This is a genomic window from Pseudoalteromonas sp. SCSIO 43101, assembly GCF_023650775.1.
Lineage (GTDB): Bacteria > Pseudomonadota > Gammaproteobacteria > Enterobacterales > Alteromonadaceae > Pseudoalteromonas > Pseudoalteromonas apostichopi.
Map to the genome: position 1 here is coordinate 312,672 of NZ_CP072673.1, position 57,671 is coordinate 370,342.

Sequence of the window (57,671 nt, forward strand, 5' to 3'; positions counted from 1 at the left end):
AAATCCGTAGCTTCGTTAAGAAAGTTTACGAATTAGGTGATTGTCGTCAGAAAGTCGATATCGACTCGTTCTCTGATGATGAAGTTCGTCGCTTAGCTGAAAACTTGAAAGGTGGTTTACCGATCGCAACTCCAGCCTTTGATGGTGCTCGTGAAAGCGAAATCAAAGACTTACTTGAGCTTGGTGGTTATCCAAGAAGCGGTCAAGTTACACTTTATGATGGCCGTACTGGCGATCAGTTCGAACGTCAAGTAACTGTTGGTTACATGTACATGTTGAAACTTAACCACTTGGTTGATGACAAGATGCACGCACGTTCAACTGGTTCTTACAGCCTTGTTACTCAGCAGCCGCTGGGTGGTAAAGCTCAGTTCGGTGGCCAGCGTTTCGGTGAGATGGAGGTGTGGGCACTAGAAGCTTACGGTGCTGCATATACTCTACAAGAAATGCTAACAGTGAAATCGGATGACGTGAACGGTCGTACTAAGATGTATAAGAACATCGTAGATGGTAACCATAAGATGGAACCAGGTATGCCAGAATCGTTCAACGTATTGTTGAAAGAAATCCGCTCACTGGGTATCAACATCGAGTTGGAAGAAAATTAAGCCATTTAGGTGCGGCGTAAGCCGCACCTGTTAGGCCGAATAGAATGTAGGGGCGATTGTTTCGCCCTCAAGATTAACCTCCGACAGGAGAGCTAAGGTGAAAGACTTACTTAAGTTTCTGAAGCAACAAAATAAGACCGAAGAATTCGATGCAATTCGCATTGGTCTTGCTTCGCCAGATATGGTTCGTTCATGGTCATACGGTGAAGTAAAGAAACCTGAGACAATCAACTACCGTACTTTCAAGCCTGAGCGCGACGGCTTATTCTGTGCCCGTATTTTCGGCCCAGTGAAAGATTATGAGTGTTTATGTGGTAAATATAAGCGCCTTAAGCACCGTGGTGTTATTTGTGAAAAGTGTGGCGTTGAAGTAACGCTAACTAAAGTGCGTCGTGACCGTATGGGTCATATTGAGCTTGCGAGCCCAGTTGCGCACATTTGGTTCTTAAAATCATTACCGTCACGTATCGGCTTAATGCTAGACATGACACTTCGTGACATCGAGCGCGTACTTTACTTCGAATCATTCGTAGTAACTGAGCCTGGTATGACAACGCTTGAGCGTGGTCAGCTTTTAGGTGAAGAAGAGTACTTAGATGCACTTGAAGAGCACGGTGATGAGTTTGAAGCGAAGATGGGTGCTGAAGCAGTATTAGACTTGCTTCGTGAACTTGATCTTGGCCAATTAATTGCTGAAATGCGTGAAGAGTTACCAACAATTAACTCTGAAACTAAGCGTAAGAAGATCACTAAACGTCTTAAATTAATGGAATCTTTCCACCAATCAGGTAACAACCCTGAGTGGATGATCATGACAGTACTTCCAGTACTTCCGCCTGATCTACGTCCATTAGTACCTCTAGACGGTGGTCGTTTTGCGACTTCTGATCTGAATGACCTTTACCGTCGTGTTATTAACCGTAATAACCGTCTTAAACGTCTATTAGATCTAGCAGCACCAGACATTATCGTACGCAACGAAAAACGTATGTTACAAGAAGCGGTAGATGCGCTACTTGATAACGGTCGTCGCGGTCGTGCGATTACAGGTTCTAACAAACGTCCTCTGAAATCGCTTGCTGATATGATCAAAGGTAAGCAAGGTCGTTTCCGTCAGAACTTACTTGGTAAACGTGTAGATTACTCTGGCCGTTCTGTAATCACAGTAGGTCCTACGCTTAAACTACACCAGTGTGGTCTTCCTAAGAAGATGGCACTTGAGCTATTCAAACCATTTATCTACGGTAAGCTAGAGCGTCGCGGCATGGCTACGACTATCAAAGCTGCTAAGAAGATGGTTGAGCGTGAAGTAGCAGAAGTATGGGATGTACTAGACGAAGTAATTCGTGAGCATCCAGTATTACTGAACCGTGCACCAACACTTCACCGTTTGGGTATCCAAGCGTTCGAACCTGTGCTTATCGAAGGTAAAGCGATTCATTTACACCCATTAGTTTGTGCGGCATACAACGCTGACTTCGATGGTGACCAAATGGCGGTACACGTACCGTTAACGCTTGAAGCACAATTAGAAGCACGTGCTCTAATGATGTCTACTAACAACATCCTATCTCCAGCGAATGGTGAGCCAATCATCGTTCCTTCACAGGACGTTGTATTAGGTCTTTACTACATGACTCGTGATCGCATCAATGCGAAAGGCGAAGGTATTGTATTTAAAGATCCTAAAGAAGCTGAAAAAGCATACCGCAGCGGTAACGCTGAGTTACATGCACGCGTAAAAGTACGTATCAGCGAGACAATCAGTAATGAAGATGGTGAAACAGTTGAGCAAGTATCTATTGTTGAAACAACAGTAGGTCGTGCGATCCTTTCACTAATCCTACCTAAAGGCATGCCGTTTGAGTTAATCAACCAAGCCCTAGGTAAGAAACAAATTTCTGGCTTATTAAACGAGTGTTACCGTCGTCTAGGTCTTAAAGATACAGTTATCTTTGCTGACCAAGTAATGTACACCGGTTTCCACTACGCAATGAAGTCAGGTGTTTCAATCGGTATCGATGACTTAGTTATCCCACCGGTTAAAGCAGAAATCATTGAATCAGCGGAAGCTGAAGTAACTGAAATCAACCAACAATTCCAATCAGGTCTTGTAACGGCTGGTGAAAAGTACAATAAAGTTATCGATATCTGGTCACGTGTAAATGAAAACTTATCACGTGAGATGATGGCAAACTTATCAAAAGACACTGTAATCAACGCTAAAGGCGAAGAAGAAGAGCAATCTTCATTCAACTCAGTGTTTATGATGGCAGACTCAGGTGCACGTGGTAGCGCCGCTCAGATCCGTCAGTTAGCGGGTATGCGTGGTCTAATGGCACGTCCAGATGGTTCAATCATCGAGACACCAATCACGGCGAACTTCCGTGAAGGTCTAAACGTACTACAGTACTTCATCTCAACGCACGGTGCGCGTAAAGGTCTTGCCGATACAGCACTTAAAACAGCAAACTCGGGTTACTTAACGCGTCGTCTAGTAGACGTTGCACAAGATTTAGTAATCAATGAAGACGATTGTGGCACAGAAGATGGCTTAACAATGAAACCGCTTATCGAGGGTGGTGACGTTGTAGAAGCGCTTCGCGAACGTGTTCTTGGTCGTGTTGTTGCTGAAGATGTATTAATTCCAAATACTAACGAAGTACTTGTTGAGCGTAATATCATGCTTGACGAAAAACTGTGTGACCTTCTAGAAGAGCATTCAGTAGATGAAGTACGCGTTCGTTCAGTAATCACTTGTGATAATGACTTTGGTGTATGTGCTAAGTGTTACGGTCGTGACCTTGCACGTGGCCACATCATTAATCCAGGTGAGTCAGTAGGTGTTATCGCGGCGCAATCAATCGGTGAGCCGGGTACACAGCTTACGATGCGTACCTTCCACATCGGTGGTGCAGCATCTCGAGCGTCTGCTGAAAATAGTGTACAAGTTAAAACTAACGGTACATTGAAGTTACACAACGCGAAGTACGTATTAAACACAGACGGTAAGATTGTTATCACGTCTCGTTCAACAGAGATCACTATCATCGATAGCTTTGGTCGTGAGAAAGAGCGTTATAAAGTACCTTACGGTGCGGTGTTATCTGTACAAGATAATGCAGAAGTTCAAGGTAACGATATCGTTGCAACTTGGGATCCGCATAGTCACCCAATCGTTCTTGAGCATAAGTCAAAAATCTCGTTCAGCGACATTGATGACTCAAATACCGAAGCACAAACAGATGAGTTAACTGGTTTAACTCGTGTGGTTGTTAAAGACTTAGGTAAAGCAAATGCGAAAGAACCTAAACTAATCATCGAAAGCGATGAGCGTGGTCTGCAAGAAACACGTCTACCTTCATTCACAACGATTGAAGTAACCGACGGTGCAACTGCAAACCCAGGTGACGTACTTGCACGTATTCCGCAAGAAGGTTCGAAGACTCGTGATATCACGGGTGGTCTACCTCGCGTAGCTGACTTATTCGAAGCACGTAAACCGAAAGATCCTGCAATTCTTGCAGAAATCACAGGTACTATCAGCTTCGGTAAAGAAACAAAAGGTAAGAAGCGTCTTGTAATCACTCCAGCTGAGGGTGACGCATACGAAGAGATGATTCCTAAATGGCGTCAACTTAACGTGTTCGAAGGTGAGCAAGTGTCTAAAGGTGAGGTTATCGCCGATGGTCCAGAGTCACCACATGACATCTTACGCTTACGTGGTGTAACTCATGTAGCTAACTACATCGTTAACGAAGTGCAAGAGGTTTACCGCTTGCAGGGCGTTAAGATCAATGACAAGCACATTGAGACAATTATTCGTCAGATGCTACGTAAATGTATCATCCTTGACGGCGGTGACACTGAGTTCTTAGCCGGTGAACAAGTTGAAGTGGCACGCGTTAACATCGCGAACCGTGAACTTGAGAAACAAGGTAAGATCCCAGCGAAGTTTGAAATCCAGTTAATGGGTATCACTAAAGCGTCACTTGCAACAGAATCTTTCATTTCTGCAGCATCATTCCAGGAGACAACTCGTGTCCTAACTGAAGCAGCTGTAAATGGTAAGAGCGATGAACTTCGTGGTCTGAAAGAGAACGTAATCGTGGGTCGTCTGATCCCAGCTGGTACAGGCTTTGCGTATCACCAAGACCGTTTGAATCGTCGCAAGCAAGGTGAAATCGTTGAAGAGCAAACAGTAAGTGCTGAAGAGGCGACTCAAGCACTAACTGACGCACTTAACGCAGATATCTCTGGAAACCAATAATCTCAGCTTAATCAATAGATTAAGAAATCGTAAGGCAGTTATCTTCTGCCTTACGATGAGTTAAGGTTGACAGGTTAAACTTTGCTCATTAAAATTCCGCCACCCATTTGCCTGCACGTTTTGTAACGAGCATGTAAACAGGGCGGATTTTTTTATTTTTTCAGTAGTAATTTTAATTTCAGGAGCTATTTAAATGGCAACTATTAACCAGCTAGTGCGTAAGCCACGTCGTAGCAAAGTTACTAAAAGTAACTCAGCTGCACTTAAAGCTTGTCCGCAAAAGCGTGGTGTATGTACTCGTGTATATACAACTACACCTAAGAAACCAAACTCTGCATTACGTAAAGTAGCGCGTGTTCGTTTAACTAACGGTTTCGAAGTAACATCTTACATCGGTGGTGAAGGCCACAACTTACAAGAGCACAGTGTAATCCTTATCCGTGGTGGTCGTGTTAAAGACTTACCAGGTGTGCGTTTCCACACTGTACGTGGTGCACTTGACTGTGCAGGCGTTAGCGACCGTCGTCAAGCTCGTTCTAAATACGGTGCTAAACGCCCTAAGGGCTAATGGTTCTCCGTTAGTAAGGCCAAGCACTAAATTTTTAAATTAATTGTTTTGGGTATTGACTCTAAAAGAGCAAACCTGAAGATACCGGAGATACAAAATGCCTAGAAGACGCGTAATAGGTCAACGTAAAATTCTTCCAGATCCTAAGTTCGGATCGGAACTTCTTGCTAAATTCGTTAACGTAGTAATGTTAGACGGCAAGAAATCTACTGCTGAAAAAATCGTTTATGGTGCGTTAGACGTGGCTGCTGAGAAATCAGGCAAGTCGCACCTTGAAATCTTTGAAGCTGCACTTGAAAACGTTCGCCCACAGGTAGAGGTTAAATCTCGCCGTGTTGGTGGTTCAACGTACCAAGTACCAGTTGAAGTACGTCCAGTACGTCGCAACGCATTAGGTATGCGTTGGTTAGTAGACGCTGCACGTAAGCGTGGCGAAAAATCTATGGGCTTACGTTTAGCTCAAGAAATCGTTGACGCTGCTGACAACAAAGGCACTGCGGTTAAGAAACGTGAAGACGTTCACCGTATGGCTGAAGCGAATAAAGCATTCGCTCATTACCGTTGGTAATCTGCCCTTAACCTTTAAGAGGATCATATGGCACGTACAACTCCACTTGAGCGCTATCGCAATATCGGTATTTGCGCTCACGTAGATGCAGGTAAAACCACCACAACAGAACGTGTTCTGTTCTACACAGGTCTTTCTCATAAGATCGGTGAAGTACATGATGGTGCTGCAACTATGGATTGGATGGAGCAGGAACAAGAGCGTGGTATCACAATCACTTCTGCTGCAACAACGTGTTTTTGGAAAGGGATGGACGCTCAATTTGACGACCATCGCATCAATATCATTGATACTCCAGGACACGTAGATTTCACTATCGAAGTAGAGCGTTCTTTACGCGTACTAGATGGTGCGGTAGTTGTTCTTTGTGCTTCATCTGGTGTACAGCCGCAAACTGAGACAGTTTGGCGCCAAGCGAACAAATACGAAGTTCCTCGCATGATCTTCGTAAATAAAATGGATCGCACTGGCGCTGACTTCTTAACTGTTGTGGACCAGGTGAAATCTCGTCTTGGAGCAACGCCTGTTCCAATTCAGCTACCAATTGGTGCTGAAGACGACTTTAAAGGTGTTATTGACCTTATTAAGATGAAAGCCATTAACTGGAATGCCGAAGATCAAGGCATGACTTTCTCTTATGAGGCCATTCCGGCAGAGCTTCTGGAGCTTGCAGAAGAATGGCGTTCTCACATGGTTGAGAGCGCTGCTGAAGCATCAGAAGAACTAATGGACAAATATCTAGAAGGTGAAGACCTGACTGAAGCTGAAATTAAAGCCGCTTTACGTCAGCGCACATTAGCTAACGAAATTGTTCCAATGACGTGTGGTAGTGCATTTAAGAATAAGGGCGTTCAAGCTGTGCTTGATGCTGTTATCGAATATATGCCTGCTCCAACACAAGTGAAACAAATCCAAGGTATCGTTGAAGATGGTACTGAGGAAGAACGTCCTGCTGATGACAACGCACCGTTTGCCGCACTTGCTTTTAAGATTGCGACAGACCCGTTCGTTGGCACCTTGACCTTCTTCCGTGTTTACTCTGGTACTGTTAAACAGGGTGACGCGGTATACAACCCAGTTAAAAGTAAGCGTGAGCGACTTGGTCGTATCGTTCAGATGCATTCAAACTCACGTGAAGAGATCAAAGTAGTCTACGCAGGCGACATCGCAGCGGCTATTGGTCTTAAAGACGTAACAACAGGTGAGACACTGTGTGATCCGAACTCAGTCATTACGCTTGAGCGTATGGAGTTCCCTGAGCCAGTTATCTCTGTTGCGGTAGAGCCTCGCACAGTAGCTGACCAAGATAAGATGGGAATCGCGCTAGGTAAACTAGCGGCAGAAGATCCATCTTTCCGAGTACAAACTGACGAAGAATCAGGCCAGACTATTATTTCTGGCATGGGTGAACTTCACCTTGATATCATTGTCGACCGTATGAAGCGTGAATTCAGTGTTGAATGTAACGTTGGTAAGCCACAGGTAGCATACCGTGAAGCTATCCGTTCAGCTGTTGAAGTTGAAGGGAAGTTCGTACGTCAATCAGGTGGTCGTGGTCAATATGGTCACGTCTGGCTTAAACTTGAACCGATGGATATTTCGGAAGATGATGCGCCAATTTATGAGTTCGTTAACGAAATCGTTGGTGGTTCTGTTCCTAAAGAATACATCCCTGCGGTAGACAAAGGTATCCAAGAGCAAATGACTCAAGGTGTACTGGCAGGCTACCCATTACTTGGCGTTAAAGCGACTCTGTTTGATGGTTCATTCCATGATGTAGATTCGAATGAAATGGCATTTAAGATTGCAGGTTCAATGGCGATGAAGAAAGGTGCGCTTGAAGCAAACCCAGCTCTTCTAGAACCAGTAATGAAGGTTGAAGTTATCACTCCTGAAGAAAACATGGGTGATGTAGTTGGTGACTTAAACCGTCGCCGCGGCATGATCGAAGGCATGGAAGAAGCATTCGGTGGTCTTAAGCAAATTAATGCGCAAGTACCACTTTCTGAAATGTTTGGTTATGCAACTGATCTGCGATCTGCAACACAAGGCCGTGCATCATACTCTATGGAGTTTTTGAAGTATGCAGAAGCCTCTAAGAATGTTGCAGATGCAATAATTGCAGCTCGCGCTGTTATATGATTTAGCTTGTCTGGCCCAATAGTGGGTCAGGCGTTAATTTCTTTATAGGAATTTTTTAAGATGGCAAAAGAAAAGTTTGAACGCGTAAAACCGCACGTAAACGTTGGTACAATCGGCCACGTTGACCACGGTAAAACAACTCTAACAGCAGCAATCACTAACGTACTTGCAAAAGTATACGGTGGTGTAGCTAAAGACTTCGCATCAATCGATAACGCTCCAGAAGAGCGTGAGCGTGGTATCACAATCTCAACTTCACACGTTGAGTACGATACTCCTACTCGTCACTACGCACACGTAGACTGTCCAGGACACGCCGATTATGTTAAAAACATGATCACTGGTGCTGCTCAAATGGACGGCGCAATCCTAGTAGTTGCTGCGACTGACGGTCCTATGCCACAAACTCGTGAGCACATCCTACTTTCTCGTCAGGTTGGTGTACCTTACATCATCGTATTCATGAACAAATGTGACATGGTTGACGACGAAGAGCTACTTGAGCTAGTTGAGATGGAAGTTCGTGAACTTCTTTCAGAGTACGACTTCCCAGGTGATGACTTACCACTAATCCAAGGTTCAGCGCTTAAAGCGTTAGAAGGCGAGAAAGAGTGGGAAGACAAAATCGTTGAGCTTGCAGAAGCACTAGATTCTTACATCCCAGAGCCAGAGCGTGACATCGATAAGCCATTCATCATGCCTATCGAAGACGTATTCTCAATCCAAGGTCGTGGTACTGTTGTAACTGGCCGTGTTGAAGCTGGTATCATCAACGTGAATGACGAAGTTGAAATCGTAGGTATCAAAGAAACTACGAAGACAACTTGTACAGGTGTTGAGATGTTCCGTAAGCTTCTAGACGAAGGTCGTGCGGGTGAGAACATCGGTGCACTTCTACGTGGTACTAAGCGTGAAGACGTTGAACGTGGTCAAGTACTAGCTAAGCCTGGTTCAATCACTCCACACACGAAGTTCACTTCAGAAGTATACGTACTTTCTAAAGATGAAGGTGGTCGTCACACTCCATTCTTCAAAGGTTACCGTCCACAGTTCTACTTCCGTACAACTGACGTAACAGGTGACGTACAGTTACCAGACGGCGTTGAAATGGTAATGCCTGGTGATAACATCAAAATGACTGTAGAACTAATCTGCCCAATCGCGATGGACGAAGGTTTACGCTTCGCTATCCGTGAAGGTGGCCGTACAGTTGGTGCTGGTGTTGTTGCAACTATCGTTGAGTAATATCAACAGATAGAGCTTCACAGCTTATAAAAAGGTCGCCTAGGCGGCCTTTTTTAATATCTGTAGAAAAGCTATCAGCTGTCAGCTTTCAGACGTCAGTTCACACAGATTGGTGGGGTTTTTTAGTGTGGTGTCTCACTCATCATTCGGCCTGTTCATTCTTTGGGTAGGTTGGTTTGAGCGAAGCGAAACCCAACACAATCCATGCAAACCTGTTCTTTTATAAACCCAAACCATCATAAAGCACTCCCAAGGTTATACTTGACCTAGAACCTAGAACCTAGAACCTAGAACCTAGAATCTTTTCCCTCGCTAACTCACACCTAGCAACTAGCCCTATTATTTCCCCTAAAACTAAATACTTACCTTCTTGCATTGCTTGTGCTGTTTCACCATTTCGTCATGAAAAGTCACTTTTTTAGTAACAATGCGTTCTTAGTATTACTGGGCTAATTATCCAAGTGCAGCTTAGTTAGCACTCAAATTCTTAAAATAATGTACTAACGGAACGTAACGATGAAAATTAATAAAATTGCTACTGCAATTGGTTTAACGTTGGCATTGTCAGCCACGGCCAATGCAGGTGTGTTACCAGACAGTCAAAAACAAAATGATTGGTATAGTGCTGCTGAAATAAAATTAACAGAAAAAGAAGCGGCGGCCCAGGTTGAGCAAACGTTTAAAGCTAAAAATGTCATTCTATTTGTTGGTGATGGTATGGGTATTTCAACGCTTACTGCATCGCGTATCATGGCGGGTCAAATGGAAGGTAAGTCGGGCGAAGAAGGCTTATTAAGCTTTGAGGAGTTTCCTTACTCTGCGCAAATCAAAACGTATAACGTTGATGCGCAAACACCTGACTCAGCAGGCACAATGACAGCAATTATTTCAGGCGTTAAAACTGATGTGGGTGTAATTGGTGTGAACGAAAACATCGAGCGTGGCAAGTGTGCAACAGTTGCGGGTAACGAATTAATTACTGCTACAGAGCTTGCGGAAATCAAAGGTCTAGCAACAGGCGTTATCTCAACGGCGCGCATTACACACGCAACACCTGCAGCAACGTATGCAAAATCAGCCGATCGTAACTGGGAAGATGTATCAGACATGCCAGCTGATGCCGTAGAAGCTGGCTGTGAAGACATTGCATCGCAACTCGTTAATTTCGAGAAGAACCTTGAAGCACGCTTCGTAGGAACCGACGTTGATGGTCTTGAGGTGGTGATGGGCGGTGGTCGTCGTCACTTTTTACCGAAAGACGCAGCATTCAACTCAGCTGATGCAGTCAGTGAAGTGGAAGGTGACCGTACGGATGAGCGTGACCTAACGGCGGAATGGCAAGAAATGTACCCTGATGGCAAGTACGTGATGGACCAAGCAGGCTTTGATACGCTTAATGCTGATACAAAACGTGTATTCGCATTGTTCAATGAGTCACACATGCAATATGAAGCTGACCGCGCTAACGATGTAGCGGGTGAGCCGTCATTATCTGAAATGACGGGTAAAGCGATTGATATCTTAAAGAGCAATGAAAAAGGCTTTTTCTTAACCGTTGAATCTGGTCGTATTGATCATGCTCACCATGCGGGTAATGCTTACAACGCGCTAAACGATACTGTTGAATTTGCCAAAGCTGTGCAAACAGCTGTAGAAAACACCAATCCAGAAGAAACTCTTATCCTTGTTACCGCTGACCACAGTCATGTATTTACTATCGCAGGTTATCCAAAGCGCGGTAACCCTATCTTAGGCCAAGTAGTTGCAATAGGTAGCGAAGAGCCAAGCCTTGCTGCTGATGGTATGCCTTACACTACAGTGGGTTATGCAAATGGTTTAGGTTTCCGTGATTTAGGCGATGAGACAGATGCAGATGTATCTTATAACGAAGCAGCATTGGCTGGTCGTGTTGATTTAACGGGGGTTGATACAACGACACCTGGTTATCACCAAGAAGCCACTGTGCCATTAGGTTCTGAAACTCATGCGGGTGAAGATATTTCACTTCATGCAAAAGGTCCAGGTGCGCAACTAGTACAAGGCGTTGTGGAGCAAAACGTAATTTTCCACATCATTAACCAAGCTCTAGAACTAATTGAAGAATAATGGCGACGACGATGAAAAAACTAAATTTAATTTCTCTTGCTGTAGTAGTGGCATTAGCGGGTTGTTCTGATGACAATGACAACTCACCAAAAACATTAACCGTTGAAAATACATTAGCTGTTGGTTCTGAGCAGTGCGTGAACGGTGGTACAGCAACCCTAACAGGTGCAGATAGCAATGATAATGGTGAGCTAGACTCAGCAGAAGTAACGGATACAAGCGTTGTATGTAATGCACCGGCAACGTCGTTAACAGCATCGCAATTAGCGCCGTTGACTGATAATGAGTGGTTTAAGTCAGCACAAGTTAAAGTCGCTAACAGCGAAGAAAACATTGCTGCAGTTGTAAAAGAGTCAGGTAAAGCGAAAAACGTGATCCTATTCGTGGGTGACGGCATGGGTATTTCAACGGTCACTGCTGCACGTATCATGGCGGGTCAGCTAGAAGGTAAGCTAGGTGAAGAGCATCAGCTTAGCTTTGAAACACTACCATTCTCAGGTTTTGCTAAAACTTATAACGTAGATGCGCAAACACCTGATTCAGCGGGTACGATGACAGCAATGGCATCGGGCGTAAAAACGGATGCTGGCGTTATCGGTGTTGATGAAGACATCGAGCGCGGTAACTGTGCAACGGTTGCAGGTAATGAGCTAGTAACAGCCACTGAGCTTGCTGAGATTGCAGGTAAGTCGACAGGTATTGTTTCTACAGCGCGGATCACTCACGCAACGCCTGCAGCAACATATGCTAAATCGGCTGACCGTAACTGGGAAGACGTATCAGATATGCCTGAAGCTGCAGTCACCGCTGGCTGTGAAGATATTGCATCGCAATTAATTAGCTTTGAAGCGAACCTAGAAGCACGCTACGAAGGGCTAGATGTTGATGGTTTAGAAGTTGTCATGGGCGGCGGTCGTCGTCATTTCTTACCGAAAGACGCAGCTTTTAATTCTGCTGATGCTGTGAGCTCAGTAGAAGGTGACCGTACAGATGGCCGTGACTTAACTGCGGAGTGGAAAGCCAAATACCCTGCAGGTCAATATGTGATGGACCAAGCTGGTTTTGATGCAATCGATGCAGATACAACTGAGCGTGTATTTGGTTTATTCAATGAATCACACATGCAATACGAAGCAGACCGCTCGAATGACGTAGCGGGTGAGCCGTCACTTTCTGAAATGACCGCAAAGGCAATTGATATTTTAGATAACAATGCAAATGGCTTTATGTTAACAGTTGAAGCGGGACGTATTGATCATGCCCACCACGCAGGTAATGCCTATAACGCATTGAGCGACACTGTTGAGTTGTCAAAAGCTGTGCAAGTTGCCCTTGATAAGACTAGCATTGAAGACACACTAATCATCGTAACTGCTGACCACAGCCACGTATTTACCATTGCAGGCTATCCAAAACGTGGTAACCCAATTTTAGGTAAAGTAGTACCAGTGGGTAGTGATGAGCCATCACTTGCTGCAGACAATATGCCATACACAACGGTTGGTTATACCAATGGTGGCGGCTTCCGAGATTTAGGCGATGAGACTGATGCTGATGCAGGTTATAACTTTGCGCCAGTAACAGGGCGTGTTGATTTAACTGATGTTGACACAACAACACCAGGCTTCCATCAAGAAGCTGTTGTACCACTAGGCTCAGAAACACACGCAGCAGAAGATGTTGGTGTGTATGCAGTAGGCCCAGGTGCACATTTAGTAACAGGTACTAATGAGCAAAGCCTTATTTTCCATGTTATGGATTATGCCGCTAACCTTGTTAAACAAGCCGATGCTAAATTAGCACAATAATGAGTGCTTGGGAGGCTCTAAGCCTCCCTTACTCAATTAGTTATAAAGTAAACCAAGATAAAAAGAGAATCCCGTGAAAGCAGCCATCTTACTTGCCTCATTACTTAGCCCACTTGCTGTTGCAGGGCAATGCGATATGAACACCAGTTTTACGCAAGCAGACTATAAAGTCACAACAGATATAGTTGCTAATAAGCAGCATACTGAAAACACCTTTACCCTTTGGCGTACGCCTCATCAGGTGGCTAAGCAGAATCCACAGTTTATTGAGCTATGGCAGCAGTTGCGCAATCAACAAATTCGCCCAATTCGTTATTTTCAGCATGCGCAGCGTGGTATTGAATATCAACCATCGGAAGTGCAAGGTGAACAAGATTGGAGTAGCAAATATCAGCTAGTAAGCGATAAATTCCTAGCCTCTATGACGCACCAAAAAAGCGCAGGAGAAGGCTGTGAGCTAACGGATTATTACACACAACAGCAGGGTGATAGCAAAATAGAGTTAAGCTGGCTTGCCAATCAAAAGTTACTCAAAGCAATTCGTATTTCAACACCCAGCTATAGCCGTGAAATTGTTTTAACAGCCAGCCATCACAATCAGCAAAAAGTGCAGGTAGAATTTGCGAAATGGGATAACTATCAAACGACCGATTACGCAGATATCGGTGATAATGAAAGCGACCCGTTTTTAGCTAAAATGATCAACTTAGGGTTTGTTGAGCATGGTGCAAGCGGATTTTATGATGCGCAAGGTAATCAGCTCAAAGGTGAGCATGGCCATCATCACTAATTAAATATCGTAATGCCGCTTTTTTAACGGCATTTTTGTCTCTGTAACTCAGCGTTGCTAGCGCTACTCATTGCCCTTTTCAGCTAAGATAAAATTATGTGCTTCAACGAAGTGTTGCAACTATTGTCTGGTTTGATTGGTAAATTTTGCGATTGTTGCTTAAGTTTAACCAAGGAGGAACAGCCATGACAAAAATAAATACAAAACACCCCGCAGGTACTTTCTGCTGGGCAGAGTTATGCGCGAAAGACTGGCTAGCTGCGAAGCAATTTTATACGCAATTATTTGATTGGGATTTTGACGACCAACCAATAGGCGAAGATATGTTTTACACCATGCTGCAAAAGCAAGGTGATGATATTGCCGCTATGTATCAACTGCCAGCAAGTATGAGCGAGATGCCAACCCATTGGTTATTGTACATTGTTGTTGATGATGTTGATCAAAGCACAGAGCAGGCAAAATCATTAGGTGCAACTGTTTTGGCAGGGCCGCATGATGTAATGAAAGCAGGTCGCATGGTGATGCTACAAGAGCCAGGCGGTGCAACATTTGCCTTGTGGCAAGCTGGTGAGCATATCGGGGCTAAACGAGTGCAAGAGCTTAACCTGCCTTACTGGTTTGAACTTGTGTCTAAAGACATGCAAAAAAGTCGCGACTTTTATTGTCAGTTATTTGGATGGCAGTTTGAGGTGAAACCCATGGAGGGCATGAACTACATCTTATTCACCATTGATGAGCAACCGATAGCAGGCATGCTTGAAATGACCAATGAATGGCCAGATGACATTCCACCCCATTGGATGCCCTATTTTGCCGTAGCAGATTGCGATCAGGCGGTTGCCAAAGCAACGCAGCTTAATGGGGTTATTTGTGTGCCAGCGACAGACATCCCAGATGTTGGGCGCTTTAGTGTTATTACCGATCCACAAGGGGCTGTATTTTCAATTCTTAAATCAACCATTGATGAATTAACTTAACATCTTGGTTTTTGTTAATCTGTCCCAAGGTATATATACCCAAGCCACCTCAAGATGTTGAAACTCGCACCTTGAGGTGGTTTGGATATAGAAAACCCAACTAAGGAGCAGATTGATGACTAAGCATGTGGTGGTTACAGGGGCCAATAAAGGTATTGGCCTTAATTTTTGTAAACAGTATTCAGCCCAAGGTTACCGTGTTACTGCAGTGGTTCGCACGCCAAGCGAAGAGCTCCAAGCACTCGATGTGAAAGTTATTAGCGACATTGATGTATCTAACGCCGATGATGTTGCAACACTTGCCAATTATTTACACGGCGACAAAATTGATATTTTGATTAATAACGCCGGTATTTTTCATAACGAAACTTTAGCTGACATGGACTTTGCTGCCATCGAAAAGCAAATAAGTGTGAACAGTATCGCGCCTATTCGTATTACTCATGCGTTACAGCAAAACTTAGGTATTGATGCAAAAGTGGCGATGATCACATCGCGCATGGGTTCAATTGCTGATAATGGCTCGGGCGGTTACATCGGCTATCGTATGTCAAAAGCCGCGCTTAATGCAGCTAGTGTTAGTTTAGCCCATGAGTTAAAAGATAAAAAAATTGCCGTAGGGTTATTCCATCCGGGCTTTGTACAAACGCAAATGGTTAATTTTGCAGGAGATATCAGCCCTGAAACTGCTGCAGAGCGGCTCATCAAACGGATTGATGAATTAAATCTTAGCAACACAGGTGGGTTTTGGCATTCAAACGGCGAAACGCTACCTTGGTAATTCTTTTTTCTAGGTTTTTATAACTCGGCTAGTTAGCAGCTAAAAAGCTGCTAACGGCTGATAAGTTTCGCTAATTATTGAACTTATAGTTTGCTATACTCGTACAATTAAAAGTCATTTTGATGTAGAGAGCAGCACATGGAATTAGAGCAAAATAGCGATTTAACCCTTCCTCTTTTTTATTTCGATGAAAATCTTCATAGCCGTGACATCGAGTCTCCAGATTTACTATTGCATGTAACGCTAAGCGAAGAGTTACTCGCACAGCTTTGCCAAAACCCAGCTGTTGATAGCAGTGTCGCAATTGCTATTAATGAATACCGTCTTGAAGTGTTAAATGATGACTATCAAGCATTGAATGATGGCGAGCACGATGCGCAACTGACTTTAGTTCGTGGGCCACTATTAAGCGCTATGCTTAGCTGCGACAATGACCAAACCTTTGTGTCGCCTCAAGTTGATATGATGCCGACCTTTGATTTAGGTGATGACGTTGAAGATATCGAGGAGGAAGGATGAGAAAACTCCTCACGACCGTATTTGGCCTCATTTTATTAAGTGGCTGTGCTTATCTAGGTGCAGCTCATTACGATGAACTGTTTGGTGAAGAGCAGCCAAGAGAGCGTGTTGTTGCCGCATCAACTTTAGAGGGGGCAGAGTTTTTAAACGATGTAAAACCTGTTCTCGATACTCGTTGTGTTGTTTGTCACGGCTGTTATGACGCACCTTGTCAGCTTAAATTATCTTCAGTTGAAGGAATTGACCGAGGTTTAAGTAAAGAGCTTGTCTATGATGGTACTCGGTTATTAGCGCAAGAGCCAAGCCGCTTACTATTTGATGCGACAAGTACCGCTCAGTGGCGTGAAAAAGGTTTTACCCCAGTACTAAATGAGCGTGCACAAACAGAAGAAGCTAATCTTGCTGGAAGTGTGCTTTACAATGCTTTAGTGCTTAAGCAAAGCAGCCCACTGCCTAAGCAAGCTATTTTAGGCGATGAGTTTGATTTTTCACTCGATCGTGAGCAAACATGTACCACGATGAACGAGTTTGACTCATTTGCTAAGGATAATCCTCACAGTGGTATGCCTTATGGTTTGCCTGGTATCTCAAGCGAAGAATTTCAGCACCTTGCTAAATGGCTTAAAAAGGGTGGTTACCTTGCTCATATTGAGCCTCCTGAAGAAGGAGTGCTAAAACAAGTCGAACGCTGGGAAGCTTTCTTAAACCAAGATGGTTTAAAGCATCAACTAGCGGCTCGCTATATCTATGAGCACTGGTATTTAGCACATATTTACTTCCCTGAGCATGGCGATAAACACAGTTATTTTAAGCTAGTACGTTCTTCGACTCCGCCGGGTGAAGAGATTAAATATATTAGTACACGTCGCCCTTATGAAGATCCTAAGGTTGAGCGAGTTTACTACCGATTGATGCATGACCGTTCGACTATCTTAGCGAAAACACATTTACCTTTAGCATTAAATGACGAAAAGCTAGCGCGCATAAACTCGCAATTTATTGAGGCTGATTACCAAGTAAATAAACTACCAAGCTATAAACCAGAAGTCGCATCAAACCCATTTAAAGCGTTTGCTGCAATCCCAGTAAACTCACGCTATCAATTTATGCTTGATGAAGCTGAGCTGATTATTATGGGCTTTATTAAAGGGCCTGTTTGTCGTGGTCAAATTGCTTTAAACGTGATTAACGATCAGTTCTGGGTTGGCTTTGCGAAACCTGAAATGGCGGCGACACCAAAAGTGGGTGAATTGTTGTTACAACATGAAGATGCCTTAGCATTACCAGCTGAAGAAGAAAGTAATGCCTTGCCGATTTCTAGTTGGGTGAAGTATTCAAAACGCCAAAACAAATATTTGTCTGCTAAAGTTGCACTGGCAAATAAAATGTTTGAGAACGGTCAGCACCTAACAACAGATTTACTTTGGCAAGGTGATGGTCATAACCAAAATGCAGCACTTACGGTGTTTCGTCATTTTGATAGCGCAACGGTTGTTAAGGGCTGGATTGGCCAGCAACCAAAGACCGCTTGGATACTTGATTACGCATTATTTGAACGTATTCACTACCTGCTGGTGGCGGGCTTTGATGTGTATGGCAACATTGGTCATCAGTTGTTAACTCGCTTGTATATGGACTTTTTACGTTTAGAGGGTGAAGCAAACTACCTTGCCTTGTTACCAGAAGCTAAGCGTAAAGAAATTAAAGCCCAGTGGTATCGTAAATCACCACCTAGCTTAACGAGCTTCTTTGAAGATGAATTGTCATTTAGTCAACCTACAGGCATTGAATACAAAACCAAGGACCCTCAATCTGAGTTGTTCAATATGCTTAAAGATAAACTGAAGCCCATTTTGAGCCCTCGCTATGACTATACCAAAGTGCCTGAACCATTAGCTAAAATTAACGATCTTCCGGTTAAAGCCGTTAACTTGCTGCCGCAAATTTCATTTGTGTTAGTCAAAGGTAGCGATGATAAACATAAGGCATACACCCTGATCCACCATAATGCTCATTACAATATTTCAAGCTTACTGAACGAAGAGGGTCAGCGTGCTTATGATGAAGATACAGTGACGATTGTGCCTGGATTTATAGGTGATTACCCAGAAGCAATTTGGTATCTACACAACGAACAGCAGATTGCTGCATTTGCAGCTGGGCTTGCAAAAGCAACAGATGAAGCAGCCTACAGAGATCTGAAAAGCGAGTTTGCAATTCGCCGTACGCATCCGCAGTTTTGGCAATATAGTGATATTTTACACCGTGTAGCAAAAGAATATCGTGGCGTCGAGTTTGGTTTGTTTGATTATAATCGATTGGAAAATAGATAAATTTCTGTTGAGTGTCATCTTTAAAGCCCACTTCAAGTGGGCTTTCTTGTATTCTATGAACTACAATTATTTTAAAAAAAATAATGAGTAAAGCACGTTGCAGCTAATCATAGATATTAGAAAACGATATCGCTGGGGATTATTGGCGATTGCTATATTGATCTCTGTATCAGCTATCTTGATACAGAGCCTTTTGTATATCCAAAAGGGTGATGCCAAAGTCATTAATATTGCCGGTAAGCAACGCATGCTGTCACAAAAAATAGCCTTGTATGGCAATGCACTTACCAATCTTGAATCCGAACATTTTCAACAGCAACACCGAAGGCTATTGCAACAATCCGTTGAGCAGTTCATTGCAGGGCATCAATTTTTAATTCAGCAAGATGAGCAAGGTCACTATATTCATTTGAATGAGGCGCTTGAGGCTCATTACTTCTCGCCGCCTACTGCATTAGATGAGCACGTGAAGCGTTATGTTAGTAAAGCGCAGCTATTACTCAACAATACCGATGGTTTTGGCTATGTGGATCGCCCAACATTTGTTAGCAACCAGCTTGAGGCGCTGCTAACTAAACTGGACCAAGCGGTTAAATTACTTGAGCAAAAATCAGTTCAAAAAGTGACATTTTTGGCGGTTTTAGAGTTGTTGTTTTGGCTCACAACCATAGCGTTATTAGTCGCTGAGCTATTTTTCATTTTTAAACCTATGGAGAAACTGATCACTAACAACATTGCTAAGTACAAGGAGCAAAAAGAGTTTGCTGAGCGTGTAAATAAAAATAAAGAGCGTTTTATTGCCCGCACCAGTCACGAGTTTAGAACACCATTGCAAGGATTAACTGCATCAATCGAAGCCCTTGATATTAGCGACAGTCAGCAGCTAACTAAACAGCAGGCGCTTTATTGCGTTAACAGGTTGGTGGCAATGCTAGATGAGCTAAATGACTTACATCAGCTTACCTCGGGAGAATGGCAGTTAAGCTTTACTAGCAGCAATTTGTTATCAACATTAAAGCAAGCTATCTCACCGTTTGGATATGCCTGTAATGATAAAGGTATTACCTTGAGCGTGAATTTAGCTGAGTCACTCAATAAAGAGGTAATCACTGACCATGCTAGGCTGACTCAAATCGTTGCTGAAATTATTAATAATGCCGTTAAATTTACTCCAAGCCAAGGCCGTATTGCCGTAACAGCAGCGTGTCAGGGTGAGCGGCACTTTGTAATGGAAATACAAGATAACGGTAAAGGCTTTGAAAAACCGCCGACAGACTTACTTAGTTACGAAAATGACTTTGAACAACATTTCCAAGGGTTAAAAACTGGGGTGCTACGGGTTATGCACATTGTCAAAGCATTAAAGGGAGAGATCCAATTTCTTAATGCCGAGCCACAAGGTGCGAAGGTGGTGATGAATTTAGAGCTAGAGTGTGCAACCACACCTGCAATGCCTGAGTCACTTCCGCAATCTTTACATTGTTTAATCGTCGAAGATAACCCACTTAATGCCACTATTTTAGGACGTATAGTAAGTCATTTAAATTACAGTTTTGATGTGGCTGAAAATGGTTTAATCGCCACAGATAAAACGTCAGATAAGCACTATGATTTAATCTTTATGGATTTGAATATGCCGGTTATGGATGGCTTTAAAGCAATTGATATTATTCGCAATGAGCAGGGCCAGCAGGTGCCTATTTTGGTGGTAACTGCCAATACATCAAATGATGATTTGCAACGAGTGTATGAGCTTGGGGCAAACCTGCACGTATACAAACCTATCACCCTAGATTCGGTGCAAAAAGCTCTCAGCATTTTATTTACTGAGAGCTCACAGGGATAACCTAAGTATTAAATTAGTGTGTTACCTTGATGTCGCCAACACCCACTTCTACTTCAATATCGTATTGGCCGTTGCCACGATAGCTTGAGTGCGAGCTAACAACTTTTCGGCTGGTATTACCGTCATTTTTTAAGCCGCGAATTTTGGTGTCGCCCACACCGGTATCAAGCTCTATGTGTTTGTAGTCATCAAGCGCACTATCAATTCTTACCGCGCCCACACCTAGTTCAATATCAACCGAATTACTCGCATCGTTAATTTCGATATCGCCAACACCTAGTTCGACATCAATTGCCATCGATTTAGGCATTTTTACATGCCAGTCTTGTTGAATGTCATCGTTATCTAATTTTAAGTTAAGTGAGCTAGCACTTTGCGAATGGCTTAATTCAATATCTGATAAATCAACATCAGAGCTGAACCAGCTATTGTCATTCTTTGGTTCAATGCGTACCGTAACTACGACTTCGCTGCCGTCATAGCTTTCAACTTCTAAGCTGCCTACCGGAAAATCAATATCAAGCTGGCTTGCGCCATTAATTGCGAAGTTGTGACTTAGTTCGCGTGAATCTTTTGCCATAGCGTATGACGTTGTCAGTGCTAGGCCTATTGCTGCTACACAAAGTAATTTTTTCATAGTCTGTTTCCTGTTGATGACCTTTTATACCTTAGTCGCAGCTGTGTTCAAAAAAGGTTTAAACGAATTTTATTTTTTTATCGAATGCGGTAACGTCAACCTAACGGTAACTTAGAATGAGGATTCAAAGTGCAACAAGTACAGTTGGTTAATGTTAAAGCCAGCCTAAAGGGGCAGGGTAATGACGTTTATTATTTAGATGATCTCAATATCAATGTATCGCCATTGCAGCAATGGGTTTTACTAGGCGCTAATGGCGCGGGAAAATCGGCCGTGGCTGCTGCCATTGCAGGTTTTGCGAAAATAGAGCAAGGCCACTATGAGAATCGCTTTGAGCGAATTGCGTTAGTTTCCCCTGACAGTCAAAAGCAACTCCTCGCAACTGAGCTTACAAAAGATCTAGATGATATTATTGATGGCGTAACTACTTTTGGTACGGTTTATGAGCTTATAATTGCTGGTCGGGACGAACATCAGCTTGATAGCGAGTTGCTTCAGCAGTTAATTAGCCTATTTGATTTTAGTGACAAAGTTAGCAAAGCATTTCGCGATTTATCAACCGGTGAAACCCGCAAACTTATGCTGATTCGAGCATTAATAGGTCGACCAGATTTACTTGTACTTGATGAGCCTTTTGATGGTTTAGATGTCACGGCCATGACTGAGCTCAATCAGTTACTAGCTAAGTTTAGTAAAACAACGACCCTCATTTTTGTGCTCAATCGGTTAACTGAAATACCAGATTTTGTTGATCACTACGCCTATGTTAAAGAGGGCCATGTGATTCAGCAATTAGCAAACCCCTCCCCTGAGCAGCGCGATGACTTACTAAAGTTATTACATCTCACTCATACTCAGTTACAGATACCTGAGGCTGATATTGACCATCAAGCGCCTCCGCTCGATGACTCTATGCTGGTAAGACTCAATAACGCAGCAGTGGGCTATGGCGGTGAGGTCGTTTTTGAAAAACTAAACTGGCAAATAAACCAAGGCGAGCATTGGCAGTTAACAGGCAAAAATGGTTCAGGTAAAACCTGTTTGCTGAACCTTATCACTGGTGATAACCCACAGTGTTATAACAATGATATTAAGGTGTTTGGCTATCAGCGCGGAAGTGGTGAGAGCATTTGGCAAATTAAACAGCACATTGGTTATATTTCTAACGCGCTGCATATGGATTATCGGGTCAGTATCTCGGCGCTCAATACGGTAGTTTCGGGCTTTTATGACAGCATTGGTCTTTATCAAAAAGCCACTGATAAACAGCTAACCATTGCTAAAAAGTGGTTGGCTTTATTAGGTTTAAGTGATAAACAAAGCAGCTCATTTAGTCAGTTGTCTTTTGGTGATCAACGCTTGCTGTTAATTGCACGAGCTATGGTTAAGCACCCTAATTTATTGATTCTTGATGAACCTTGCTTAGGTCTCGATGAAGCAAATAGGCAGCGAGTTTTATTACTGATAGAAAAGATCTGCGCTGCAGGTACCAGTACCGTGGTTTATGTTAATCACCACGCGAGTGATAAAATTGTAGGTATCGAAAACTATTTAGAGATGTCTGATTTCACAAAAAAAGCGCCATAAAGCGCTTTTTATATTCGGATTACTTAACTTAGATACGGGTAATGGTAAAACCTTTATCTGTTAGTTGTTTTAACAATCCGTGTTGCTCAGGTAGGTGTAAAGCCCCGACAGCAATAAACAGCTTTTCTTTACCGATGCGAGCAGATAGTTGATTAACCCAATTGTTGTTACGGTCTATCAACATAACTTGCTCACTTAGCTGACCATATTGAGAGTCATCAAAACTTTCGTTGTAAAACTGCGTAAGTGTTTTCATATCGCCCGATTTCCAAGCCTTAATAAGACCAAAAAAGTAGGTATCTACATCAGCAAGTTGGTCGAATGTTTCTTCGATCATTTTGTCATTCATAATTGCTAAGTGTTCAAACATTTCCATTTGGTGTTCTAGGGTTTCTAGCTCACCAACTGATATGTCATGCTGTTTAGCATAAGCAAGTACTTGCTTGTCGATGCCGTACTGATCTGAAAAACCAACACTTTGGAACTCCATTTGCATCATGGTGACCATTACCGCCCACGGTGCTAGGTTTTTAAACATCGCAATATCAATTGATTTATCAGCAAAGTATTTTTGTAATTTAGTGTAGTTTTCTGGCGATAACTCTGACTGTAAGGTTTTACCATTTTTCAGCATCATAAATGGCAATGACCGGCGCTGCATTTCCATGGGGGTAATCACGCTGATATCGACTTCAACGATGACTTTATCTGAGTTATCGAGTGCTTTAGTTACCTTGCTTGGTAATCCTTTCATGCTTTTATCACCAACATGGACAGTACCAAATAAATAAGAAGTAACTCCGTTTTTCTCTACTTTCCATAATCCCGGCTCTGCGAGTACATGTTGGCTGAAACCAAGCAGTAGCAGCATAAAAAACAGGGCATTTATACGCTGGACGAACTTCATAACTTTCCTTTTCATAACGTGGTTATTTTCAATACTAAACTAATTTTTCAGAGGCGTTAAAATAAATCAGCTTAAAGCAAAGAAAATTGCATGTTTTTGATAAAAATTAATCAATCATAGAATAGTGAATAACGAGGTATGAAATTTCGATATATAAAAAATAGTGAAATATAAATCTCGATATTTTCATTTGTTAGATATTTATTTCTTTAATTTTGCTTTTTAGACTGTTTTTTGAATTGATTTTTATGTTGACTTACAGGCCCTAGCGCGGTACTAATAGAAAAAGGCAGCGGGATGGCTAGATATCCGCTACAAATGAACAAATTTTGGTTACAGATAAATGCTTACAAACAAACTTTCTCTAATTCTAATTAACGTCGTGGTGATTATTATCACCGCGGGGGCTAGTTAGTGCTTAGAGAAAAGTAAAGCATTTAAAAGCCCCCCGCACTTAACAGTTCGGGGGGCTTTTTCGTTTTAAGGTTTGAGTCGCAGCAAATACACAATGTCACTGAGGAATGAGGATTTACGATGACAGGCGCAGAGTTAACAATCGATTTATTAGCTAAACATGGCGTTAAGGATGTTTTTGGTTACCCGGGTGGTGCCATTATGCCTATTTACGACGCTTTGTACGGTGCGCCAGTCAAACATTATTTGACCCGTCATGAACAAGGGGCAGGCTTTGCCGCTGTGGGTTTTGCGCGAAGCACAGGTAAGTTAGGCGTGTGTTTTGCTACTTCCGGCCCTGGGGCGACCAACTTAATCACAGCCCTTGCCGATGCGATGATGGATTCAGTGCCATTACTTGCTATCACAGGTCAAGTACCAACCGCAGCGATAGGCTCCGACGCCTTTCAGGAAGTGGATGTGTTAGGCATGTCGTTATCTTGCACCAAGCATAGTTACATGGTTGAAAGAGCTGAAGATTTAGCCGAAATATTACAAGAAGCCATCCACTTAGCGCAAAGCGGCCGTCCAGGCCCTGTGTTAGTGGATATTCCGAAAGACATCCAAATGGCGCAAGTACCATTTCATCCTTGGTTAGCTGCCGAAGATCACTTACCAAAATTAGACTCAAACCAAGTTGCTATTGCCAATCAAATCTTAAGTGAAGCGCAGCGCCCTGTAGCGTATATCGGTGGTGGTGTACAAGCTGCCAGTGCACAAGATGAACTAATGCAGTTTTTAGAAAAAACACATATGCCTGCAGTATCAACGTTAAAAGCGTTAGGTAGTGTATTACCTGATTATGAATATGACCTAGGAATGCTAGGTATGCATGGTGGTAAAGCGGCTAACTTAGCGGTGCAAGAGTGTGATGTTTTGGTCTGTATTGGTGCCCGCTTTGACGACCGTGTCACTGGAAACTTAAGCAAGTTTGCGGCAAAAGCAAAGGTTATTCACCTTGATATTGATGCCGCAGAGATTGGTAAACGTAAGCCTGTAAAAGCGTCATTAGTGGCAGACTTAAAAACTTCATTACCGCAACTAGAGTGTTTTGTAACTCCAGATGAGTGGCTAACGCACATTGCAAGCATGATGAAAGAGCATGCATGGCGCTATGACTACCCGGGTGAAAAAGTATTCGCACCTTATTTATTGAACCAGCTAAGCCAAAAAATGCCATCAACTGGTGTGGTGTGTTGTGATGTGGGTCAGCATCAAATGTGGGTTGCGCAGCACATGAAATTTAGTCACCCAAGCAATCATTTAAGTAGTGGTGGAGCGGGTACCATGGGCTTTGGTCTACCAGCAGCTATCGGTGCACAAGTTGCTCGCCCAAATGATTTTGTGATCACAGTGTCGGGTGATGGTTCAATCATGATGAACATTCAAGAACTGGCAACGATTCGTCGTAACAATCTGCCAGTTAAAATTTTAATCTTAGATAACCAACGTTTAGGCATGGTACGTCAATGGCAGCAGCTATTTTTTGAAGGTCGTTATTCTGAAACAAACCTTTCAGATAATCCTGATTTTGTGCAGTTAGCAGCAGTGTTTGGTATTCCAGGTCAAACTATCACTAAAGCAGATGAAGTTGATGCTGCGGTTGATGCGTTAGTAACTAGTAAAGGTCCATACATTCTCCATGCCTGTATCGATGATAAAGAAAATGTATGGCCGCTTGTACCGCCTGGTGCAGCCAACGATGAAATGATGACGGAGACAGTAAAATGAAACACACCCTAACGATTGCACTAAAGAATCAAAGTGTCGCTGTAGAGCGCTTTTTACGCGTTGCGCGTCATCGCGGCTTTGACCTAACAACAATGAATTTAGAAATGGCTGATGAAGCGTTTCACGTCACCATGACAGTAGACAGCGATAAGCCGATTTATCTACTAACATCACAGTTGAGTAAATTGGTCGATGTAAAACACGTCAATGTTGAAAACCAATTTCAACAACAAGCAATCTAGTATAAATCAACAGGTAACTAGAGCAATCAAACTGATGCTTTAGTGAGTAATAAATTAGGAATGAGGAAGTCAGTGGCATGCCACTGCAAAAACTGAGGTAATTATGGCTAAATTAAGAAGTGCAACAACAACAGAGGGTCGAAAACGTGCAGGAGCGCGTGCTTTATGGCGTGCAACAGGAATGACAGATAAAGATTTCGGTAAGCCTATTATCGCTGTTGTAAACTCGTACACTCAGTTTGTACCGGGTCATGTTCACCTTAACCAGCTCAGTGAGCTGATGGCCGAAACCATTACCGAAGCGGGTGGTGTACCAAAAGAATTTAATACTATTGCAATCGATGATGGTATCGCGATGGGTCACGGCGGAATGCTGTATTCACTCCCATCGCGTGATTTAATTGCTGACTCAGTAGAGTACATGGTAAATGCCCACTGCGCTGATGCCATGATCTGTATTTCTAACTGCGACAAGATCACTCCTGGAATGATGCTGGCAGCACTTCGTTTAAACATTCCTGTCATTTTTGTATCAGGTGGTCCAATGGAGGCGGGTAAAACACGCCTTGCTGATATCGACATCAAACTTGATTTAGTTGATGCCATGGTTAAGGGTGCTGATACTTCAGTAAGCGATGAAGACTCTGAAAAAGTTGAGCGCTCGGCATGCCCTACCTGTGGTTCATGTTCGGGTATGTTTACTGCTAACTCAATGAACTGTTTATTAGAAGCGATTGGTCTGGCACTACCGGGTAACGGTACTACACTTGCGACCCACAAAGACCGTAAACAACTGTATGTTGAAGCAGGTGCACGCATTGTTGATTTATGTCGTGAGTATTATCAAAAAGATAATGCAGCAGTGTTACCACGCGCTATTGCCAATCGTACCGCTTTCATGAATGCAATGGTGGTTGATATTGCTATGGGTGGATCATCAAATACGGTTTTACACTTACTAGCAGCAGCGCAAGAAGCGGGTGTTGATTTTGATATGTCGCATATCGATGAGCTTTCTCGCAAAACACCATTCTTATGTAAAGTGGCACCAGCGACAAACAAATACCATATTGAAGATGTACATCGCGCTGGTGGCATGATGGCTATTATCCGTGAGTTAGGTAAAGCAGGCCTTGTCGATTTATCTGTTGATCATGTGGCGGGTCATACAATGGCTGAAATGGTAACTAAATGGGATGCGACTGATCCAAGTAATGAAGTAGCGCAAAAATTTTATAAAGCAGGCCCTGCTGGTATCCGCACAACAAAAGCAATGAGCCAAGAATGCCGCTGGCCTGAACTGGATAATGACCGTGAAAATGGTTGTATCCGCAGCGTTGAAAATGCGTTTCGTCAAGATGGTGGCTTAGCGGTGCTATCGGGTAACTTAGCCCTTGATGGTTGTATTGTTAAAAGTGCTGGTGTGGTTGAAGAAATGCTGCATTTTGAAGGCCCAGTAGTCGTTTACGAATCACAGGATGACTCGGTTGAAGGCATTCTTAACGGTGAAGTAAAAGCGGGTGATGTTGTTGTGATTCGCTACGAAGGGCCAAAAGGCGGCCCAGGCATGCAAGAAATGCTGTACCCAACCAGTTATTTAAAATCAGTTGGCTTAGGTGAAAAGTGTGCGCTGATCACTGATGGTCGTTTCTCAGGTGGTACATCGGGTTTATCAATTGGTCACGTTTCCCCAGAAGCGGCAAGCGGTGGTGCAATTGCCTATGTTGAAAATGGCGATAAGATAGTAATTGATATCGCAACTCGCGAAATCACATTAGCTCTTTCTGATGAAGAGCTTGAAGCTCGTAAGCAAAAGCAACTTGCACGCGGGAAAGATGCTTACAAACCTCTAGATCGTGACCGTTATGTTTCATCTGCACTTAAAGCCTATGCCTTACTAGCCACCAGTGCAGACAAAGGAGCTGTGCGTGATTTAGCTAAACTTGAGGAGCTTAGTTAATTATGGTTTCTCAAGAGCTCGATTATTTTCGCGCTATCATTCAAGCGAACATGGAGCCGCTTGCAAAAGTCACTGAGGTTAGCGAAATGGCAGATCTTAGTGCTCGGCTAGGCAATCATGTGTGGTTAAAGCGTGAAGACCAACAACCTGTTTATTCATTTAAACTACGCGGTGCATTTCATAAATTGAGCAAATTGCCAAAAGGTTCTGATGTGATTACAGCATCGGCTGGTAATCATGCGCAAGGCGTAGCTCTAAGTGCTTCATTTTTAGGGCATAAAGCAACTATTGTTATGCCTGTTACAACACCAGAAATTAAAGTGAATGCAGTGCGTTCTTTAGGTGGTGAAGTGGTATTACACGGCCATCATTTTGATGCTGCAAAGGCTCATGCTCTAGAGCTCACAGAGCAGCGCAATGGGGTGTTTGTACCACCGTTTGATGATGCAGATGTGATTGTTGGTCAAGGTACCGTTGCTCGTGAATTAATGCAGCAACTCAATGATCTTGATGCAGTCTTTATTCCTGTAGGCGGAGGTGGTTTACTTGCAGGCATGGCAGTGTACATTAAGTCGTTACGTCCTGATATTAAAGTCATCGGTGTTGAAGCCGATGAGAGTGCCTGCTTAAAAGCAGCCCTTGAAGCAGGTAAGCCGGTTGAGCTTGACCGTGTTGGTAGCTTTGCAGATGGTGTAGCAGTCAAAGTCATCGGCACAGAAACGTTTCGTTTAGCACAAAAGTTTTGTGATGAAGTGGTGACTGTAACGGGCGATGAAATCTGCGCAGCAATGCAAGATATCTTTGTTTCGACTCGCGCTATAGCTGAACCTTCAGGGGCGCTATCAACAGCTGGCTTGAAAAAATGGTGTCAACAAAATGGAGTGAAAGGTTTAAATGTAGCCGCGATTTTATCGGGTGCAAATTTAAACTTCGACCGCTTACGTTATGTTGCTGAACGAACAGCTCTTGGCGAAAAGAACGAAGCATTGCTTGCCGTGACTATCAAAGAAGAGAAGGGCAGCTTTAAGCAGTTTTGTAACTCGTTAGGTGGCAGAGCTATCACCGAATTTAATTATCGCTATGCAGGCCCTGGCGAAGCACAAATCTTTGTAGGTATTGCTTTAAGACAAGGCCAACAAGAGCTTGATGAGCTAAAAGCGACACTGACAGAAAACGGCTATACGTTTTGTGACCTATCAGATAACGAGCTGGCTAAATTGCATATTCGTTATATGGTTGGTGGTAAAGCGCCAGCTCAACTTCATGAGCGTTTATTACGCTTTGAGTTTCCTGAATACCCAGGCGCACTGGCACGATTCTTAGATACCCTTGGTAGTAACTGGAATATTACTTTATTCCATTACCGCAACCATGGTGGATCGATTGGTAATGTGCTGGCGGCCTTTGCTATTGAACCGAGTGATTATGAGGTATTCAATGAGCATTTGAACCGTTTGGGATACAACGTTCAAGATGAAACGAACAACCCATGTTTCACCCAGTTCTTAACTAGCCAAGGTCAAGAACTTAGTGAAGTTAAAGCGGCAAATCAGTAGCTTAATATAATCAAGACTGTTCACTAGCAGTCTTGATTTTTCCTCTATTTTTCCTATAGTTAATGCACGGTTCTAGAGCAAGGATGATGCGTGCAAGGTATAAAAAGCCTACTAGGGTTAATCTGTTTAATGCTCTCTATGAGCGCACTGTGCGCTGATAAAGTTAGCTTACAATTAAAATGGACTCACCAGTATCAATTTGCAGGCTATTATATGGCTGCAGAAAAAGGCTTTTATAAGGAAGCGGGCCTTGATGTCTCTATTATACCTGCCGATCCAAACCACCCAGATACCTTCCCTAAAGTGTTAAGCGGCAAAGCTGACTTTGCTATTACTCACTCAGGCATATTACAAAAGCGCCAGCAAGGCGCACCGGTTGTTGCCCTTGGGGCAATATTGCAGTTTTCGCCTTATTGCTGGATGGTAAAAAATAACTCAGATATTTTTCAGCCTAGAGACTTTGCTGGTAAAAAGCTAAGTAAAATCGGTTCAATAGAAAATGCTGAGTTACTGGTGATGTTACAGCGTGCAGGATTGAGCCTAGAAAGCTTGATGGCAGCTAGCCATGAAGGAGGCGTTAAAGAGTGGCTTGCCGGTGATATAGATGCGGTGCAAGTTTATGTCACTAATGAGCCTTACACGATGACATTGCAAGGAGTAGGTCACCGACTCATTTGCCCGCAAAAGTTTGGTTTGAATGTGTATGGCGATATTTTATATACCTCTGAGCAATTTTTAGCGAAAAAGCCAGAGGTTGTTGAGCGCTTTTATCGTGCCAGCTTAAAAGGGTGGCGTTATGCCTTATTACACTTAGAAGAAAGCATCGATTTAACCAAGCAGCACTATGCTACCCAGAAAAGCGTACAAGAGCTGGCCTATGAAGCGCATGTTTTAAAAAGCTACATCCAACCTCCAGGAATTAATCTAGGCAATATGTCGATGGCAAAGTGGCGCTTGATTGCAGATTTATATGGCTTAGATCAGGATGAGTTTGATCAGGCTTTTGAAGGCTTTATGTATGATCAACAGCAAACAGAAGGGTTTGAGCTATCTTGGATGCTGATCCTTGCAATCATTTTAAGTATTGCATGTGTGCCATTGTACATTCGCTTGATCAGCAGTAACCGACGTTAAATAAGATAAAAACTGTTATACTGCTTTTTATTTCTTGTCGCTAAGTAGTTATGACACTTGCCGAGCACTTTGCTGCCTTAGATGCACTGCTATTTTCAACCCGCCAATACTGGCAATGTACCGCATTTGATTTTGATGATCTTCCTTGGCCTGAATTAGCCCACTTATTATGGGCGCTGGATGACCAACAAGTGAGTGAACTAGATGCCGATCAGCAAGCTTTATATCGTTATTTTGCTGATGAAATTGAAAACATTGAACAGCTGGCTGAGTTGTGTGAGTTACCTGCTATCAATTTGGCTCGTAATGAGTTTCCGTTTTGGATAAGTAATGGCATTAAAGGCCGTAAATTTGAGCAATTACAAGACTTTGTTGCAGCTGTTAGTCAGCAGTCATTTAACCAGCCCGTTTTAGAATGGTGCGCAGGTAAGGGGCATTTAGGTCGTATGTTGGCATTTAATGGAGCGCCAAGTGTACATAGCATTGAGCTACAACAACACTTGTGTGATCAAGGTCAGCACAGTGCTAAGCAACAGCAATTGGCAATGCAATTTTCACAAGCTGATGTATTAACCGACGACACCGATGGTTTTTTTGAGCGCCAGCAGCATGCAGTTGCTTTACATGCCTGTGGTCGTTTGCATCAAACATTTATGCAGCAAGCGAGCAAAGCGAAAACCCAGCAAATCAGCTTTTCACCATGTTGTTATCATTTATTCACAGATAACGCCTATCAAGCAATGAGCGAGCCTGCAAAACAAAGCCAGCTTGCGCTTACTCATCGCGATTTAAAACTAGCGCTGCAAGAAACTGTGACCGCACCAAGCCGAGTTGATAAGGTAAGAAAAACAGAAGTTGAATGGCGACTTGGGTTTGATGCATTACGTAAATCACTCACTGGTGAAATGCACTATGTAAGTGTGCCATCAGTGAACAAAGCTATTTTTTCTGATTCTTTTGGTTCATTTTGTTTATGGGCTGCTGAGAAAAAATCATTATCACTGCCTGAAGGTATTGATTACAATAAGTTTTTAACTATAGGTAAAAAACGCAAAAGGGTTACTGAGCGAGTTGAACTCGTCCGACATGTATTCAGAAGGGCAATTGAAGTTTGGCTCGTGCTCGATCGTGCTTTATATTTGCAACAACAAGGTTATCAAGTAACAGTTAGTACGTTTTGTGAAAAGCAGCTGACACCAAGGAATATCTTGATCCAAGCTAATTATTAAATACCGTAAAGAGGCGCAATGAGAAAGTTAAAAAATTTATTCGAAAATAATAGACGTTGGGCTGCGCGTACGAGTGAAAGTGATCCTGAGTTTTTTAAAATTCTATCAATGCAGCAAAATCCAGAGTACCTGTGGATCGGTTGTTCTGATTCACGTGTACCTGCAAATGAAATAGTAGACTTGCTACCTGGAGAGTTATTTGTTCATCGAAACGTAGCAAATGTCGTTGTTCATACTGATCATAACTGTCTTTCGGTGATGCAATATGCCGTTGAAGTACTTAAAGTGAAGCACATAATGGTCGTTGGCCACTATGGTTGTGGTGGTGTACAGGCGGTATTGAACGGAGCGAGTTTTGGTTTAATTGATAACTGGCTTCGTCATGTAGGTGATGTAAAAGAAAAACACATTGAACAACTCAACTCATTACCAGAACAAGAGCGTTTAAATAGCCTGATAGAACTCAACGTTATTGAACAAGTACGTAATGTTTGCCGTACTAATATCGTCCAAGATGCCTGGGCAAAAGGTCAAGATTTAACAATCCATGGTTGGGTTTATGGTTTAGCCAATGGCCACCTTAATGATTTAGAGTCGGTAGTAACTTGTGCTGAAGAAGCCAGTGATACATACGGAATTGCGGTTAAGCGTGTTTTCGAACGCGTTGCCGAAAAAAGTTAATACCGAATATGGTAGAAAAAAGGAGAGCTAATTAGCTCTCCTTTTTTATTGTTCGTCTTGTTTGCTAGCAAGTTGCTGCTCAAGTAAAGCAACTTTCTCTTCAAGCTCAGTGAGTTTCTCACGAGTACGAATAAGTACTTGGCTTTGAATATCAAACTCATCACGGCTTACAAAGTCCATCTCAGCAAGTTTGTTTTGAATAGCTTGCTTAGTCTTGCCTTCGACTGTTTCGGCAAGGTTTTTCACGCCTTGTGGCATGTTATCAGTGATTTGCTTAGCGATTTCTTCAAGTTTTGCTGGGTTAATCATCTTCGTCCCTTGAGTCACGTAAAAAAACAATCTTACCTTATTGGCTAGGCGTAGTGTAGTGATTACGGTAAAATTGCCCGTCCTATCTTTGGATAATTTCTTTAGGGGCTTATGAAACTCAACCCAAAACAAGATGAAGCGGTAAAATATATCAGTGGACCGTGTCTGGTATTAGCCGGTGCGGGTTCAGGTAAAACGCGTGTTATTACTAATAAAATTGCTTACTTGGTGCAAAAGTGTGAGTACCAAGCACGTAATATTGCCGCAGTTACATTTACCAATAAAGCTGCAAAAGAAATGCGTGAGCGTGTAACGCAAACACTGGGCAAGCAAGAGTCGAAAGGCTTATGGGTTTCAACGTTTCATACGCTTGGGCTTGAGATTATCAAAAAAGAGTTAACTACTTTAGGTTTTAAACCTGGTTTTTCGTTGTTTGATGACCAAGATACCAACCAGTTATTAGCTGAGCTGACCGAAGAAGAGCTTAAAAAGGACAAAGATTTACTTAACCTGCTGAAGATGCAAATAGGTAGTTGGAAGAACGAATTGATTCTACCTGAGCGTGCTGTTCGCGAAGCCCGTGAGCCGCAAAAAGCGTTATTTGCTCAGTTATATGCTCGTTATCAAAATCAACTGCGCGCCTATAATGCCCTTGATTTTGATGATCTGATCATGATCCCAACTTTATTGCTTAGTCAAAATGTCACGGCACGTGAGCGCTGGCAACAGCGTTTTCGATACTTGCTGGTGGATGAGTATCAAGATACGAATACTAGTCAGTATCAGCTAGTTAAGCTATTAGTGGGTGAACGAGCCCGGTTTACCGTGGTAGGCGATGATGATCAATCTATCTACTCATGGCGTGGTGCAAAGCCACAAAATCTGGTGCTATTGAGTAAAGATTTTCCGGGCTTACGTTTAATTAAGCTAGAACAAAACTACCGAAGTGCTGGACGAATTCTTAAAGCTGCAAATATTCTGATTGCTAATAACCCGCATGAGTTTGATAAAAAGCTATTCAGTGAACTTGGTTATGGTGAGCCCATTAAAGTAATTGGCTGCCGAGATGAAGAGCATGAATCTGAGCGAGTGGTTGCAGAGATCATTTCTCATAAATTCATGAAGCGCACTAGTTATAAAGATTATGCGATTTTATACCGTGGTAACCACCAAGCGCGAGTGTTTGAAAAAGCACTCATGAGTAACCGTATTCCTTATAAAATCAGCGGCGGTATGTCGTTTTTCTCTCGCTCAGAAATCAAAGATATCATGGCGTACTTGCGCTTATTGGTGAATCAAGACGACGACAACGCATTTTTACGTATTGTTAATACGCCACGTCGTGAGATTGGTACTGTCACACTGGAAAAGCTAGGTACCCTTGCTAATGAAAAGCATATCAGCTTATTTGCTGCATGCTTTGAGCCTGAGCTTGCGCACCGATTAAAAGGGCGTGGCTTTAATGCCTTAGCTGGCTTTGCCCGTTGGGTAGTTGAGCTATCTGATAATGCAGTTCGGGGTGATACCCTTGAAGCAGTAAAAGAACTAGTTAGGCAAATTAATTACGAAGCTTATCTGTATGAGTCATCACCGAGTGCAAAAGCTGCTGAAATGCGCATGAAAAACGTCTCAGAGCTATATCGTTGGATCACCGATATGCTGACAGGTGATGCAGATAACCCACCGCTGAACCTTGCTGAGGTGGTTAGTAAACTGACCTTGCGCGATATGCTTGAGCGTAACGAAGAAGAGGACGAATCTGATGCCGTGCAATTACTAACATTACATGCTTCAAAAGGCTTAGAGTATCCGTATGTGTTCATGGTTGGCATGGAAGAAGGCTTATTACCGCACCAAGTAAGTATTGATGAAGATAACGTTGAAGAAGAGCGTCGTCTTGCCTATGTAGGAATTACACGCGCCCAGCAAGAGCTAGTAATGACCTATGCTAAAATACGTCGTCAGTTTGGTGAAACCTCAGACACAGAGCTAAGTCGCTTTGTGCAGGAGTTACCACAAGATGACTTAGCCTTTGAAGCGAAGAAGCCACCTTCCTCACAAGCTGAGCGTATGGAGAAAGGCCAGGCACGAGTGGCTAATCTAAGAGCGATGCTTAAGAAGTAATGAATTGTGCGCTAGGTGCTTCGTGCTCGAAGGGAGCCAGCGCATGCTGTTTACCAATAAACAACGATAATCCGTGCTTATCTAGCAAAGTGCGGTAGTTAAAAATCGACGGACCTTTAGCTATTACTTGAATATTTTGCAACTTAGTAATAGCTAAAACACCTTGTAGTTGCAAATGATAATTCTCTTGCTGTAGAACACGCTTACTGAATGTTGAACTCAACAATAAGTAATCGAACTGGAACTCAGTTAATAAGTTTAACTCACAGCGATCTTTAGCAAATTCATTTAAACCAATCGAAAACCCTTGTGCGACCAAGCTTTTTAAGTTTTCAATTTGTATCGCTGAAGCGTAACGAATTTCTTGTTCGTTGAACAATAAACACATTCTATTTGAATCGTGTGCGTTTAATAACTTACACAGTGCCTGAAAGTTAATACGCTCTAAAACTAATCCAGAACAAGAAAACAGTACTTTTTCGAGTTGGCTGTTACTTGCTAGGGAAAAGGCTTGTTTTAGTAGATTAAGCTCAACTTCGAAGTGCTGAACACGATCGGTCGCAAATTTTTTGAGGACTTCAAAGCTAGTGCTACCAAGCACAGGGTGCTCACCAAATGCTTCTAGTAAAGACTCAGCGTGAGTTTTTTCATCCAAGGTAATGATTTCTGCACATCTAAAGTGCATAGGCAAATCATCTAGGTGATGCATATTCTCTACATCATGCTGTACATTACTGGCATTAAGCAGTGGATGAAAACACTCAAAGCGATTTCGGCCTGCATTTTTGGCGTAATACATCGCGGCATCCGCATCGCGAATAATTTCATCAGTGTGTTTGTAGCTTGGTTTAGAGTAGGTGATACCAATACTGGCACCACTTTGAATACATTGACCTTTCATACAGAAAGGTTTTTTCATAATTTCGATGATACGTTTTGCAACATCTTGTGCTTGTTGTTGTTCAGTTAAGTGAGTTAGCAATACCACAAATTCATCACCACCTAAGCGTGCGAGTAGATCATGCTCACGAATACAATGCGAGAAAGACTCTGCAACACCAATTAAAAATTGGTCACCTGCCTGATGACCAAGGTGATCGTTTATATCTTTAAATTTATCAAGGTCAATAAATAGCACCGCAAATTGCTGCTCTGGGTAGCGCTGGTAATGCTGCAATGTTTTTTCAAGCTGAGTTAAGAACAAACTGCGATTAGGTAAACTAGTTAATGAGTCGTGGTGTGCATCGTGATACAACTGTTGTTCTATTTTTTTTCGCTCTTCAATTTGCATTTGCAGGTGCATATTAGCTTGGCGAAGCTCTTTAGTTTTTTCAGTGACTCGATGTTCCAATTTTTGGTGACTGAGCTTTAACTCTTGGTTGGCTAGATGAGTTTGGATGACGTTAGCAATTTGATGTGATACAAACGTAATTAGCTCACAATCATCCTGACTAAACTCATGTTTATTATTATAAGCTTGGCAAACAATGAGACCTATAACACCTTGCGAAGTTTTGAGCGGAGCACCTAACCAACTAGTCGCTGTGCGCTCTGATGGAACATTAACGGGCCTCTCTACACCGCCAAGTTTGATGAGCTCTTTTGCTCTTTCACTGTCTATGACCTGGCACTTTTCAGTGCTGAGAACCAGTTCACTGTAGCCTTTAGCAAATGGTCGTGGTTTGCCATTATCGTTAAACTCATCGACGCAATAAGGAAAACTCAACCAATGAGATTGTTGGTCATACAATGCGATGTATAAGTTATCTGCATAGGTAATATTTTTGATAATGCTATGAACATGCTGATATACATCGTCAAGGTTTTTACTTTGCGTTGCCAGCTCTGATATTTTGAATAGCAGTTGTTGGCGTTCGAGAGCATTTTTGCGCTGTTGAATTTCGTCGTTAAGTGCTTGGTTACTTTGAGTTAATGCACGGGTTCGAATTTTAACTTCAGACTCTAGTAGTTCACGCTTTTTCACTCGTTCAATTGCTGTTGCTAAGTACAGTGACATAGCTTCTAGCAATTCAATTTGTTGCTCTGAATAGCATTGGTTTATGTCGTAGCTTTGCGCAACCATTACGCCAATAATGACTTTTTCACGGTAGACGGGTACGCCCACCCAGTGCTCTGCAGGTGTACCAAAACATTTAAGTAAGCCTTGTTCAACAGCTTGCTCAGTCTGTTGTTTGGTAAAGTAGCTGGTTTTACCTTGCTTGAATACGTAACCCGTTAAGCCTTCTTTGAAGTACTGCTCATACTTTAATGGTACAGAAAGACCATCTTTTTCATCAGCGAAATAAGACAACTCAAGAGTATCGTAAACCGGGTTATGCAATACAACGAAGAAGTTTTTACTCGGAATATAGTCTTGTAAAATATTATGAATAGCGGGATAGAGCAGGGTTAATTCGGCAACAGTACTTGCTTGCTCTGATAATTGTAAAAGAGCATTTTGCAAGTGATGTGATTGCTTATACTTTTGTAAAAGCGATTTTAAGCGAGCATTCTTACGGGCTAGCTTATCAATGTGTGTTGCTGAATCTTCCAATGATTTAGAACCAGATCTTATTGTTGTTTAAATTTCGTCCTATATAGTTCCACTTTTTTATTAGATCGTCAAGTAACAGATGTTAACAAAATGGTAATTTATTATGGGTCTGAATTGGCTACAGAGCTAGCTTAGCGCTTTAAAATAGACATAAAAAAAGGGCCTAATAAAATTAAGCCCTTAGTATTAGTTTTAAAACTATTACTTGCTAGTCATGAAATCGATAGCAGCGCTGATTTCATCTTCAGAACAATCCATACACGTACCTTTAGGAGGCATTGCGTTGAAACCGTTAAGCGCGTGATCTAAAAGTGTATCTTTACCTTTAGCGATACGAGGAGCCCAATCATCAGCTGATTTAGGAGCACCTAGTGCGCCAGTACCATGACAAGCAAAACAAGCTGCTTGGTAAACTTGCTCACCAGAACGAGGACCTGTAGGCTCAGCAGCGGCCGCAGCTTTATCACCTTCTAGATATACAGAACCAATTGGCGCTAGACGCTTTTTAATTGCATCTTCAGTCAAAGAGTTGTCATACGCTTGTGCATATGCCGTTGTTGCTAGCAGTAATAATGCAGCTGATAGTTTTTTCATTTTGCCTTGCTCACTTCGATTTGAACGTGATCAATCACGATATCTGACGGAAATTAGAACGATTATAACGCTAAGCCACAATTTATAAAATGATCTAAAAGGCTTTTTCTATAGAAAAACCTTCATTTTTTGCGTTAGCGCAAGAAAAGCCTGCATTAGATGCTGGCTATTTGCCCGATTATTAAGCGAGTTCTAATACTTTTTTTACTAATTTTTCGATACCTGCGTCAGCATCTAAAATGCTTTGTGCCAACATATAAGCAGGGGTTGTGACCACTTTATGCTGCTGATCAACAACGATCTCATTAACTGCACAGTTCTGATGTGCACCGCCAAGCTGCTCGATAGCTGCTGCTGTATCAGCGTCGTTACCAATGGTGGTTTTGACACCCTTGCCATATATAAGTGGAAGCATCGCAGGGGCAATGCAAATATACCCAGCCGCTTTATTGGCCTCGACAAAGGCTTTCGCAGTTGTAAGTACATCACTTTGAACTTGGGCATCTACGCCCTTGACTGCAAAATCTGATAAGTTTTTCGCGGCACCAAAACCACCTGGTACAATCAAAGCGTCGAATTCATTTACATTTAGCTCTGTAAGGGCTTTAATTTCACCACGTGCAATGCGAGCAGCTTCAACTAACACATTACGGTTAGGTGCCATTTCTTCACCTGTTAGGTGATTAATGGTATGCATTTGTTCAATATCAGGTGCGAAGCACTCATAGCTCGCGCCTGCTTTGGCTATATGTAATAAAGTTAATACTGACTCATTGATCTCTGCGCCGTCGTAAACGCCGCAACCTGCTAAAATAACTGCCACTTTTTTCATTTTTGAACTCTCCTTAATGCGATTAGCTTTAGTTTAACAAGGATACGAGTCAGCCGACAAAATAAAAAATTTTTGTAGCTCGATAACTCGCAAAGCGTTATGAATAGCTGTTTATGCCTTTTTATAAATTACTAACGAAAAAAAAAGTATAAAGGATCGCTATGATCTTTGATCCATTATGCTAGAATACTCCCCCGGTTATGAAAAGGGATGTTAATTCGGTATCGAATAAGCAAAAGGTTATCGCTACTAAAACCGTTTTCCACATCGGACTAAAATAATAAAAAAAGAACGTCGTAATATCTTTTTTAAATCAAAACATGAACTTACTAAAATTTCCTAAATGTTTTTTCATTTTGGGAGAATTAACTCTGTCTGTTATCTACAAAGTTATCCACAGCTTGCTCTTTAATAAACCTCTATTGGTTAATAATTCACAGTCGTTTTCTTGATGGCCTTATGGCATGCTTACAAACAATTTAATGTTATTCAATTAGGATCCAATTTCACCATGGCTCAGATCCCTGAAAATCCACTTATTCTTGTTGATGGTTCTTCTTATTTATTCCGTGCATATCATTCGCCACCACACCTTACTAACTCAAAAGGTGAAGCGACAGGCGCAATCTATGGCGTAGTTAATATGCTTAAGAGTTTGATCAAGCAATATGATCCATCACACATGGTGGTGGTATTTGATGCCAAAGGTAAAACCTTCAGAAATGACATGTATAGCGAATATAAAGCTAATCGCCCACCAATGCCGGATGACTTACGCACTCAGATCGCACCATTGCATAACATTATTAAAGCAATGGGTTTTCCGCTTATTAGTATTGAAGGTGTTGAGGCTGATGATGTCATTGGTACGTTTGCGCGTATTGCTTCAGAGCAGCAACGTCATGTACTGATCTCTACCGGCGATAAAGATATGGCGCAGCTTGTTAATGAGCATGTCACGCTTATTAATACGATGACTGATAGCATTTCAGATCCAGACACTGTGGTTGAGAAGTTTGGTGTTGGCCCTGAGCTGATCATTGATTATCTTGCCTTAATGGGCGACAAAGTCGATAACATTCCAGGTGTTGATGGCTGTGGTCCAAAAACAGCGGTGAAATGGCTGCAAAAATATGGATCATTGCAAGGTGTAATTGATCATGCTGGTGAAATTAAAGGCAAAATTGGTGAAAAGCTTGCTGCAGCACTTGATCATCTGCCACTTAGCTATGAATTAGCAACAATTAAGTGTGATGTTGACGTTGAGTCGGATCTAGAAAGCTTTAAGCTGCAAGAACCTAATCGTGACGAACTTATCGCACTCTATGGTGAGTGTGAGTTCCGCCGCTGGTTAGCTGAACTACTTGATAACCCTAAAGATGCTGACACTCATTTAGATTTACCAACAGAAGCTAACGAATTACCAAAAGTTGCTGATGCGCATTATGAAACAATTTTAACTGAAGAACAGCTTGATACCTTAGTGACGCAGTTAAATGATGCCGAACTTTTTGCTTTTGATACTGAAACAACCAGCCTCGATTATATGCAAGCGCAATTGGTCGGTATGAGCTTTGCGGTTAAAGCAGGAGAAGCAGCGTATTTACCGGTAGCACATGATTATCCAGATGCGCCAGATCAATTAAGTTTAGAAACTGTAATGGCAAAAATTGGCCCAATCTTAGCTGACGAAAACAAAGCGAAAGTTGGACAAAACTTAAAATACGATAAAAGTGTGTTAGCGAATGCTGGCTACGAGCTAAAAGGCATTAAGTATGACACTATGCTGGAGTCGTATGTATTTAATAGTGTAGGTAGCCGTCATGATATGGACTCACTGGCACTTAAATACTTAGGCCACAAAAATATTAGCTTCGAAGATATCGCTGGCAAAGGTAAAAAGCAGTTAACATTTAACCAAATTGAGCTTGAAAAAGCGGCACCGTATGCCGCTGAAGATGCAGATATAACACTTCGTCTTCACCAAGTTTTATGGCCAAAAATTGATGCAGATAATCAGCTAAAGTCGGTATTTGAAGACATAGAATTACCTCTCGTTTCTGTGCTTTCTGATATTGAACGTACAGGTGTTGCAATTGATAGCAACATGCTGGCAGCTCATAGCCAACGTTTGGGTGAACGCTTATTAGAACTTGAGCAAGAAGCCTATGATATTGCAGGTGAAAAATTTAACTTAGGCTCGCCTAAGCAGCTACAAGCGATTTTGTTTGAAAAGTTAGAGCTTCCTGTTATCAAGAAAACACCAAAGGGTGCACCTTCAACTGCAGAAGAAGTGCTGCAAGAATTAGCTCATGATTACCCATTACCTAAGGTGATTATTGAGCATCGTGGTTTGTCAAAACTGAAATCAACGTACACAGATAAACTACCGCTAATGGTTAATGAGCGCACTAAGCGAGTGCATACTTCTTATCATCAAGCAGTAACAGCAACAGGGCGTTTAAGCTCAACTGATCCTAACTTACAGAATATTCCAATTCGTTCAGAAGAGGGACGTCGTATTCGTGAAGCCTTTATTGCTGCTCCTAGCCATAAAATTGTGGCGGCCGACTACAGCCAAATTGAATTACGTATCATGGCGCATTTATCACAAGATAAAGGCCTACTCACTGCATTTGCAAATGGCTTAGATGTTCATAGTGCAACAGCAGCAGAAGTTTTCGGGGTAAGTCTTGAAGAGGTTACCAGCGATATGCGCCGTAAAGCAAAAGCGGTTAACTTTGGCTTAATTTATGGCATGTCGGCATTTGGTTTATCACGTCAATTAGATGTGCCACGCCATGAAGCACAACATTATATTGATAAATATTTTGAGCGTTTCCCAGGCGTACTTGAGTACATGGAAACAACTCGTGAAAAAGCAGCAGAGAAAGGCTATGTAGAGACGATTTTTGGTCGTCGCTTACATTTACCAGAAATCAATGCACGTAACGGTGCTCGTCGTAAAGCTGCAGAACGTGCTGCTATCAATGCACCCATGCAAGGCACGGCCGCAGATATTATCAAAAAAGCGATGCTTAAAGTTCATCAATGGGTGAATGCACAAGCTGAAGGTTCAGTGAAGCTTCTAATGCAAGTGCACGATGAATTAGTTTTTGAAATTAAAGAAGAGTGTGTTGATGAGTATAAAGCTGAAATATGTAAGTTAATGTCAGAAGCTGCTACTCTCGATGTGCCATTGATTGTTGAAGCCGACAGTGGTGACAACTGGCAGCAAGCTCACTAATAGTCGTAATAAATGAGAGCTGTCAGCTATCAGCCGTCAGCTTTCAGACTAAAAGTTAGCGATTTGCTTGACCGTTATATCGCCTTTTATCTCGAATCTAGCTTCCAATGTAAGGGTCGCGGCATAAAGCCGCTGCTACAGGTAGGCGTGAAACTTGTTTCGCGCGTCTGACCGCTGAAGGCTGATCGCTTCTATATAGAACATCGCTTCGAGCGACCCTACTTAACCAAAAATAAATCATTACTCGTTAACTATAACCCCAACTCCCGCAATCTCTTTACGTGTTGACGATAAAGCTCAATAGGGTCAACTTCACGAAAATTGTGTAAACCAATAAACTGATTAATCTCATCTAAGTGGTTCATTTCATAATTATCTTTAATTACATAGCCTAAATGACTACTACAGCGTGATATAAGGCCATCATCTTTTCCTAAAATGAGTAATGAGCCAAGTAGCATGGGCAAATCAGTTAGATCCAGTATATTAGTGAGTGCTGCTGTACCACTCCACGAAAAATAGTACACACCATTTTCGGCAACTATCTGACCTTGCTCGCATTTATTTACCGGTAAGCCTTCAGGGTATTTTTGATTAAATGCGTTCGCACCCTGAGTACTTAAGCTATTTAATGCACCAAGTGTGTTTTGTGGTAATTCACTGTTACCTGATAGTAGTGAAATAACACCACCAAGCGCATCAAATATTAACTGGGCTGCATGTTGTGCTTGAGAGTTTGCTGGCAGTTTTTGATTAATAAGATCAATAATTTCACTACCATAATTTGCCCCTCCGATACTGGTTACGGAGGCAATAAGATCAGGTCTAGTTGATGCAACGTAGCGCACTGTTTGCGCACCTTGGCTATGGCCAATCAAGTTTACTTTTTTGGCGCCAGTCAGTGCTAAAATTGTTTCGACTTGAGTGAGTAATTGTTCGCCTCGTATCTCAGAGCTATTTATAGCAGAGACCGCTGGTGTGAACACCAAGGTACCATCTTGGTTGAGACTGGTTGCAACATTATAAAAATAATCGAGGCCGAGTAAATTATCAAAACCCATTAGCCCGTGAACTAAAACAACAGGATATTGTGTCGTTGTTTTTTTTGCATGACAGCAAGGATTCATGAAAAAAAGTAAGGTAACAAATAAAAATAGGGGGATTTTCTTCATACCTTTTACTCTTCTACTGCAATTTTTATCACTAACAAGCCTTAAAAAAGTCTGATTTTAGCGTGCTTTAAATTCACTTTACCCTAAATTACGGCTCGCTGTAATGTTAATTTAAGGTAAACAAGAAAAGATGGTTTTAGTGTTTCGTTATATCTTTATCAATTTGTGTTGTTTCTGCGGTTGTGCAATTTATTTTTAATCTGGTATTTGCTAAAGTCCGCGCCGTCCTCATCCTGTAGGACATCCTGTTGATGATGCATCTGAAAGGATGCAACGTATTGATAGCTTCTCCCCAGTTTGCTATAACGACTCACTCCTTGTTGAGTGAGTCGCTTTTTCTTTCTCTTATCATACAATTCATTGCACAAATCAACGCAAGTGATACCATCAAAGTGATTCTTATTTACTTTCGAAGGAATGCGTTATGTTTAAATCTATGGCAATTGCTGCCTTTTCATTATCGAGTATTTTAGTTGCCCCTTTAGCCAGCGCAAACTGGCAAGTTAATAATGAGCAAAGCAACGTGAGCTTTGTGTCTATCAAAAAGAACTCAGTTGCAGAAGCGCATCATTTCAAAAAAGTATCTGGAACACTAGATGAGCAAGGTCAATTTAAGTTGATGATCGACCTGGCATCGGTTGAAACACTGATCCCTATCCGCAATGAGCGCATGACTAAGCTATTATTTGAAACGGCTAAATTTCCTAATGCTGTGTTAACTGCTGATTTAAGCAAAACATTGTTAAAACTTGAGCCTGGCCAACATGTACTTAAAGGTTTAAAGGCTGAGTTAGACTTTCATGGTAATAAAAAAGACCTAACAATTGATGTGCTTGCTAATATGTCACCGAAAGGCGATGTAACCGTATCATCTTTTACACCCGTTATTATTAATGCGAGTGATTTCAAAGTAACAGAAGGTATTAGCGAACTGCAAAAGCTTGCAGGTCTACCATCTATTGCAACAGCTATACCTGTGACATTCTCTTTGACGCTTGATAAAGATAAATAATGCAATCACTTGCCGAATTAGAAGCCGCTCTTCAGGCTCCCGATAAACCCTTTGATCAATGGCAGCCACAAAATTGTGGGCAATTGCCAATGACGATTGATGCGCAAGGGCGGTGGTTTTATGCCGGCAGTGAAATAAAACGCGAGGCAATGGTTAAGCTCTTTGCCTCAGTTCTTTGCAAAGAAGTTGATACTTATTTTTTAAAAACGCCGGTCGAGAAAATGGCCATTACAGTCGATGATGTGCCTTTTGTTATTATTGATTGGCGTTTTGAAGACACAGAGCAAGGTCCTGCGCTTTGTTGTGTCGATAATTTGCAGCGTGCATGGCTCGTATCAGCAAAGCAACCATTGGTATTACGTGAATTTGAAGGTGTCAGCGTGCCTTATGTACAATTAGTACATGGCTTGGCTGCGCGGGTATCGAGAAATGTGTATTATCAGTGGGCTGAAATAGCCTGCTCAGATGAGCAGGGCTATTATTTAGAATCATTAGCCAAGCGTTATTACTTAGCCTAAGTGTTTAAGCTTCTGGTTGTTCGTCAGACTCAGGAGCTTCAACTTCAATTGGTCCTAAAAACCACTCATCTAGCTTTTTAGCAACTTCAGGTAAGCCTGTGCCTTTTAATGAAGAGAAGGCATGAACTGTAATATCACCATCTAAGCTACTTAACTCACGGCGAACTTGTAAAACTTGCGCTTTACGTGCGCCCTGTTTGAGTTTGTCGGCTTTCGTTAATAGTGCCAACACTGGAATTTCACTACCAACGGCCCAGTCGATTAAGTCACGGTCTAAATCTTTTAACGGATGGCGAATATCCATTAAAACAACGATACCTTTTAAGCTTTGACGCTTTTGTAAGTATTCACCTAGCGACTTTTGCCATTTTTTCTTCATTTCGATAGGTACTTTAGCGAAACCGTAACCCGGTAAGTCGATAAGGCGTTTATCGGCATCAAGTTCAAAGGTATTGATCAGCTGAGTACGACCTGGTGTTTTAGAAGTTCGAGCTAACTTTTGATCAGTCAAAGTGTTTAGAGCACTTGATTTACCAGCATTAGAGCGACCAGCAAACGCGACTTCAATCCCCGTATCAGCAGGTAAGCGTGAGATATCAGGTGCGCTGGTAACAAAGGACGCAGTGTTGTATTTGATACGAGATTTGAGCACAGGCTCTCCTAGTCTTTTATAAAAAATAACAAGCAGTGGCTAATTTCCACTTAAGGCACGTATTTTATACTATTAAAGCAGCATTCAAAAGCGTATTTAAGCGTGCTAAATTGGCTTTAAATTAGGAAAATTACTAAGTAGAAACTTAATCTAAGTCAAATCCCTATAAATTATGAGCTTAATGTGGGCAGAAAACGTGCCAGAGAATTTATTATCGTGTAGAATATAGAAATCACAACATCCATATTGTAGATGATACAGGGTCGGAAACAGAGAATTCACCATGAAAAAAATAGCACTATCTTTAACTATATTGCTTGGTACGTTGTCAGCAAGCAACGCAACAGCATTTGATGGCGATGTAAACGCAGGTAAAGAGAAATCGGCAACGTGTGCGGCTTGTCACGGCCCAGACGGTAATGCACCGGTTAATATCTACCCTAAAATTGCAGGCCAACACGCAGATTATATCTATAAACAATTACAAGAGTTTAAATTAGGTATGACATCTGGAGGCAAAGAAGGTCGTATGGATCCAGTAATGAGTGGTATGGCTATGCCGCTTAGCGATCAAGACATGAAAGACCTAGCTGCTTACTTCTCTTCTTTAAATATGTCTGAAGGTACAACACCTAAAGATGTAGTGGAAGTGGGTCAACAGCTTTATAAAGCCGGTGATGCTGAGCGCGGTATTCCAGCATGTGCTGCGTGTCACGGTCCACGTGGCAACGGTACATCACTAGCAAAATTTCCGAAAGTTTCGTTCCAACATCCAGAATACATCAAGTCACAACTTGAAAAGTTCCGTGATGGTACGCGTAATAACGACTTAAACGGTATGATGCAAGATATCGCTAAAAAGCTAACAGATAAAGACATCGAAGTACTTTCAAAATACTTAGGTGGCTTACACTAAAGTCTGATTGCGGATAGAAATACTCCGTATTAATATGTGATTAGTGTGAAAAAAGCAGCGCAAGCTGCTTTTTTTGTATTTAACACATGTCGAAATCTCCTACTCTCGTGTGAGACATTGTCCATAGTGAGCTGTAAGCTAAATCCTATTTTTATTTCTATTTTTAGCATAACTCTTTGTTATTAAATGGATTGCACTTGTTGCAATATCTTATCTGTAAGAAAAATTATATAAATTAGTTGTAACAAAATTATTAATGAGTAAATTAACCACTGTCGCTGAGACATCAAAAACAACATGGACAATGTAATAAGGAAAGTGATTGCGGCAAGTCTTTAGGGGTTGACACTGGTTAGGTGTCCTAAAGGAAATAACAAAAAAGCGTCAGGATTGACCGAGAATAATAAAAGCTCATGGAAGTTTAATAATAAAAACAAAATGGAATGCTACACGGAAGGTTAAAAAAATAACAAAATGGATAAACAATAATAATAAAAATAATAAAGACTAAAAAGTCGAAGGGAGAAGTGTCCAGATAATTGGCGCTCAGATTAGTAGGCGGTAGAGATGTTTTCTCTACCGCCTTTTTATTTGTCCTGTTACAATAGCCACCGTTTGTACTAAAAGTATAAAAAGTGCGCAGTTCGTCAAGTTGACCAACCACATCCGCACATCGAATTCTTCTGGTTATGCCAGCATTACAATGCCACAAAGGCGTTGTACACAACCTCTTAAGTGAGATGATCAAGATATGAGTAGAAAGAAAAAGTCGCGTAAAATTCCATCAAATGGTCCTGTACGTTTAAGCAAAGAAAAGCTTAAAGAAATGCGCGCGTTAAAAGAGCAGCGAGTTAAAAAGACCAAAGGCGCTAAACCAGGGTCTCGAAATGCACCTGATGCACTAAGCGCAGAAAACGCAGCAGCGAACAATCAACCGAAAGATAAGCGTGTTGGTAGTAAAAAGCCTATTTCTTTAGTTGCCCCTAAGGCCGAGCCGAAAGTTGAAATGAAACGCAACTTGAAACCAATGGTTGAGCTTAAAAAAGTGGCTGAGCCTGAATTAACGCCAGAGCAAGAGTTAGAAGCGCTAGAAAATGACGAGCGTCTACTGAAGTTGGTTGAACGTCATGAGCGTGGCGAGTTATTAACTGGTAAAGATGCTAAGTACTTTAATAGTCGTATTGCTCGTCATCAGGCTTTATGCGAGCTATTAGGTATTGAAGATGAAGACGAGTACGAAGATGACTTTGAAGATGATTCATTCGATGAAGGTGAGTCTGACTTCGATAAGTACTTATCAGATGACTTAGCCAACGAATGGTTTGATGACGAAGATGAGGATGAGCGATGAGCACAACCTTGATTATTGCCATAGTAATTGGTGCGGCAATTATCGCAGGGCTTGCGTTTTATGCAGGACAACTTCTTTATAAACTAAAAGAGCAAAATAAGCTTATCGCCAAGAAGCAAGCTGAACATGAGCAAAAGCTTGCAGCATCAAAAGCAAAACGTAATGCAAAGTTAGCCGATAGCATTCATTTAATTGCCCGTGCAATGAATGAAGAGCAATGTGAGTTCTCTGAAGGCTGCTTACGCATTTGGGTGCTGATCTCTCAATACAGCTTTGCAGAAGAGTTTGAGTTAAGTGAGCGTTACCCCGGCATCTTTAAAATGTACGAAGTCGTAAAAGATATGCCAACGCACGATGCTCGAAAGAAATACTCTAAAAAAGAGGTTTTCAAAATGGACACCGTTCGCTGGCGTGCTGAAGAGCAGCATAGCGATGAGATTAAAGCAGATTGCGCCCGCATAATTGAAGAGTTTAAAGCCGCGCCAGGCAGCGAAAACGTAGTATTCAATTAAGCAGAAGTTGTGATTTAAGCAAAATAAAAAGCAGAGCCTAGGCTCTGCTTTTTGTTGGGCTAGATAACTCGTGAGAAACGAGTTTGCTTGATTTGTTGTTGTAGGTGCGCATCAAAGCACATACAAATAATACGAATAAATAAATTACCGCGGGCTGTTACTGTGATCTTATCTTGGCTAACAGTCACCAAGCCATCAGCAAGCAGTGGGTCGAGTGCTTTTAGTGCCTCACAGAAGTAGCTAGCGAAGTTGATATTAAATTGTTCTTCGATTGCTGGAATATCAAGCTCAAACTGGCAGATCAATTGTTTGATTACTGCGGCACGTAAAGTATCGTCATCAGTTAGAGCGACACCTTTACATACTGCACTGCCAAACCCTTCTTGCACAGCTTTGTAATAGTGCTTTAACTCTTTTTCGTTTTGTAAAATAGCATTGCCAATTTGCGAAATAGACGACACGCCTAAACCTAATAAGTCACACTGTCCATGCGTTGTGTAACCTTGGAAATTACGATGTAATTGACCTGCGTTTTGCGCAATTGCCAGTTCATTGTCTTTACGGGCAAAGTGGTCCATACCGATAAACTGATAACCCGCCGCTAACATCTGCTCAAGTGTATTTTTGAACATAGTGAGCTTATCGCCAGCAGATGGTAAGTCAGCGTCTTTAATCTTGCGCTGTGCTGCGAATCTATCTGGTAAGTGAGCATAGTTAAATACCGAAACGCGATCGGGGTTTAGTTCAATAAGCTGTGCAATCGTCTCTTTGAAGCTCTCAGGCGTTTGCAAAGGTAAACCGTAAATCATATCGGCATTAATAGATTTAAAGCCAAGCTCACGAGCTTCACTAATCAAGCCTTTTACAGATTGCACGCTTTGTGGACGATTAACCGCCAGTTGCACATCATCATTGAAATCTTGAATTCCAAACGAGACACGATTGAAGCCAAGCTTACGTAGGTGAACTAGCATGCCATCAGCTAAAGAACGAGGGTCAATCTCAATACCACGCTCGGCATCATCAGCAAAATTAAAGTGCTGTTCAACTAACGTCATTAAGCGGCTCATTTGTTCTGCCGATAAAAAAGTTGGCGTACCACCTCCTAAATGCAGTTGCTCAACTTTATAATCAGCAAAAAGCGTTGCTTGCTCAGCAATCTCAAGCGCTAAATTATCTAGGTATAAATCGGCTTTGGATTGATGACGTGTGATCACCTTGTTACAGCCACAGTAATAACAAAGCTGACTGCAAAAAGGGATATGGATATACAGCGATAAAGAACGGCTTTTCGACGCTGCAATCGCGTTTATCATATCTTGTTGGTTATAACCATCAGCTAAAGACAATGCCGTTGGGTAAGATGTATATCGAGGCCCAGAAATATTGTACTTGTTGATCAGAGATTGATCCCAGCTTGGTAAATTTATCACAGTCAGCACTCCGCAATTGATTGAGCGGCTATTTTAACGAGTTTACTGATCTAGCTATTTGATCTAGAACAATGTCGGAAGCTAGAAACTAATCGGCATGCTTTAAGGTTGTTGTAAAAACAAAAAGTTTACTATTTGAGCAATTGAATTAGTGATTGTTAAAATAAAGGGTTTTGCTAGTGACAAGGTTACAAAAACTTTTTATACTGCATCCCGCTTTAGTCAGTTAAACCTGCTAAACGCATCAAAAATTTAGCTTTCGCTAATACATTGGCCCCTTAGCTCAGTTGGTTAGAGCACACGACTCATAATGAGCGGGCTTAAGTGGTAAGAGTAGAAAAGCAAGTCCAAGCTTTAAAAATGTGGCCCTATAGCTCAGTTGGTTAGAGCACCCGACTCATAATCGGTAGGTCCCTGGTTCAAGTCCAGGTGGGGCCACCATCTCCACTAAATAAGTGGGTTAGATGGTGAATGACTACTTACTTCTTCCCGTTTTACCAGATAAGTCGCCAACCCCGACCAAGGTCATCTTGGACCACTTAGAATTTCCCTTATTTTCGTTTCAAAAAGTAGCCACGTTTGATTGGGGATCGCCCCTAGTAACGAAATTCGTGTAATTTTTTGGTAACTATGAATTTAGTTGAAACCCTGATTTTAACAGGGTTTAATCTCTGACAGCTCTATCAAAACGCTCATATCCAATAACAACATGGTCAAGTACATCGATACTGAACATTTTTGCGGCTTGTTTAATTTGTTCGGTAAAATGAAAATCTTGCTGACTTGGTTTTGGATCACCTGATGGATGGTTATGAATTAGAATAATAGCTGGTGCGTTAATTAAAATGGCTGTTCTCAATACTTCAGCCGGACGAAGTGATATCTGATTTACCGTGCCAATCGCTATAACTTCATAATTGATAATTTGATGCTGGCTGTTCAAGTTCACCACGATAAAACGCTCTTTGGTTTCATGTTTCAAATGCTTAAACACTTGATAGACCTTCTCTGGACTATCAAGTGTTACATTCAAAATGTCATCATCTACTTCCCTAAAGGTATAGACACAGCTTATTTCACGTAATATAGCCACACTTAGACCTTTGCTTTTCTTGGTCCAGTAACGGCTTTTAGCTGAACATCTAACTCTCCTATTTCAACAGCCTGAATTAAGGTGTCGATTGTTGTCAGTAAATTTTCTTGCTTACCCACTTCAATCGCAACTTTTCCTTTCTGTAATTCCAATGACTTGTTGCCATACTTTATTTCAAAGAACCAAGTATCATTCACTTGATAGAACCACTGTCTTAGCTTCTTAGGTTGCTTTACTCGTTTCTTCTCTCCGGTAATACCATCGGTTATCCAAACCTCTTTATAAGCGGTATACACCTCATTTTCCAATAAGCAAGCAGCCATAGCACGTTGTTCGTTTAATCGGGCAATCAGTTTTTCGCGTTTAACTTGAATAGGCTCGATAGCTGGAATAGTCGGACGGGCGGTACATTTCAATTTTGCTAGTGTTGATTGACTCATTACTTCACCTGTTGGTTATTTAAGACCCTATAACCATCCAGTCATTTTCCAAACATTAGCAACGGGAAATATAAAAAAAATGCCAGCATATTGCTGGCATAAGTATTTAACTGATGGAAACTAAGAATGTTTATTTCTTCTTAAGATCGCCATACCAATCATAAGAAGTGCGGAAATAAAGCCAAAGCTACCACCACTGCTGCTTTTGGGTGTATCTGCAATAGGTTGAGTTATTTCTTTCTGCCACTTTGAAGCATCATTTGGGTACGCGTCAGAATTATCACCGTAGCCATCACCATCGGTATCTGTGCTTTCACTTGCATCATTAGGGAATGCATCAGCATTATCTCCTGTACCATCAGAATCTGAATCTATCCATTCTGTTGAATCATTTGGAAATACATCTGAATTGTCCCCATAGCCATCACCATCAGTATCTGTGGTTTCACTTGCATCATTAGGGAACGCATCAGCATTATCGCCAATGCCATCAGAATCTGAATCTATCCATTCAGTTGAATCATTTGGAAATACATCTGAATTATCACCGTAGCCATCACCATCGGTATCTGTGCTTTCACTTGCATCATTAGGGAATGCATCTGCATTATCTCCTGTGCCATCCGAATCTGAATCTACCCACTCAGTCGGATCACTCGGGAATGCATCGCTATTGTCCCCATGACCGTCACCATCAGTATCAGCCCATTCGGTAGGATCATTAGGAAATGCATCTTGTTCATCAGGATAACCATCACCGTCGGTATCAGTTACACCATCATCATAGTCAATATTATCTGGACGCAATAAACCAATACATTCAGCATCAACGTTTTCAGTATTAAATTTAGTCGGGTGGCAAGTCATAGTTTCAAAGTTATTCAAACCATTAGATAAAGCACCTTCAATGCCTGTATCTAGCACCGAATTAACAATGCTGATTTGCTTGGCTTTGGCACCATTAGCTTCAATAGTAAATGTGCATTTAAAATTAGACGCGTCTAATTCCGAGCAACTGGTTGTAGCTCCCATTGATGCAGTTAATACAGTTTGAATATCAACTACACCATCAGCTTCCAATAATGCGTCTGTTTGGTATTCATACCAAGGAGCTTGCCATCCATCGGCTGTTAACTCACTAACGTATGTTTGAAAACCACTGTCTAAACTACTCAATGAAGCAACTATTGAATCAAATTCAAAAACATCATCTGCCGCAACAGCCGAAGCCATATCAACTATTGATTCACTTCCAGTTTCATCCAAATAATTGAACAACAATGCACTGTATGGGTACATCCAATCATCGCTGTAAGAAGTGGCTGTAATCTCAGAAATAGAACGTTCACGGTGCCAACTTTTCATTTCGATCATTGTTGCAAGAGGATCAGTTCCACCATATTGTTTTGCACCAGCTAAGTAATTAGCCATTCCTTCATCAAACCACACGAAGCGATCATTTTCATACATTTGAGTCTCACCCCACATACCTTTTACTAAATAGCGTGAGTTTAAGTAATGTACGTATTCGTGACGGGCTAGTTCTTCAAGAACAAACATCTCAGTATCAGGTCGATCAAAGGTATATAAAGTTCCGTCTTGTTCAATGTAGATACCACCATTATTGGCATCTAAGCCATATAAGTAACCTTGGAAGGTTTGATAATCTTCTGGCGATCCATAAATCACAAAAGTGGATTTTTCATTAGGGTCATCTTGTACCGCATCAGTGATGCCAGTATTACGGAAAAACAATGAACGAGTGGCTTGCAGGGAGTTGTATATGTGGCGAGCACGTTCTTCAGACAATTTGGTTTTGAAGGTAATATCACCAAAAGTAAACTCTGAAGGTAACGCAAAGTCTCGCATTTCTTCTATTAATTCATCCGTAACGCACAGAAGGGAGTCACGCTCAAACACTGTGCAATCCAAGCCAGAATTTGATATTGAACGCAATAATGCGACATGTGGCTGACTAAACTTACTCGTTGCATCCAGTACTTCTTGAACGGCTGTAACAATCTCATTGGTAATCCCTATCTCAGCCATAGCAAGTAGTGCGTGTATTGCATTAGAAGGTACTGGGTCATCTACATTTATGTTGTAAATGTATTGCGCCAAGATATTAGGCATTTCAGCATCATCATACACATCTTCACCGACAAAATAGCGCACCATGCGGTTGTATTCGTTGATAATGCTATTAGCCGCGCGATACAGTCCATATTGATTTTCTTCGCCAGGAGCGGTGAATTTATCCTGAATTATCGATAAGCGGCTTTTCATATCAGGTACTATGCTTGACCACTTAGCTAAGCGTGTACCGCCATCATCTACTTCCATAAAATCAAAATGGGAGTAGTACGACCCTAAAGCAATGAATAACTCAGCAATAGTGATTTGATGAGTTTCATCAACAGTACTGCCATCGTAATTAGCCATGATGACATCAAAAGCTGCTTTAATTTTTGATTCATCTACCGGAACCGAATGCGATCCACCTTGAACCATATAGTTGTAATACATGACGCGAAGGTAAAACAGCTTGCCGAAAATACGTTCAGGAATGTAATCACCTGAGTTGATTTCAGAAACGATGGCATCTGCCACGTTATTGATATTTTCTTCACTAAACACAGTTGTATCTTCATCAAACTTCACCGCTATTGAACGAAAACAATCGTAACCAGCAGACACTTCATGTTTTAAATATGCATTAGATACGTATTCAACAAAATCATTACCCGAGTAAGAAGCAAATTCACTTGGCTCACAAGTTTCAGGAATAATTTGATCACTTGATGCAGAATTCATCGAAATCGTTTTTGATTGCGCTTTCGCGAAAGCTAGCTTTTGTGGTGCTCTTGCTGTTAATGGTGTAGGAAGGAGTGGAACGGAAAGCTCATTTTTTATGTGTGCAATGCCTTCATTGCCGTGAAAGTAACCATGCACACTTGTAGCGTTCGCATTGAGCGATAATACAGAGGTTAGTGCTATTGCAATAGCTGATAATGAGTGCGTACATCTTATCATTTTTATTTCCTTTTAAGGTTAATACCCAGTTAGCTTCTAACCAGTTGGCAAGAAAGAAAACATAGGCTTAACCATATGAAATAAAATAACTTTAAGTGTTAACTCCACCGACAATTACTTGTACATTACCGACGAATTACATGGCTGGAGTGCCGTTGAGTAGAACTTCAAGCGGGAGTTTAAGCTGCTCGTTAGTCTGAAAATTTAACAACTATACTGTATTTTTCTTTGCTTACGCTAACTAACTCTAAATCTCTTAAAATGCCAATAATATGGCTTCCATATACTGGGCTTAGGCTACTTTTCATAGTGTTGGATTGATATGTTGAAATATAGTGACCAACACTCCCTTCAGGTGATTTAGTCGCGTGAAACCCACCAAGGACACTTTGCCCCTTAAAAGCTGAAAGCAAACTATTGATAATTTCTGATTTTATTAATATTGGCTTTGATGGGAACATCAGCTTAAATCCATCTGCTAATGAGCCTGTATAACTAAATTTAGACCTTCCACCTGCTGTAGTTGTTGTTTTCATGTTACTCCAATGAATCAATTGCTTATAGCTGTATTTAGCCGTTATTTTATTTCATTGAAGTATTAAATGAAATCACTTGGAGCATTTGTACGGGGCCGACAAGAGGATTTACATATCCGACAAATTACATAATTTCCCATTTCTGATTAGTGAAGTGGCGGCATCCAGTTCCAGTATCGTTGCCAATTAATTCTTTATTGGGAGAATAAACCGCGTAGGAAAAGTCACGGCAGGTTTGATACAGTACAGGCATCGTTTTGTTTTCATAAAAATCGCTAGCCGTTACGTGAAATTGATAGCATGTATCAATGTTTACCCAAAAGTACTCTTTATGCTCAACACCTGAATGTAAAACACGTTCTAGCTGAGAAAAGTCCCAGCTAGAAAATGCTTCGATATGATCGATTGCCCCGTCGTGATTTTCATCGTAACCACCGTTAATTGAACCTCTATTATACTGACTAACTTTTAATAAAAGGTCTTGTGATAAATTGCATTGCTGTCCTTTAAGATACGTGCAGGATGCTACATTTAATAGGCCTGAAAACACTATTAAGACCTTGAAGATAAGATTAACTTTCATCAAGTTTTACACTTCTTCTTAATGCAACTAATTGACGGCCTAGGTCTTGGAAATAAACAAAATCTGAATTTATAGCAGTTACTTGTTTTAAGTAGAACTTTCCTCTTGTATTAAAAATACAATAGTCACCGATTTTCGTTCTTGCGTAAGGGTTATAATCGGAAGCATTGTCCAATGCCTTTGCTCTAAGCGCTGATTGGGTATCTGGACAGAAAAATGCACCTTGTTCTACATAACCTTTTCCATTTTCAATTTTTTCTTTCTCGACAAGGGTTGATAGTCTTCTTACATCATCCCATCTTTTATCTGATTCGCGGTAATAATTCAAAGCTAACTCAATATTTTTATCAACTCCCAAACCACCTTCTTCATATATTTTCCCTAGCATCGCGGAAGCATCCTTGAAGCCGCTGCTTTCAGAACGCTTAAACCAAGAGGCTGCTTTTTGGTAGTCCTTAGTTAAGCCCATGCCATTGTAAAACATCCAACCTAAATTAAACTGAGCGTACCTAGTTTCTAACCCATTAGTATTAGCTGCTTTTTCCAACAATTCCCTTGCTGCTTCGTAATCTTGGCCAACTCCTACACCATTCATATAGTGCCAGCCTAATTGTGCAAATGCAGGTGTGAATCCTTGTTGAACAGCTAATTTAATGAGTTCTACACCGTTGGCTTCATTCTTCGTAACTCCCCATCCGTTGGTTGTCATTCTGCCAAGTAAATACGTGCCCGATGCATTGCCTGAGCTATGAAGCTCATTTACAAGTTTTAATGCTTCAGAATTATCATTTCTCTCATACAAGTATATTCTAGCTAAATAATATTTCGCTTCATCACTTCCATATTCTGCTGCTCTTTTGAAAAGCTTCTGTGCATTATCAATTTCAGTTTTTATATGCGGAGAATAATAATATAGCTTTCCAAGCTCTAAACTAGCGTAAGATAAAATTTCATTATCATAAGAGCTTTCTTCGATAACAGCTTTGTAAGTATCAACAATAAGATCGTATTTCCCTAATACCTCAAAAAATTCTATATAAACTTTTAACTTATCCAAAGATGAAATGTCAGCGGAATTAGCTAAATACCTTGTTAATGTTGAATAAGAGTTTTCTTGCTTCACTTCGTACTTAGACACAAGAAACACAAGTTCCTTTTTATCTAAATTAATAGCTACTTCAGCCGCCGTGTCAAAATAGCCATATTGTACGAGCTTTTTAATAACCTGCCTCTGGCTATCACTATCTTTCAATAAAATAAGTGACGTGCTTGCTCCTATAGGGTTGTCTTGCTCTACATATGTTAACGCAATTTTTAGAGTGTACGGCTCATGCTCTTTATTTTCACCAACAGCAGCATCACAAGCCATTAGAAATATTTCTGTGCTAGAAAAATGCGTTCTAGCTGACTTTATTAATTTATCATGGCGTTGTTTCCTAAAAGTTTGAACTATCTTGCCAGCCTGTGATCAGATCATCTATATCCTACTAGCCCGTGCAACAACAATGAGCAAAATCACAAACTGGTCTCACTATAATCAAGCCCTCGTTAACCGCGGTAATATTCGCTTCTGGTTTGACGAAAAAGCAACGCGTCATTGGTATAACGAATGTACTCACGGCGGGCGTGGCCGCTCTAATCATTTCTCTGATCTTGCTATTGAAACTTGCTTAACACTCAAAGCTGTCTTTGGCTTGTCGTTCAGGGCACTACAAGGGTTCACACAATCGGTATTATCTTTGATGAAGCTTCCGCTTGAAGCCCCAACCTACAGTTGTCTGTGTAAGCGCAGTGCTGAGTTGAATATTAAATTTCGCAGTAAAGTCCGCACCACTGGATTTGTAGATATTGTAGTTGATAGCACAGGACTTAAGGTGTTTGGCGAAGGTGAATGGCATGCACAGAAGCACCACGTAAAGGCAAGAAAAAAGTGGCGAAAACTGCACCTTGCGGTGGATGCCAACACGCATGATATTGTGGGGGCGCAAATGACGCTCAGTAACGTCACCGACGGCGAGACCCTCCAAGATTTGATAAGACCATTACGTCGGCGTATAGATAGAGTGAGCGCTGATGGTG

45 protein-coding genes and 1 tRNA gene (2 of these 46 cut by a window edge) are annotated in these 57,671 nt (G+C 41.7%); 31 read left to right on the forward strand and 15 right to left on the reverse strand.

The window, feature by feature from the left end:
- The 14 genes from rpoB to J8Z25_RS01585 all read left to right on the forward strand — a co-directional run.
- Positions 1-608, forward strand: the end of a protein-coding gene (gene rpoB, locus J8Z25_RS01520; RefSeq protein ID WP_178926526.1) for a DNA-directed RNA polymerase subunit beta. 3,418 nt of this gene lie to the left of the window's left edge; only the last 608 of its 4,026 coding nucleotides appear in the window; its start codon lies off the left edge, out of view; its stop codon occupies positions 606-608.
- Between the two features lie 97 nt (positions 609-705).
- Positions 706-4,878 (forward strand): DNA-directed RNA polymerase subunit beta', encoded by a 4,173-nt coding sequence (gene rpoC, locus J8Z25_RS01525; RefSeq protein WP_130049898.1) that lies wholly within the window; start codon positions 706-708, stop codon positions 4,876-4,878.
- Between the two features lie 193 nt (positions 4,879-5,071).
- On the forward strand, positions 5,072-5,446 hold the full coding sequence (gene rpsL / locus J8Z25_RS01530) for a 30S ribosomal protein S12 (protein ID WP_002958885.1): 375 nt from the start codon (positions 5,072-5,074) through the stop codon (positions 5,444-5,446).
- A 97-nt stretch (positions 5,447-5,543) separates the two neighbouring features.
- The gene (gene rpsG, locus J8Z25_RS01535) at positions 5,544-6,014 is read left to right on the forward strand and encodes a 30S ribosomal protein S7 (RefSeq protein ID WP_054554834.1); all 471 of its coding nucleotides are present in this window, start codon (positions 5,544-5,546) and stop codon (positions 6,012-6,014) included.
- A gap of 27 nt (positions 6,015-6,041) precedes the next feature.
- The gene (gene fusA / locus J8Z25_RS01540) at positions 6,042-8,156 is read left to right on the forward strand and encodes an elongation factor G (RefSeq protein ID WP_130049897.1); all 2,115 of its coding nucleotides are present in this window, start codon (positions 6,042-6,044) and stop codon (positions 8,154-8,156) included.
- A gap of 60 nt (positions 8,157-8,216) precedes the next feature.
- Positions 8,217-9,401 (forward strand): elongation factor Tu, encoded by a 1,185-nt coding sequence (tuf, locus tag J8Z25_RS01545; RefSeq protein WP_054564107.1) that lies wholly within the window; start codon positions 8,217-8,219, stop codon positions 9,399-9,401.
- 516 nt (positions 9,402-9,917) lie between these two features.
- The gene (locus J8Z25_RS01550; protein WP_250661558.1) at positions 9,918-11,507 is read left to right on the forward strand and encodes an alkaline phosphatase; all 1,590 of its coding nucleotides are present in this window, start codon (positions 9,918-9,920) and stop codon (positions 11,505-11,507) included.
- Positions 11,508-11,518: 11 nt separating this feature from the next.
- Positions 11,519-13,315 carry an alkaline phosphatase gene (locus tag J8Z25_RS01555; RefSeq protein WP_250661559.1) on the forward strand — a complete coding sequence of 599 codons (1,797 nt, stop codon included), beginning with the start codon at positions 11,519-11,521 and terminating at the stop codon, positions 13,313-13,315.
- A gap of 73 nt (positions 13,316-13,388) precedes the next feature.
- Positions 13,389-14,105: a hypothetical protein gene (locus J8Z25_RS01560; protein WP_178926529.1), complete on the forward strand. Its 717-nt coding sequence runs from the start codon at positions 13,389-13,391 to the stop codon at positions 14,103-14,105.
- Between the two features lie 185 nt (positions 14,106-14,290).
- Positions 14,291-15,085: a VOC family protein gene (locus J8Z25_RS01565; protein WP_250661560.1), complete on the forward strand. Its 795-nt coding sequence runs from the start codon at positions 14,291-14,293 to the stop codon at positions 15,083-15,085.
- Positions 15,086-15,200: 115 nt separating this feature from the next.
- Positions 15,201-15,866: an SDR family oxidoreductase gene (locus tag J8Z25_RS01570; protein WP_250661561.1), complete on the forward strand. Its 666-nt coding sequence runs from the start codon at positions 15,201-15,203 to the stop codon at positions 15,864-15,866.
- 138 nt (positions 15,867-16,004) lie between these two features.
- Positions 16,005-16,385 (forward strand): hypothetical protein, encoded by a 381-nt coding sequence (locus tag J8Z25_RS01575; RefSeq protein WP_130049891.1) that lies wholly within the window; start codon positions 16,005-16,007, stop codon positions 16,383-16,385.
- A complete protein-coding gene (locus tag J8Z25_RS01580) occupies positions 16,382-18,718 on the forward strand; it encodes a fatty acid cis/trans isomerase (RefSeq protein ID WP_130049890.1) in 2,337 nt (778 codons plus the stop codon). Before J8Z25_RS01575 ends, J8Z25_RS01580 begins: the two co-directional genes overlap by 4 nt.
- Before the next feature lie 97 nt (positions 18,719-18,815).
- Complete coding sequence (locus tag J8Z25_RS01585) at positions 18,816-20,564, forward strand: response regulator (protein WP_250661562.1); 1,749 nt, start codon at positions 18,816-18,818, stop codon at positions 20,562-20,564.
- A gap of 13 nt (positions 20,565-20,577) precedes the next feature.
- Here the strand turns inward: J8Z25_RS01585 and J8Z25_RS01590 are convergent, their stop codons facing one another.
- Complete coding sequence (locus J8Z25_RS01590; RefSeq protein WP_130049888.1) at positions 20,578-21,201, reverse strand: toast rack family protein; 624 nt, start codon at positions 21,199-21,201, stop codon at positions 20,578-20,580.
- A 129-nt stretch (positions 21,202-21,330) separates the two neighbouring features.
- Between J8Z25_RS01590 and J8Z25_RS01595 the strand changes: the two genes are divergently transcribed.
- Entirely contained in the window at positions 21,331-22,788 is a 1,458-nt protein-coding gene (locus J8Z25_RS01595; protein ID WP_250661563.1) for an ATP-binding cassette domain-containing protein, read from the forward strand.
- 28 nt (positions 22,789-22,816) lie between these two features.
- Here J8Z25_RS01595 and J8Z25_RS01600 read toward each other — a convergent pair whose 3' ends face one another.
- Positions 22,817-23,695, reverse strand: a complete 879-nt coding sequence (locus J8Z25_RS01600; protein ID WP_250661564.1) for a TraB/GumN family protein — start codon at positions 23,693-23,695, stop codon at positions 22,817-22,819.
- Positions 23,696-24,229: 534 nt separating this feature from the next.
- Here J8Z25_RS01600 and ilvG point away from each other — a divergent pair.
- The 7 genes from ilvG to can all read left to right on the forward strand — a co-directional run bounded on the left by ilvG (position 24,230) and on the right by can (position 32,681).
- A complete protein-coding gene (ilvG, locus tag J8Z25_RS01605) occupies positions 24,230-25,879 on the forward strand; it encodes an acetolactate synthase 2 catalytic subunit (protein ID WP_130049885.1) in 1,650 nt (549 codons plus the stop codon).
- Positions 25,876-26,121 carry an acetolactate synthase 2 small subunit gene (gene ilvM / locus J8Z25_RS01610; RefSeq protein ID WP_167658994.1) on the forward strand — a complete coding sequence of 82 codons (246 nt, stop codon included), beginning with the start codon at positions 25,876-25,878 and terminating at the stop codon, positions 26,119-26,121. Before ilvG ends, ilvM begins: the two co-directional genes overlap by 4 nt.
- Before the next feature lie 103 nt (positions 26,122-26,224).
- Positions 26,225-28,081, forward strand: coding sequence for a dihydroxy-acid dehydratase (gene ilvD / locus J8Z25_RS01615; RefSeq protein ID WP_250661565.1), 1,857 nt, complete (start codon positions 26,225-26,227; stop codon positions 28,079-28,081).
- A gap of 2 nt (positions 28,082-28,083) precedes the next feature.
- Entirely contained in the window at positions 28,084-29,637 is a 1,554-nt protein-coding gene (gene ilvA / locus J8Z25_RS01620; protein WP_130049883.1) for a threonine ammonia-lyase, biosynthetic, read from the forward strand.
- A 129-nt stretch (positions 29,638-29,766) separates the two neighbouring features.
- Positions 29,767-30,771: an ABC transporter substrate-binding protein gene (locus J8Z25_RS01625; RefSeq protein ID WP_250662006.1), complete on the forward strand. Its 1,005-nt coding sequence runs from the start codon at positions 29,767-29,769 to the stop codon at positions 30,769-30,771.
- 50 nt (positions 30,772-30,821) lie between these two features.
- Positions 30,822-32,000: a methyltransferase gene (locus J8Z25_RS01630; RefSeq protein WP_130049882.1), complete on the forward strand. Its 1,179-nt coding sequence runs from the start codon at positions 30,822-30,824 to the stop codon at positions 31,998-32,000.
- An 18-nt stretch (positions 32,001-32,018) separates the two neighbouring features.
- On the forward strand, positions 32,019-32,681 hold the full coding sequence (gene can, locus J8Z25_RS01635) for a carbonate dehydratase (protein ID WP_130049881.1): 663 nt from the start codon (positions 32,019-32,021) through the stop codon (positions 32,679-32,681).
- Between the two features lie 45 nt (positions 32,682-32,726).
- On the opposite strand, the gene ubiK is transcribed toward can, so the two are convergent.
- Entirely contained in the window at positions 32,727-32,990 is a 264-nt protein-coding gene (ubiK, locus tag J8Z25_RS01640) for a ubiquinone biosynthesis accessory factor UbiK (protein WP_054561163.1), read from the reverse strand.
- 111 nt (positions 32,991-33,101) lie between these two features.
- Here ubiK and rep point away from each other — a divergent pair, with 111 nt between their 5' ends.
- Complete coding sequence (rep, locus tag J8Z25_RS01645) at positions 33,102-35,114, forward strand: DNA helicase Rep (RefSeq protein ID WP_130049880.1); 2,013 nt, start codon at positions 33,102-33,104, stop codon at positions 35,112-35,114.
- Here the strand turns inward: rep and J8Z25_RS01650 are convergent.
- From J8Z25_RS01650 to elbB, 3 genes are all read right to left on the reverse strand, one after another.
- Positions 35,104-37,668, reverse strand: a complete 2,565-nt coding sequence (locus tag J8Z25_RS01650) for a bifunctional diguanylate cyclase/phosphodiesterase (RefSeq protein ID WP_250661566.1) — start codon at positions 37,666-37,668, stop codon at positions 35,104-35,106. The two genes, rep and J8Z25_RS01650, sit on opposite strands and share 11 nt — an antisense overlap.
- Before the next feature lie 201 nt (positions 37,669-37,869).
- Positions 37,870-38,262 carry a c-type cytochrome gene (locus J8Z25_RS01655; RefSeq protein ID WP_130049878.1) on the reverse strand — a complete coding sequence of 131 codons (393 nt, stop codon included), beginning with the start codon at positions 38,260-38,262 and terminating at the stop codon, positions 37,870-37,872.
- Positions 38,263-38,443: 181 nt separating this feature from the next.
- Positions 38,444-39,094 carry an isoprenoid biosynthesis glyoxalase ElbB gene (gene elbB, locus J8Z25_RS01660; RefSeq protein WP_130049877.1) on the reverse strand — a complete coding sequence of 217 codons (651 nt, stop codon included), beginning with the start codon at positions 39,092-39,094 and terminating at the stop codon, positions 38,444-38,446.
- Positions 39,095-39,605: 511 nt separating this feature from the next.
- On the opposite strand from elbB, the gene polA reads away from it, so the two are divergent.
- Entirely contained in the window at positions 39,606-42,341 is a 2,736-nt protein-coding gene (polA, locus tag J8Z25_RS01665) for a DNA polymerase I (RefSeq protein ID WP_250661567.1), read from the forward strand.
- Between the two features lie 251 nt (positions 42,342-42,592).
- Here polA and J8Z25_RS01670 read toward each other — a convergent pair whose 3' ends face one another.
- Positions 42,593-43,513: a lipase family alpha/beta hydrolase gene (locus tag J8Z25_RS01670; protein WP_178926532.1), complete on the reverse strand. Its 921-nt coding sequence runs from the start codon at positions 43,511-43,513 to the stop codon at positions 42,593-42,595.
- A 424-nt stretch (positions 43,514-43,937) separates the two neighbouring features.
- Here J8Z25_RS01670 and J8Z25_RS01675 point away from each other — a divergent pair, with 424 nt between their 5' ends.
- Together J8Z25_RS01675 and J8Z25_RS01680 are read left to right on the forward strand one after the other, a co-directional pair.
- Positions 43,938-44,525 (forward strand): YceI family protein, encoded by a 588-nt coding sequence (locus J8Z25_RS01675; protein ID WP_130049874.1) that lies wholly within the window; start codon positions 43,938-43,940, stop codon positions 44,523-44,525.
- Positions 44,525-45,043, forward strand: a complete 519-nt coding sequence (locus J8Z25_RS01680) for a DUF1285 domain-containing protein (protein ID WP_130049873.1) — start codon at positions 44,525-44,527, stop codon at positions 45,041-45,043. The genes J8Z25_RS01675 and J8Z25_RS01680 overlap by 1 nt, the downstream gene beginning before the upstream one ends.
- A gap of 4 nt (positions 45,044-45,047) precedes the next feature.
- Here J8Z25_RS01680 and yihA read toward each other — a convergent pair whose 3' ends face one another.
- Positions 45,048-45,695 (reverse strand): ribosome biogenesis GTP-binding protein YihA/YsxC, encoded by a 648-nt coding sequence (gene yihA, locus J8Z25_RS01685; protein ID WP_130049872.1) that lies wholly within the window; start codon positions 45,693-45,695, stop codon positions 45,048-45,050.
- 283 nt (positions 45,696-45,978) lie between these two features.
- Between yihA and J8Z25_RS01690 the strand changes: the two genes are divergently transcribed.
- The 3 genes from J8Z25_RS01690 to J8Z25_RS01700 all read left to right on the forward strand — a co-directional run bounded on the left by J8Z25_RS01690 (position 45,979) and on the right by J8Z25_RS01700 (position 48,474).
- Positions 45,979-46,611, forward strand: a complete 633-nt coding sequence (locus tag J8Z25_RS01690; protein ID WP_054561153.1) for a c-type cytochrome — start codon at positions 45,979-45,981, stop codon at positions 46,609-46,611.
- Positions 46,612-47,362: 751 nt separating this feature from the next.
- Complete coding sequence (yihI, locus tag J8Z25_RS01695) at positions 47,363-47,962, forward strand: Der GTPase-activating protein YihI (RefSeq protein WP_167659002.1); 600 nt, start codon at positions 47,363-47,365, stop codon at positions 47,960-47,962.
- Entirely contained in the window at positions 47,959-48,474 is a 516-nt protein-coding gene (locus tag J8Z25_RS01700) for a DUF2489 domain-containing protein (protein ID WP_130049869.1), read from the forward strand. The genes yihI and J8Z25_RS01700 overlap by 4 nt, the downstream gene beginning before the upstream one ends.
- Positions 48,475-48,533: 59 nt before the next feature.
- Here J8Z25_RS01700 and hemN read toward each other — a convergent pair whose 3' ends face one another.
- Positions 48,534-49,907 carry an oxygen-independent coproporphyrinogen III oxidase gene (hemN, locus tag J8Z25_RS01705; RefSeq protein ID WP_178926534.1) on the reverse strand — a complete coding sequence of 458 codons (1,374 nt, stop codon included), beginning with the start codon at positions 49,905-49,907 and terminating at the stop codon, positions 48,534-48,536.
- A gap of 364 nt (positions 49,908-50,271) precedes the next feature.
- On the opposite strand from hemN, the gene J8Z25_RS01710 reads away from it, so the two are divergent.
- Positions 50,272-50,348: transfer RNA gene (locus J8Z25_RS01710), tRNA-Ile, on the forward strand.
- Between the two features lie 223 nt (positions 50,349-50,571).
- Here the strand turns inward: J8Z25_RS01710 and J8Z25_RS01715 are convergent.
- The 6 genes from J8Z25_RS01715 to J8Z25_RS01745 form a co-directional block, all read right to left on the reverse strand.
- Positions 50,572-51,000 (reverse strand): JAB domain-containing protein, encoded by a 429-nt coding sequence (locus J8Z25_RS01715; protein ID WP_062086155.1) that lies wholly within the window; start codon positions 50,998-51,000, stop codon positions 50,572-50,574.
- 2 nt (positions 51,001-51,002) lie between these two features.
- On the reverse strand, positions 51,003-51,440 hold the full coding sequence (locus tag J8Z25_RS01720; RefSeq protein ID WP_250661568.1) for a DUF6641 family protein: 438 nt from the start codon (positions 51,438-51,440) through the stop codon (positions 51,003-51,005).
- Positions 51,441-51,560: 120 nt separating this feature from the next.
- Complete coding sequence (locus J8Z25_RS20820; RefSeq protein ID WP_350338349.1) at positions 51,561-54,473, reverse strand: collagenase; 2,913 nt, start codon at positions 54,471-54,473, stop codon at positions 51,561-51,563.
- 191 nt (positions 54,474-54,664) lie between these two features.
- Entirely contained in the window at positions 54,665-55,009 is a 345-nt protein-coding gene (locus J8Z25_RS01735; protein ID WP_250661569.1) for a hypothetical protein, read from the reverse strand.
- Positions 55,010-55,133: 124 nt separating this feature from the next.
- Positions 55,134-55,595 carry a hypothetical protein gene (locus J8Z25_RS01740; protein WP_250661570.1) on the reverse strand — a complete coding sequence of 154 codons (462 nt, stop codon included), beginning with the start codon at positions 55,593-55,595 and terminating at the stop codon, positions 55,134-55,136.
- On the reverse strand, positions 55,582-56,961 hold the full coding sequence (locus tag J8Z25_RS01745) for a tetratricopeptide repeat protein (protein ID WP_250661571.1): 1,380 nt from the start codon (positions 56,959-56,961) through the stop codon (positions 55,582-55,584). Before J8Z25_RS01745 ends, J8Z25_RS01740 begins: the two co-directional genes overlap by 14 nt.
- A 136-nt stretch (positions 56,962-57,097) precedes the next feature.
- Here J8Z25_RS01745 and J8Z25_RS01750 point away from each other — a divergent pair, with 136 nt between their 5' ends.
- On the forward strand, positions 57,098-57,671 hold the 5' portion of the coding sequence (locus J8Z25_RS01750) for an IS5 family transposase (protein ID WP_055022332.1). Its footprint extends 326 nt past the window's final position; only the first 574 of its 900 coding nucleotides appear in the window; its start codon is at positions 57,098-57,100; its stop codon lies off the right edge, out of view.

Bases quoted from the DNA above. Each gene is read 5' to 3' on its own strand.
- polA (WP_250661567.1), top strand. From the start codon at position 39,606: ATGGCTCAGATCCCTGAAAATCCACTTATTCTTGTTGATGGTTCTTCT.
- J8Z25_RS01675 (WP_130049874.1), top strand. From the start codon at position 43,938: ATGTTTAAATCTATGGCAATTGCTGCCTTTTCATTATCGAGTATTTTA.
- J8Z25_RS01670 (WP_178926532.1), bottom strand. From the start codon at position 43,513: ATGAAGAAAATCCCCCTATTTTTATTTGTTACCTTACTTTTTTTCATG.
- rpsG (WP_054554834.1), top strand. From the start codon at position 5,544: ATGCCTAGAAGACGCGTAATAGGTCAACGTAAAATTCTTCCAGATCCT.
- J8Z25_RS01600 (WP_250661564.1), bottom strand. From the start codon at position 23,695: ATGAAGTTCGTCCAGCGTATAAATGCCCTGTTTTTTATGCTGCTACTG.
- J8Z25_RS01575 (WP_130049891.1), top strand. From the start codon at position 16,005: ATGGAATTAGAGCAAAATAGCGATTTAACCCTTCCTCTTTTTTATTTC.
- J8Z25_RS01580 (WP_130049890.1), top strand. From the start codon at position 16,382: ATGAGAAAACTCCTCACGACCGTATTTGGCCTCATTTTATTAAGTGGC.
- J8Z25_RS01625 (WP_250662006.1), top strand. From the start codon at position 29,767: ATGCTCTCTATGAGCGCACTGTGCGCTGATAAAGTTAGCTTACAATTA.
- J8Z25_RS01680 (WP_130049873.1), top strand. From the start codon at position 44,525: ATGCAATCACTTGCCGAATTAGAAGCCGCTCTTCAGGCTCCCGATAAA.
- rpsL (WP_002958885.1), top strand. From the start codon at position 5,072: ATGGCAACTATTAACCAGCTAGTGCGTAAGCCACGTCGTAGCAAAGTT.
- ilvD (WP_250661565.1), top strand. From the start codon at position 26,225: ATGGCTAAATTAAGAAGTGCAACAACAACAGAGGGTCGAAAACGTGCA.
- ilvA (WP_130049883.1), top strand. From the start codon at position 28,084: ATGGTTTCTCAAGAGCTCGATTATTTTCGCGCTATCATTCAAGCGAAC.
- J8Z25_RS01630 (WP_130049882.1), top strand. From the start codon at position 30,822: ATGACACTTGCCGAGCACTTTGCTGCCTTAGATGCACTGCTATTTTCA.
- J8Z25_RS01590 (WP_130049888.1), bottom strand. From the start codon at position 21,201: ATGAAAAAATTACTTTGTGTAGCAGCAATAGGCCTAGCACTGACAACG.
- J8Z25_RS01690 (WP_054561153.1), top strand. From the start codon at position 45,979: ATGAAAAAAATAGCACTATCTTTAACTATATTGCTTGGTACGTTGTCA.
- ilvG (WP_130049885.1), top strand. From the start codon at position 24,230: ATGACAGGCGCAGAGTTAACAATCGATTTATTAGCTAAACATGGCGTT.
- tuf (WP_054564107.1), top strand. From the start codon at position 8,217: ATGGCAAAAGAAAAGTTTGAACGCGTAAAACCGCACGTAAACGTTGGT.
- J8Z25_RS01720 (WP_250661568.1), bottom strand. From the start codon at position 51,440: ATGAGTCAATCAACACTAGCAAAATTGAAATGTACCGCCCGTCCGACT.
- J8Z25_RS01655 (WP_130049878.1), bottom strand. From the start codon at position 38,262: ATGAAAAAACTATCAGCTGCATTATTACTGCTAGCAACAACGGCATAT.
- fusA (WP_130049897.1), top strand. From the start codon at position 6,042: ATGGCACGTACAACTCCACTTGAGCGCTATCGCAATATCGGTATTTGC.
- J8Z25_RS01570 (WP_250661561.1), top strand. From the start codon at position 15,201: ATGACTAAGCATGTGGTGGTTACAGGGGCCAATAAAGGTATTGGCCTT.
- J8Z25_RS01700 (WP_130049869.1), top strand. From the start codon at position 47,959: ATGAGCACAACCTTGATTATTGCCATAGTAATTGGTGCGGCAATTATC.
- ilvM (WP_167658994.1), top strand. From the start codon at position 25,876: ATGAAACACACCCTAACGATTGCACTAAAGAATCAAAGTGTCGCTGTA.
- yihI (WP_167659002.1), top strand. From the start codon at position 47,363: ATGAGTAGAAAGAAAAAGTCGCGTAAAATTCCATCAAATGGTCCTGTA.
- ubiK (WP_054561163.1), bottom strand. From the start codon at position 32,990: ATGATTAACCCAGCAAAACTTGAAGAAATCGCTAAGCAAATCACTGAT.
- rep (WP_130049880.1), top strand. From the start codon at position 33,102: ATGAAACTCAACCCAAAACAAGATGAAGCGGTAAAATATATCAGTGGA.
- J8Z25_RS01555 (WP_250661559.1), top strand. From the start codon at position 11,519: ATGAAAAAACTAAATTTAATTTCTCTTGCTGTAGTAGTGGCATTAGCG.
- J8Z25_RS01565 (WP_250661560.1), top strand. From the start codon at position 14,291: ATGACAAAAATAAATACAAAACACCCCGCAGGTACTTTCTGCTGGGCA.
- J8Z25_RS01745 (WP_250661571.1), bottom strand. From the start codon at position 56,961: ATGGCTTGTGATGCTGCTGTTGGTGAAAATAAAGAGCATGAGCCGTAC.
- J8Z25_RS20820 (WP_350338349.1), bottom strand. From the start codon at position 54,473: ATGATAAGATGTACGCACTCATTATCAGCTATTGCAATAGCACTAACC.
- J8Z25_RS01550 (WP_250661558.1), top strand. From the start codon at position 9,918: ATGAAAATTAATAAAATTGCTACTGCAATTGGTTTAACGTTGGCATTG.
- can (WP_130049881.1), top strand. From the start codon at position 32,019: ATGAGAAAGTTAAAAAATTTATTCGAAAATAATAGACGTTGGGCTGCG.
- elbB (WP_130049877.1), bottom strand. From the start codon at position 39,094: ATGAAAAAAGTGGCAGTTATTTTAGCAGGTTGCGGCGTTTACGACGGC.
- J8Z25_RS01735 (WP_250661569.1), bottom strand. From the start codon at position 55,009: ATGAAAACAACAACTACAGCAGGTGGAAGGTCTAAATTTAGTTATACA.